Origin of the sequence: Nonomuraea monospora (assembly GCF_039531895.1) — a bacterium.
GTDB classification, from domain to species: domain Bacteria; phylum Actinomycetota; class Actinomycetes; order Streptosporangiales; family Streptosporangiaceae; genus Nonomuraea; species Nonomuraea monospora.
On record NZ_BAAAQX010000040.1, the window covers coordinates 55781 to 113171 of the forward strand.

51 protein-coding genes (2 of these 51 cut by a window edge) are annotated in these 57391 nt (G+C 71.5%); 20 read left to right on the forward strand and 31 right to left on the reverse strand.

Annotation, left to right across the window (positions count from 1 at the left end; translation table 11 throughout):
• Positions 1-397, reverse strand: partial view of a hypothetical protein gene (locus ABD331_RS48570; RefSeq protein WP_344491732.1) — the 5' portion only. The gene continues 71 nt to the left of window position 1, outside the view; 397 of the gene's 468 nt are visible here — the first part of the coding sequence; the start codon lies at positions 395-397; its stop codon lies off the left edge, out of view.
• An 82-nt stretch (positions 398-479) separates the two neighbouring features.
• Here ABD331_RS48570 and ABD331_RS48575 point away from each other — a divergent pair, with 82 nt between their 5' ends.
• Together ABD331_RS48575 and ABD331_RS48580 are read left to right on the forward strand one after the other, a co-directional pair.
• Entirely contained in the window at positions 480-1307 is an 828-nt protein-coding gene (locus ABD331_RS48575) for a class I SAM-dependent methyltransferase (protein WP_344491734.1), read from the forward strand.
• Positions 1308-1350: 43 nt separating this feature from the next.
• Entirely contained in the window at positions 1351-1974 is a 624-nt protein-coding gene (locus tag ABD331_RS48580; protein ID WP_344491737.1) for a TetR/AcrR family transcriptional regulator, read from the forward strand.
• Between the two features lie 95 nt (positions 1975-2069).
• Here the strand turns inward: ABD331_RS48580 and ABD331_RS48585 are convergent, their stop codons facing one another.
• The 6 genes from ABD331_RS48585 to ABD331_RS48610 all read right to left on the reverse strand — a co-directional run bounded on the left by ABD331_RS48585 (position 2070) and on the right by ABD331_RS48610 (position 10356).
• Positions 2070-2225 carry a hypothetical protein gene (locus ABD331_RS48585; RefSeq protein ID WP_344491740.1) on the reverse strand — a complete coding sequence of 52 codons (156 nt, stop codon included), beginning with the start codon at positions 2223-2225 and terminating at the stop codon, positions 2070-2072.
• A 137-nt stretch (positions 2226-2362) separates the two neighbouring features.
• The gene (locus tag ABD331_RS48590; protein ID WP_344491743.1) at positions 2363-2695 is read right to left on the reverse strand and encodes a hypothetical protein; all 333 of its coding nucleotides are present in this window, start codon (positions 2693-2695) and stop codon (positions 2363-2365) included.
• A 399-nt stretch (positions 2696-3094) separates the two neighbouring features.
• Entirely contained in the window at positions 3095-4402 is a 1308-nt protein-coding gene (locus ABD331_RS48595; protein WP_344491746.1) for a DUF5719 family protein, read from the reverse strand.
• On the reverse strand, positions 4402-7467 hold the full coding sequence (locus ABD331_RS48600) for a glycosyltransferase family 2 protein (protein WP_344491749.1): 3066 nt from the start codon (positions 7465-7467) through the stop codon (positions 4402-4404). The genes ABD331_RS48595 and ABD331_RS48600 overlap by 1 nt, the downstream gene beginning before the upstream one ends.
• 114 nt (positions 7468-7581) lie before the next feature.
• Complete coding sequence (locus ABD331_RS48605; RefSeq protein WP_020546325.1) at positions 7582-7842, reverse strand: WhiB family transcriptional regulator; 261 nt, start codon at positions 7840-7842, stop codon at positions 7582-7584.
• A 318-nt stretch (positions 7843-8160) separates the two neighbouring features.
• Positions 8161-10356: a hypothetical protein gene (locus ABD331_RS48610; RefSeq protein ID WP_344491753.1), complete on the reverse strand. Its 2196-nt coding sequence runs from the start codon at positions 10354-10356 to the stop codon at positions 8161-8163.
• Between the two features lie 181 nt (positions 10357-10537).
• Here ABD331_RS48610 and cofD point away from each other — a divergent pair, with 181 nt between their 5' ends.
• The 4 genes from cofD to ABD331_RS48630 all read left to right on the forward strand — a co-directional run bounded on the left by cofD (position 10538) and on the right by ABD331_RS48630 (position 14071).
• Entirely contained in the window at positions 10538-11476 is a 939-nt protein-coding gene (gene cofD, locus ABD331_RS48615; protein ID WP_344491756.1) for a 2-phospho-L-lactate transferase, read from the forward strand.
• Positions 11473-12747, forward strand: coding sequence for a coenzyme F420-0:L-glutamate ligase (locus tag ABD331_RS48620; protein WP_425566240.1), 1275 nt, complete (start codon positions 11473-11475; stop codon positions 12745-12747). Before cofD ends, ABD331_RS48620 begins: the two co-directional genes overlap by 4 nt.
• A 78-nt stretch (positions 12748-12825) precedes the next feature.
• Positions 12826-13569: a lytic polysaccharide monooxygenase gene (locus ABD331_RS48625; RefSeq protein WP_344491759.1), complete on the forward strand. Its 744-nt coding sequence runs from the start codon at positions 12826-12828 to the stop codon at positions 13567-13569.
• 40 nt (positions 13570-13609) lie between these two features.
• Complete coding sequence (locus ABD331_RS48630; RefSeq protein ID WP_344491762.1) at positions 13610-14071, forward strand: TspO/MBR family protein; 462 nt, start codon at positions 13610-13612, stop codon at positions 14069-14071.
• 3 nt (positions 14072-14074) lie between these two features.
• On the opposite strand, the gene ABD331_RS48635 is transcribed toward ABD331_RS48630, so the two are convergent.
• From ABD331_RS48635 to ABD331_RS48665, 7 genes are all read right to left on the reverse strand, one after another.
• Positions 14075-15823 (reverse strand): substrate-binding and VWA domain-containing protein, encoded by a 1749-nt coding sequence (locus ABD331_RS48635; RefSeq protein WP_344491765.1) that lies wholly within the window; start codon positions 15821-15823, stop codon positions 14075-14077.
• Positions 15824-15905: 82 nt separating this feature from the next.
• Positions 15906-18452, reverse strand: coding sequence for a bifunctional FO biosynthesis protein CofGH (locus ABD331_RS48640; RefSeq protein WP_344491768.1), 2547 nt, complete (start codon positions 18450-18452; stop codon positions 15906-15908).
• Positions 18453-18501: 49 nt separating this feature from the next.
• Positions 18502-19395, reverse strand: coding sequence for a DNA-3-methyladenine glycosylase family protein (locus ABD331_RS48645; protein WP_344491919.1), 894 nt, complete (start codon positions 19393-19395; stop codon positions 18502-18504).
• Between the two features lie 34 nt (positions 19396-19429).
• Positions 19430-20509, reverse strand: coding sequence for a mannose-1-phosphate guanylyltransferase (gene manB, locus ABD331_RS48650; protein ID WP_425566241.1), 1080 nt, complete (start codon positions 20507-20509; stop codon positions 19430-19432).
• A gap of 32 nt (positions 20510-20541) precedes the next feature.
• Complete coding sequence (locus ABD331_RS48655) at positions 20542-21657, reverse strand: glycosyltransferase family 4 protein (protein WP_344491774.1); 1116 nt, start codon at positions 21655-21657, stop codon at positions 20542-20544.
• Positions 21658-21751: 94 nt separating this feature from the next.
• A complete protein-coding gene (locus ABD331_RS48660; RefSeq protein ID WP_344491777.1) occupies positions 21752-22705 on the reverse strand; it encodes a lysylphosphatidylglycerol synthase domain-containing protein in 954 nt (317 codons plus the stop codon).
• Positions 22702-23529 (reverse strand): class I SAM-dependent methyltransferase, encoded by an 828-nt coding sequence (locus tag ABD331_RS48665; protein WP_344491780.1) that lies wholly within the window; start codon positions 23527-23529, stop codon positions 22702-22704. The genes ABD331_RS48660 and ABD331_RS48665 overlap by 4 nt, the downstream gene beginning before the upstream one ends.
• Positions 23530-23623: 94 nt before the next feature.
• Here ABD331_RS48665 and ABD331_RS48670 point away from each other — a divergent pair, with 94 nt between their 5' ends.
• Complete coding sequence (locus tag ABD331_RS48670) at positions 23624-24601, forward strand: lysylphosphatidylglycerol synthase transmembrane domain-containing protein (protein ID WP_344491783.1); 978 nt, start codon at positions 23624-23626, stop codon at positions 24599-24601.
• Here ABD331_RS48670 and ABD331_RS48675 read toward each other — a convergent pair.
• The 3 genes from ABD331_RS48675 to ABD331_RS48685 all read right to left on the reverse strand — a co-directional run bounded on the left by ABD331_RS48675 (position 24502) and on the right by ABD331_RS48685 (position 28663).
• Positions 24502-25566 (reverse strand): glycosyltransferase family 4 protein, encoded by a 1065-nt coding sequence (locus ABD331_RS48675; protein WP_344491786.1) that lies wholly within the window; start codon positions 25564-25566, stop codon positions 24502-24504. The genes ABD331_RS48670 and ABD331_RS48675 overlap by 100 nt on opposite strands.
• A 2-nt stretch (positions 25567-25568) precedes the next feature.
• Entirely contained in the window at positions 25569-26498 is a 930-nt protein-coding gene (locus ABD331_RS48680; protein WP_344491789.1) for a glycosyltransferase family 2 protein, read from the reverse strand.
• Positions 26499-26602: 104 nt separating this feature from the next.
• A complete protein-coding gene (locus tag ABD331_RS48685) occupies positions 26603-28663 on the reverse strand; it encodes an ArnT family glycosyltransferase (protein WP_344491792.1) in 2061 nt (686 codons plus the stop codon).
• Between the two features lie 116 nt (positions 28664-28779).
• Between ABD331_RS48685 and ABD331_RS48690 the strand changes: the two genes are divergently transcribed.
• The 4 genes from ABD331_RS48690 (at position 28780) to ABD331_RS48705 (ending at position 34691) form a co-directional block, all read left to right on the forward strand.
• On the forward strand, positions 28780-30465 hold the full coding sequence (locus ABD331_RS48690) for a hypothetical protein (protein ID WP_344491795.1): 1686 nt from the start codon (positions 28780-28782) through the stop codon (positions 30463-30465).
• Positions 30466-30603: 138 nt separating this feature from the next.
• A complete protein-coding gene (locus ABD331_RS48695) occupies positions 30604-32265 on the forward strand; it encodes an LCP family protein (protein WP_344491798.1) in 1662 nt (553 codons plus the stop codon).
• Between the two features lie 174 nt (positions 32266-32439).
• A complete protein-coding gene (locus ABD331_RS48700) occupies positions 32440-33672 on the forward strand; it encodes an acyltransferase family protein (protein WP_344491801.1) in 1233 nt (410 codons plus the stop codon).
• Positions 33673-33728: 56 nt separating this feature from the next.
• Positions 33729-34691, forward strand: a complete 963-nt coding sequence (locus ABD331_RS48705; protein WP_344491804.1) for a glycosyltransferase — start codon at positions 33729-33731, stop codon at positions 34689-34691.
• On the opposite strand, the gene ABD331_RS48710 is transcribed toward ABD331_RS48705, so the two are convergent.
• Together ABD331_RS48710 and ABD331_RS48715 are read right to left on the reverse strand one after the other, a co-directional pair.
• On the reverse strand, positions 34688-35593 hold the full coding sequence (locus tag ABD331_RS48710; protein WP_344491807.1) for a hypothetical protein: 906 nt from the start codon (positions 35591-35593) through the stop codon (positions 34688-34690). The two genes, ABD331_RS48705 and ABD331_RS48710, sit on opposite strands and share 4 nt — an antisense overlap.
• Positions 35586-36032 (reverse strand): RNA polymerase sigma factor, encoded by a 447-nt coding sequence (locus ABD331_RS48715; protein ID WP_344491810.1) that lies wholly within the window; start codon positions 36030-36032, stop codon positions 35586-35588. The genes ABD331_RS48710 and ABD331_RS48715 overlap by 8 nt, the downstream gene beginning before the upstream one ends.
• Before the next feature lie 106 nt (positions 36033-36138).
• Between ABD331_RS48715 and ABD331_RS48720 the strand changes: the two genes are divergently transcribed.
• Positions 36139-36852 (forward strand): acetoacetate decarboxylase family protein, encoded by a 714-nt coding sequence (locus tag ABD331_RS48720; protein WP_344491813.1) that lies wholly within the window; start codon positions 36139-36141, stop codon positions 36850-36852.
• Positions 36853-36895: 43 nt separating this feature from the next.
• Here ABD331_RS48720 and ABD331_RS48725 read toward each other — a convergent pair whose 3' ends face one another.
• From ABD331_RS48725 to ABD331_RS48750, 6 genes are all read right to left on the reverse strand, one after another.
• Complete coding sequence (locus tag ABD331_RS48725; protein WP_148439470.1) at positions 36896-37780, reverse strand: glycosyltransferase family 2 protein; 885 nt, start codon at positions 37778-37780, stop codon at positions 36896-36898.
• Positions 37781-37966: 186 nt separating this feature from the next.
• Entirely contained in the window at positions 37967-38734 is a 768-nt protein-coding gene (locus ABD331_RS48730; protein WP_344491818.1) for a CDP-alcohol phosphatidyltransferase family protein, read from the reverse strand.
• Positions 38712-39752 carry an iron-containing alcohol dehydrogenase family protein gene (locus tag ABD331_RS48735; protein WP_344491922.1) on the reverse strand — a complete coding sequence of 347 codons (1041 nt, stop codon included), beginning with the start codon at positions 39750-39752 and terminating at the stop codon, positions 38712-38714. Before ABD331_RS48735 ends, ABD331_RS48730 begins: the two co-directional genes overlap by 23 nt.
• 28 nt (positions 39753-39780) lie before the next feature.
• Complete coding sequence (locus tag ABD331_RS48740; RefSeq protein WP_344491821.1) at positions 39781-40515, reverse strand: phosphocholine cytidylyltransferase family protein; 735 nt, start codon at positions 40513-40515, stop codon at positions 39781-39783.
• 77 nt (positions 40516-40592) lie between these two features.
• Positions 40593-41201 (reverse strand): DUF5941 domain-containing protein, encoded by a 609-nt coding sequence (locus tag ABD331_RS48745; protein WP_344491824.1) that lies wholly within the window; start codon positions 41199-41201, stop codon positions 40593-40595.
• Positions 41202-41212: 11 nt separating this feature from the next.
• Positions 41213-42631 carry a CDP-alcohol phosphatidyltransferase family protein gene (locus tag ABD331_RS48750; protein ID WP_344491827.1) on the reverse strand — a complete coding sequence of 473 codons (1419 nt, stop codon included), beginning with the start codon at positions 42629-42631 and terminating at the stop codon, positions 41213-41215.
• Positions 42632-42742: 111 nt separating this feature from the next.
• On the opposite strand from ABD331_RS48750, the gene ABD331_RS48755 reads away from it, so the two are divergent.
• On the forward strand, positions 42743-44053 hold the full coding sequence (locus tag ABD331_RS48755) for an SDR family oxidoreductase (protein WP_344491830.1): 1311 nt from the start codon (positions 42743-42745) through the stop codon (positions 44051-44053).
• Between the two features lie 26 nt (positions 44054-44079).
• Positions 44080-45816: a CDP-glycerol glycerophosphotransferase family protein gene (locus ABD331_RS48760; protein ID WP_344491833.1), complete on the forward strand. Its 1737-nt coding sequence runs from the start codon at positions 44080-44082 to the stop codon at positions 45814-45816.
• Between the two features lie 75 nt (positions 45817-45891).
• On the opposite strand, the gene ABD331_RS48765 is transcribed toward ABD331_RS48760, so the two are convergent.
• Positions 45892-46908, reverse strand: coding sequence for a glycosyltransferase family 2 protein (locus ABD331_RS48765; RefSeq protein WP_344491836.1), 1017 nt, complete (start codon positions 46906-46908; stop codon positions 45892-45894).
• 81 nt (positions 46909-46989) lie between these two features.
• Between ABD331_RS48765 and ABD331_RS48770 the strand changes: the two genes are divergently transcribed.
• From ABD331_RS48770 to ABD331_RS48790, 5 genes are all read left to right on the forward strand, one after another.
• Positions 46990-48441 carry an LCP family protein gene (locus ABD331_RS48770; RefSeq protein ID WP_344491839.1) on the forward strand — a complete coding sequence of 484 codons (1452 nt, stop codon included), beginning with the start codon at positions 46990-46992 and terminating at the stop codon, positions 48439-48441.
• Positions 48442-48475: 34 nt separating this feature from the next.
• Complete coding sequence (locus tag ABD331_RS48775; RefSeq protein WP_344491842.1) at positions 48476-48823, forward strand: STAS domain-containing protein; 348 nt, start codon at positions 48476-48478, stop codon at positions 48821-48823.
• 106 nt (positions 48824-48929) lie between these two features.
• Positions 48930-49775: a GNAT family N-acetyltransferase gene (locus ABD331_RS48780; RefSeq protein WP_344491845.1), complete on the forward strand. Its 846-nt coding sequence runs from the start codon at positions 48930-48932 to the stop codon at positions 49773-49775.
• Positions 49772-50611, forward strand: coding sequence for an LLM class flavin-dependent oxidoreductase (locus ABD331_RS48785; RefSeq protein ID WP_344491848.1), 840 nt, complete (start codon positions 49772-49774; stop codon positions 50609-50611). The genes ABD331_RS48780 and ABD331_RS48785 overlap by 4 nt, the downstream gene beginning before the upstream one ends.
• A 177-nt stretch (positions 50612-50788) precedes the next feature.
• Complete coding sequence (locus ABD331_RS48790) at positions 50789-51508, forward strand: DUF4097 family beta strand repeat-containing protein (RefSeq protein WP_344491851.1); 720 nt, start codon at positions 50789-50791, stop codon at positions 51506-51508.
• A 147-nt stretch (positions 51509-51655) separates the two neighbouring features.
• Here the strand turns inward: ABD331_RS48790 and ABD331_RS48795 are convergent, their stop codons facing one another.
• The 3 genes from ABD331_RS48795 to ABD331_RS48805 form a co-directional block, all read right to left on the reverse strand.
• Positions 51656-52468, reverse strand: a complete 813-nt coding sequence (locus ABD331_RS48795) for a hypothetical protein (protein ID WP_344491854.1) — start codon at positions 52466-52468, stop codon at positions 51656-51658.
• Between the two features lie 84 nt (positions 52469-52552).
• Positions 52553-53689: a hypothetical protein gene (locus ABD331_RS48800; protein WP_344491857.1), complete on the reverse strand. Its 1137-nt coding sequence runs from the start codon at positions 53687-53689 to the stop codon at positions 52553-52555.
• Positions 53690-53776: 87 nt separating this feature from the next.
• The gene (locus tag ABD331_RS48805) at positions 53777-55330 is read right to left on the reverse strand and encodes a hypothetical protein (protein ID WP_344491860.1); all 1554 of its coding nucleotides are present in this window, start codon (positions 55328-55330) and stop codon (positions 53777-53779) included.
• A gap of 148 nt (positions 55331-55478) precedes the next feature.
• Here ABD331_RS48805 and ABD331_RS48810 point away from each other — a divergent pair, with 148 nt between their 5' ends.
• Positions 55479-55958, forward strand: a complete 480-nt coding sequence (locus ABD331_RS48810; RefSeq protein ID WP_344491863.1) for a hypothetical protein — start codon at positions 55479-55481, stop codon at positions 55956-55958.
• 14 nt (positions 55959-55972) lie between these two features.
• Here the strand turns inward: ABD331_RS48810 and ABD331_RS48815 are convergent, their stop codons facing one another.
• Both ABD331_RS48815 and ABD331_RS48820 read right to left on the reverse strand, forming a co-directional pair.
• Positions 55973-56596: a response regulator gene (locus ABD331_RS48815; protein WP_344491866.1), complete on the reverse strand. Its 624-nt coding sequence runs from the start codon at positions 56594-56596 to the stop codon at positions 55973-55975.
• Positions 56593-57391, reverse strand: the 3' portion of a protein-coding gene (locus tag ABD331_RS48820; protein WP_344491869.1) for a sensor histidine kinase. 422 nt of this gene lie beyond the right edge of the window; 799 of the gene's 1221 nt are visible here — the last part of the coding sequence; the start codon falls outside the window, past its right edge; the stop codon is at positions 56593-56595. The genes ABD331_RS48815 and ABD331_RS48820 overlap by 4 nt, the downstream gene beginning before the upstream one ends.

Consider the following 57391-nt stretch of genomic DNA (forward strand, 5'->3'; position numbering starts at 1 on the left):
ACCCCTCGAAGCGGCCGGCTCTGACCTTCCCGGCCCCCCACCCCTCGCCCACCAGCCCCTGCGCCACGGCCGTCACCTCGGCCGGATCGAGCACGAACGCGGGCCCGTAGCCGAGCACGGACCCCGCCACGTCGTTCTCGCCGCTCTCGCCGGTGGCCGTGGCCAGCCACGGGTAACACTTCTTCCACCGCACGGTGCCGTGCTCGGCCTCGGCCCTGCCCTCCGCGACGGCGATCAGCGTCCGGTAGTCGTCGACGAACATGTCGGCCTCGCGGGAGAACCCCTGCCGCGCCCGCCCGTCATCGAGGAAGACGGCGCCTATCAGGGTGGCGGGATTGACCCGCATGGACGCCAGCAGCGCACCCTCGATCTTCGCGAGGTTCAACCGCATCGACATGATCAAAAGCTTAGTGCGGTTGACTTGGGCCCGCCTATGAACATAGGTTCATGAACATACGTTCACAGAAGAGGAAGTGCCCATGGAGTCGATCGTCAACACCGAGCAGGCCGAGGCGTGGAACGGCTACGAGGGGCGGCACTGGGCCGACCACCACGACCGTTACGACGCCATGAACAGCGGCTTCAACCAGCCCCTGCTGGACGCCGCGGGCATCGGCGAGCATGACCGCGTGCTCGACCTCGGCTGCGGCAACGGCCAGATCACCCGGCTCGCCGCCCGCCACGCCCGGCACGCCGTGGGAGTGGACCTGTCGGACCCGATGCTCACGCGGGCCCGCTCGACCGCCGCCGCCCAGGGCGTCACGAACGTCACCTTCGAGCAGGGCGACGTCCAGGTCCACCCCTTCCCCGAGGCCTCGTTCGACGTGGCGGTCAGCCGGTTCGCCGTGATGTTCTTCAGCGACCCGGTCGCCGCCTTCACCAACGTGGCCAGGGCCCTGCGCCCAGGTGGCCGCCTCGCCTTCGTGTCCATGCAGGACCCGCACGGCACGGACCTCGGCAAGATCCTCGCGGCGATCGCCGGCCACCTGCCGCGCTGGCAGACCGCGTCCACCCCCGACCGCTCAGGCCCGCTCTCCCTCGCCGACCCCGACCGCATCCGCGAGGTCCTCACCCAGGCCGGCTTCGGCCACATCACCGTGACCCACGCGGAAGCCGTGGCCGAGATGGGCAGGACCGCCTCCGACGCGGCCGGCTTCTTCAGCGGCTGGGGCCCGATCCACTTCCACCTCGGCGGCGCCGACCCGGCGCCGGTCCGCACGGCCCTGGAGTCCGCGTTCCGCGACTTCGAGGACGGCACCGCCGTCCGCCTCAGGAACACCGCCTGGCTGGTACGCGCCGAACGCTGACCTTCGCACGATCAACGGCATACGTCCCCGATACGGTGTCCTGGTGTCACCGAGAAAAGCGCCGGCACTCCACGGAACCGACCTCAGCCTGCGCGAACACCTGATCGCCACGGCCGAACGCCTCATCGCCGAACGCGGCACCACCGGCCTGACCGTCCGCGCCATCGCCCGCGAGGCCGGGGTCGCCGACGGGGTGCTCTACAACCACTTCGCCGACAAGGAGGAACTGCTGGCACTCGCCGTGCGGGCCCACCTCCGGACGGTCGGGCAGGCCCTGGGCGAGCTGCCCCGGCCGGGCGACGGCTCCGTCCGCTCCAACCTGCGGGCGCACTTCCTGTACGGGGTCGCGTTCCACAAGGCGGTGCTGCCGGCGTTCGCGGGGCTGATCGGGCAGCCGAGGGTGCTCGACGCGTTCAACGCCAGCGGGGTTTCCGGCGAGGACTGGCGGGATCAGCTTCGTGAGTATTTGCGGGGTGAGGTGGAGTTGGGGCGGCTCTCCCCCGGCGCCAAGGTTGATGCGGTGGTGGCGATGATCGTGGGGGTTTGTCATGAGACGGTGCTGACGGGGCTGTTGTATGGGGCCTCCGATGCTTCGGAATTGAGCGGGGAGTTCGTTGACGACCTGGTGAGCACCGTGCTGGAGGGCATCGGTCCGGCTGGGATGTGACTCGAAGCACGAGCCGTGACGGACACTGTCTGCGAAGCTGAGGGCATGTTCCGTCACGGGCTTCGACGTCGGCGTAGCGGGGATCAGCCTTTTCACTACAGGCCGAGCCGCAGGAAGTGGTGGTGGCAGCGGGCCGAGCCGTTCGACGACCGGGAGGACGATCCGGCGGCGAGGGGCGAGGAGCAGTTGTGGCGGGTCGCCTGGTGGGGGGACGGGTGGGGGGTGTGGCCGGGCGACGCTGATCCGACCACGACCCCGCCCACCTATGCCACGAGGAACATCACACGGGCGAACTCGGACGCGGCCGGAGGGTGGGCCCTCGGAGTCGTGCCGTCGCATCCGAGAATTCGCATCAAATGCTCACACGGAGGAGATCCGTCAGCGCCGTTCATGTGATCGGCTCCGTCTTCTCGCAGTTGATGCTGGTGCTGCTCGTTTCCTCCGTCAGCTTGAAGACCTCGCCGTTGGTGAAGGTGCCGATGATGGATGCCCTCGCACGGTAGCTACCATCCCTGCACGGTTTGGCGATGAGCGGATACGAGCGGCCGAGACCAGGCAGGTCATGGTGATACTCGTAATCGACCTCGTACCAGTCAGCGAAGAGGCCGTCCTTGTGATCGATGGCCATCCTGACGTTGAAGGTCGTGATGATCTCCTTTTCGCACGTGACTCGCAGACTGGCACGGATCCTGGGCTCAGAAGGGCCGAATTGCACGGCCACGAGCGGTCCCCAGGAGTTCTGGCAGCCGACCTGGCCTTCAGGATGAGTGGAGCTGTTCCCTCCTGGAGCGCACGCAGCGGGGGTGGCGGCCAAGGCGACAGCCATCGCGGAGGCGGCAGTTAACGTGATCCACATGGGGACCTTTCCTGTGGGAGCGTTTCGACGACCCACAGGCTAATGTGTTCGAATGCGCAACGTAGTGCCTTATTCACGTTTGGTCATAATGGCAGTTCAAACGGCTGATCGTGTGATAGGGGAGGCGTCCGGGGAGCGCGAGGGGCCGGCAGGCCCCTCGCCCGGGGGTGTGGGGGCCTGCCCCCACAGGGCGCTGCCCGAGCCCCGTCGCGCGGAGCGCGCCTCTCTGGGAGGACCTTGCAGTTCCCCCCAAGGCCCCCGTGCTCAGGGCAGGACCACCTCGTACGTGTCCGTCAAGGGCGGCAACATCGTGAACATCCGGGCCGGGGCCAGGGGTTGGGTGGTCAGGAGGACGCCTGTTCGCTGGCGTTCCTCCACCAGCCTGCTCCCGTAGACCTCCCCCGCCACCGGCGTGACCACCACCGCGAAATCCCCCCTGGCCTTCAGTTTCACGGCCTTGGTCCGTCCCGCCGGGATCTCCACCTCGTACGGCGCCTCCGCCGCGCCCTTCCCCGGCACCACCTGCACCCGGATCTTGCCGGGCTGGGTGCCGAGGGCGGTGAGGAGGAGCTGGGAGCCGGTGGCGTTGCGGGCGACGGCGCTGCCGAGGGCGAGGGACGGGGTGCCGGCGGTGAAGGCGACGTCGGAGCGTTCGCCGGTGCCGGTGGCGATGACGCCGGCGACGATCGGGGTCTGGGAGGTGAGGACGAGGGCGGCGGGGGAGCCGGCCACGCCTGTGGTGACGTCCAGGGCGGTGACGCTGCCCGCCGGCACGTCGAGCGTCTCCCTGCCCTTCATGGCGTACGTGGCGTCCGTGCTGACGGCTTTGATCTCGACGACGGCGTCCGCGTCGCCCGGGGTCGCGACGAGGAGGCTGCGCAGGCCGCCGCCCCCGGGGATGCCGGGGACGACCACGCGGGTGGAGGGGAGGGCGGCCGGGGGGAGCCAGTCCACGCCGCCCGTCTCCAGGGTCGCCTTGGCGGCGACGGCGACGCGGCCGTAGGTGGTGGTGACGCTGACGGCCATGATGTCGGCGGACGGGGCCAGCGTCTTGAGGTCGATCTCCTTGTGCTCGCCCGGCGCGATCTCCAGGCCGAGTCCGGCGTCGCTGGAGATGCGGCCCTCCGCCGCGTACACCTGGACGTCCGCCAGCGCGGGCGCCTTGTCGGCGTTGGTGAGGTGGAGGCGGACGTCGGCGTTGGCCGGGCCTGGGCCCACCAGCCACGTCTGCGGGGCGGGCTCCGTGCAGCGGACGCCCGCCAGGCCGCGCGCCGCGCCGGCGGTGGCGCGGGTGAGGTAGCCGGCCTCCAGGCCGCCAGGCCCCTTGGTGACGTACGGTTTCCCGCTCTCCATGGTCTCGCCGTTGAGCGTGCCCGGCAGGTACACGTTGACCTGCTCGCCCTTCGTCCCCGGGCACACCGCCGTGACCGACTCCACGGCCACCTTGCGCGGGCTCGCCGGGGCGGGCGGGGTGACGGCGGGCCTGGTGACGTACGCGAGGCCGTACATGGCGGCCAGAGAGACGACGACCAGCACCAGCAGGCCGAACCTGTTCTCCACGAACCTCTTCATCAGGCACCCGCCAGCGCGACGGCCGGCGCCTCGGCGGGCTCGGCACGGCTGCGGCCCGGCGACGCCAGGAGGGCGACGATCAGCAGCAGCGCGCCCTGCACCCACAACCACACCGCGTGCAGGACGCTCACCGGCTGCACGGGGACGCGGGTGACCGGCTCGGCCAGGCGCCACAGGCCGCCGCCCGTGTCGGACAGGCTCATGCGTTCCAGGGAGGGCTGGGAGTCGAGGGTCCTGGCCAGCTCGGGCGTGACCGGGGGCGCCACGGCGACCATCGCGATGCCCTGGGCGGCCAGCGTGGCGGCGTCGCCGCCCCGGCCGCCGACCAGGCCCTGCACGGCGGCGGTCACGCGGTCGCGGGTCTGCGACGCGACGGGCAGCTCCGCCTCGCCGATCAGCGGGGTACGCCCGTGCAGCACCGTGAACCCCGACCCCTTGATCACCAGGGTGCGCTCCCCCTGCGTCGTACGGGCGGCGGCGAGGGCGGGCATCACGTCGCGCGCGTCACCGACGAGCGGCCCCCGCACCCCGGTCGCCACCCAGTAACCGGCGGCCAGCAGCGGCGTGCTGAACGCCACCGCGACCATGACCGTCGCGCCCAGCCGCCGCAGGCCTCCCCCGGCGCGCAGCTCGGCGAGGCGGTGAGCGGTCAGGCCCACCAGGACCACCAGCCCCGTGCCCGCGAACGCCAGCGGCACCCCCGGCCACACCTTCGTCCCTTCGACGGTGACGCGGCTGATCACGATGGCCGCCAGGATCCCGTACAGCGCCACTGCCCAGCCGATCGCGACGATCAGGCGCTGGCGGCGCATGAGCAGTGCGGCCAGCGCCGCCGCCACCAGGCCCGCCGTCACCCAGAACGGGGGGAGGCCGGGGCCGCCCGGGCTGAGGGACAGGAGGTGCTCCGGGGCGAGGGACGGGGCCACGAGGGACGGGTCGTTTAGGCCCGCCTCCAGGAGGATCCTGCCGGGGTTCGTGAGGAGGGTGAGCGTCCAGGGGAGCAGGAGGATCGGGGGTACGGCGAGGGTGATCAGCATGGAGATCAGGGCTTCGCGGCTCACCCGGACGCGCGCGCCGCCCTTGGCCCGTCCGCCGCTCGGGGTTTCGACGGCCCGCCCTCGTCCTCGCCTGCCGCCGCCTCGCCCGCGACGGCCGCCACCGCCATCGACGGCCGTCTGCCGGCCGCCGTGCGCAGGCAGGGTGACGGTGCCCGCGCCACCGGCGAAGGCAGGAACGAAGGCGCCGCCAGGATCGGCCACCGCACCGAGTGCATCCTCGCGCGCCTCGGAGGCATCGTCCCCTCGAAGACCGCCGACCACACCCCCCAGGCAAACCGCCCCCAGCACCCCCAAGACCGCGAACAACGGATAAACGACGGGCACGAACGCCGTCCCGACGGCCAGCCACAACCCCAACGCCCAGGCCGCCCGCCGAGCCCTCCGCCGATCCTGCGCCAGCAGGATGATCCCGAGCAGCCACGCGTACACGGGCAGCAGCACGAAGACCACGGCCGTCCCCAGCCGCCCCGAGGAGATGGCCCCCGTGGCGACCGGCAGCAGCGCGTACGTCCCCGCGGCCCAGGCCCGGGCGGGCACGGACGGGATGAGGTGGCGGGTGGCCAGGTAGGCGGTGGCGCCGGCGAGCGGCACGGAGCCCAGCAGGAGCACGGAGACGGCCAGCCACGTCTTGCCGAGGGCGAGCGTGGACAGGGCGGCGAGCATGGCCACGTACGGCGGGGCGGGCGCGGTCGAGCCGAGGCCGACGTCGTGGAAGCTCTCCAGGTAGAACGCCCACAGGTCGGCGGCGCCGCCCGTCACGGGGACGAGTGCGCCCCCGCCGAGCCGTTCGCCGCCCAGCACCGACCGTTCGGCCACGAGGGAGACGACGGTCAGCGCGAACATGAGGATGACGCCTGGCCGGCCGATGAAGCGCTGGAAGGCGCCGGTGTCGGACGGCGGGACGGCGTCCTGTTCCTCTCCGTGGGCCGCGTGGTGGTGGTGCTGCCCGGCCGCGTCCACGGGGGCCTCGCCGGCGAGGAAGCTCTGGACCATGTCGGTGAGGCGCCGGTAGGCCGCACCCCGAGGGGTCATAAACCGCTTTATGCGGATATATCCCCTCTTGCGGCCGTGACGGCGGGCCCGCCGCGCCCGCAGCAGCCTGAACGGGTGCGCCAGCACCGAGCCCATGGCCACGACCTCGTCCAGGGCGTTCGCGGGCTGCTTGCTGACGATGAACAGCAACGTACGGAAGAACGAGCCGAGCACGTTCCTGAGCAGCGCCCACCACATCGCCGTGAACGGCAGGTTCGCCATCACCACGAAGATCGCGTTGCGCCGGTCGAGGCGGCGCGGATGATCGCCGCTGACCGCGATGCGCCGCCGCCTGCGGGCCGCCGCCTCGGCGTGCCAGGCGACGGCGGAGGTCACGTTCAGCACCCTGTGCCCGGCGTACCGCACCCGCCAGCACAGGTCGAGGTCGTCCCTGAACAGCGGGAGGAACGGGTCGAGCCCGCCCGCCTCTTCCCACACGTCCCGGCGGATCAGCATCCCGGCCGTGGACACCGACAGGACCTCCCGCGTCCCGTCGTGCTGTCCCTGGTCGAACTCGCGCGGCTCCAGCCCCGTGTCCCTGCGCCCCGTCCGCCCGACCGTGACGCCGATCTCCAGCAGCCGCCTGCGGTCGATCCAGTCGCGCAGCTTGGGGCCCAGCACGGCTGCCTTGGGATCCTGCTCGGCCGCGCTCAGCAGCATCTCCAGCGCGCGCCTGTCGGGGGCGCAGTCGTCGTGGAGCAGCCAGATCCACTCGTCGCGCCCGGCGGACGGCATCCGGTCGAGCGCCTTGGCCACCGACTCGCCGAAACCGGTGGAGCGGGGCAGGGAGATCAGGTTGCCGGGGCCGAGCGTCTGTCCCAGCAGGTCGGCCGAGCCGTCCCTGCTGCCGTTGTCGACGCCCGCGACGCGGTCCGGCCTGCGGCTCTGGTTGATCAGCGCACGCAGTGTCTCCCCGAGCCAGCGTGCGCCGTCATGAGCGACGACGATCGCGGTGACGTAGGGACGGGAGGACATGGGCAGGTGACTCCTGGGGGGAAGATCAGGCGGCCCCACGATACAGGTGCAAGCGGTTCAGGAGATGCGAAAAGGGTCACACGGCTCCCCGTGTGACCCCTTCCCCCCTTATAGCTACACCGCCTGGCGCTTGATCCGTCTGCGCTCCCGCTCGGACAACCCACCCCAGATGCCGAACCGCTCATCGTGCTCGAGTGCGTATTCCAGGCACTCTGCACGGACCTCGCACGATCGGCAGACCTTCTTGGCCTCTCGGGTGGAGCCGCCCTTCTCCGGAAAGAACGCCTCCGGATCCGTCTGAGCGCACAACGCACGCTCCTGCCAGCCGAGTTCTTCAGCGTCAAGCTGATCCTGTGCGATGACCGGATCGGTCACTGCACACCTCCCTGCCGCCCGCCCGCAATGGAGCCCCCCATGGACGCCTTCCTTATTACCCACCCACGGGAAGGCGTAACAACATGGTTGTAATTACACGCGTGTGCCGCACGTGGCGTCAAGCGGCATGCAGCTATCCGGGGAAAGACCAGATCTCGCCCCGGTGTGCTCGGCATGTGATGTTCGCACCCGGCCCGCACCCCGCAGGCGGGACGCCGGCCTGGCCCGTTTCAAGCTCTCAGCGGTCGGAACCGTACCAGGGCGAGACAGACACCCGCCCGTGGCCCACCTTCTCTCTAGCCGTTCATTGCCGGTCCGTTACCTGCGTGGCTCATTGGGGGTGTATATGGCGGTCGGGTCGATCGGGTCGTCTCCCGGACGGCGCTGGTCGCCGCCGAAGTTGCCGCCCAGCGACGCGGGGTCGATCCGCATCGTCGACTCGCCACCCTGCGCGTCCGGCCAGCCGCCCTGCTGCTGCTGGGGGGCCTGGTGGGTGGGCTGGTACTGGCCCTGCTGCGGCTCGTACCCGCCGCCGTACTGGGCCTGGCCCGGCTGCTCGCCGCCGCCGTACTGCGGGTGACCTGGCTGCTCGCCGCCGCCGAACTGAGGCTGTCCCGCCTGCTCGCCGCCGTACTGGGGCTGGCCCGGCTGCTCGTACGCGCTCGGCTGCTCGTAGCCGCTCGGCTGCTCGTAGCCGCCGTGCTGGGGCTGCTGAGGCTGGGGCTGGGCGTGCTGTGGCGCGTGCTGCGGACCGGCCTGCTGGGCCTGCGGGTGGCCGAACGGGTCGTCGTACGGCCTGCTCTGCTGGGTGCCGTAGTCGGGGACGCGCAGCTCGGGCTGGGTGCCGACGTTCGACTGGTACGTCTCCGCCTGCTGGTAGGCGTCCATGAGCTGCTGCGAGCGCGGGTCCACCGGCGGGTCCGGCTCCTGGTACGCGGGCGGCGTGGCGTACTCGTGCCCCGAGTACCCGGTGAACGGCTGCCCGCCCTGTTGCTGCTGCTGGTCGAACGCGCTCTGCCCGAAGTAGGGCTGCTGGCCGAACTGCTGCGGCTGCTCGGCGGCCTGCGGCGGATACGGCACGTTCGGCGCCGTCTCACCCGACGGGTAGGCCTGCTCGGCCGGGGGCGCGTAGGGGTTGGGCTGCGGGTCGGCGTACGGGCCGGCCTGCTGGTCCGCAGCGGCGTAGGGGGCGGGCTGCTCCGCGGGCGTGGGGAACGGGTCGCTCGCGGGGGGCGCGTACGGGTTCGGGCTGGGCTGGCCGTACAGGTGCGGCTGGCTGTCGGCCGGGACGTACGGGGCGGGGGTGTACTCTCCGGCGGGCGGAGTGTTGTACTCCGGCGCGGGCGTCGGGGCCGAGGGGGCCGTGTCGGCGGGGACGTACTGGCCGAAGCCCTCAGGGGCGTAGGGCTCGGGCTGCTGGTCGGAGGGGGCGGCGGGCAGCGCGCCCCTGATGTGCGGCGCCGGCTGCGGGGTGTACGCCGCCGCCTGGGGCTCGGGCTGGCCGCCGTAGCTGGGCGACTGCTGGCCATAGCCGGGGGCCGAGAGCGGCTGCTGGTCGTAGCCGGGGGTGGAGGGGGGCTGCTGACCGTAGCCGGGGGTGGAAGGGGGCTGCTGACCGTAACCGGGCATCGAGGGCGGCTGCTGGTTGTAACCCGAGGCGGGCTGCTGACCGTAGCCGGGCTGCTGGCCGGACGGGGGCTGCTGACCATAGCCGGGTTCCTGGCCGGACGGCGGCTGCTGGCCAGAGGGGGGCTGCTGACCGGACGGAGACTGCTGACCGGAGGGAGGCTGCTGGCCGGAGGGAGGCTGCTGGCCGGAAGGGGGCTGCTGGCCGGAAGGGGGCTGCGGACCGTAGCCGGGCGCCGCCTGCGGATCCTGGGCCCCGCCGAAGCCGGGCTGCTGCCCGGACGGCGGTTGCTGCCCGTAAGCGGCGGCGGGCTGATCCTGGGGGAACCCGGGCTGCCCGAAGCCGGGCTGTCCGTAACCGGGCCCAGCCTGCGGCTGCTGCTGCCCCTGGGGGTTGTACTGCTGCTGCTCGAAGAACCCGGGCTGCGGCCCGAACTGCCCGTGATACACCTGCGCCGCGGGCCGCTCAGGCAGCACCTGCGGAAGCAGATACACCAGTGCGAGGGCGGTCAACGCCAGGGTGGGCACGCCGAGCAGCACGTACTCGATGGTGACGCGCGCCCCGGCGCCGGCGAACAGCCCGCTCAGCAGCGCCAGCATGCCGAACACCGCCGCGAGCAGCAATCCGGCCGCCGCGCCGTACGTGATCGGCTTGGCCTTGGCGGACGGCTCACTCACCTTGGTGACCAGCAACACCGCACCGAGCAGCAACGCCGTCACGACCGGGCTGGTCAGGTCGGAGAAGTTCGAGGCGGCACGCTCCGTGAAGGACGAGCCGGACGAGCCGATCAATATGTGCCCGATCGCCAGCACCACGTTCAGCAAGCCAGCGACGAGCATGATCCAGGCGGCCGGCTCTCTGAGCCGGGCAACGTCAAATTTGCTCACAAGTACCCCCATCGGACCCTTTAGCCCGAAGGGAGTTTGCCACATCGCTGACTCACCTGCGGGGAGTCCCAGGAACCTCTTCCATATCAAATCGCCCAATACCTGGCAGTACACGGCTGACAGAAACCGGAAAACCAGTCCGGAGACGGGCTTGTCAGAGCCCGATGGAAGACTGGGCCGCATGCACATCGTGTCACTAGCCGGCGGCATCGGCGGCGCCCGTTTCCTGCGCGGGCTGCGGGCCGCCGCACCCGACGCCTCGATCACCGTCATCGGCAACACGGGCGACGACATCACCCTGTTCGGCCTGCGGGTCTGCCCCGACCTCGACACCGTGATGTACACCCTGGGCAACGGCATCGACGAGGAGCAGGGCTGGGGCCGGGCCAAGGAGAGCCACGTCGTCAAGGAGGAGCTGGCCGCGTACGGCGTCGAGCCGCAGTGGTTCGGGCTCGGCGACCGCGACTTCGCCACCCACATCGTCCGCTCGCAGATGCTGGAGGCCGGTTACCCGCTCTCGCAGATCACGCAGGCGCTCTGCACGCGCTGGCAGCCGGGCGTGCGGCTGCTGCCGATGAGCGACGACCGCTGCGAGACGCACGTCGTGATCGAGGACGAGCGCGGCAAGCGCGCCGTCCACTTCCAGGAGTGGTGGGTACGGCTGCGCGCCTCGGTGCCCGCCCAGTCGTTCGCCCTGGTCGGGGTCGACTCCGCGAAGCCCGCCCCCGGCGTGCTGGAGGCGATCGAGCAGGCCGACGTGGTGATCCTGCCGCCGTCCAACCCGGTGGTGAGCATCGGCACGATCCTCCAGGTCCCGGGCATCCGCGAGGCCCTGCTGCCGAAGACGGTGGTGGGCGTCTCGCCGATCATCGGGGGCGCTCCGGTGCGGGGCATGGCCGACGCCTGCCTGACCGCCATCGGGGTGGAGACGACCGCGCAGGCCGTGCTGGAGCTGTACGGCGCGGAGCTGATCGACGGCTGGCTGGTCGCCGAGGAGGACTCAGGGGTGTCGCTCGACGGCGTCCGCGTGCTGGCCCGTCCGATCCTCATGCACGACGCGCAGGCCGCGGCCGACATCGCCCGCACCACCCTCGACCTGGCCCAGGAGCTTGCCAAGTGAGCGATGTGACGCGGGTCGAGGTGATCCCCGTGACCGGCCTCGGCGAGGTGCGGCCGGGTGACGACGTGGCGGCGCTGCTGGCGGGCGCCGACCTGCGCGACGGCGACATCGTGGTGATCACCTCCAAGATCGTGAGCAAGGCCGAGGGCCGGGTGCGCCGGGCGCCCGACCGCACGGCGGCCATCATGGAGGAGACCGAGCGGGTCGTCGCCAGGCGCGGCGAGACGGTGATCTCGCAGACCAGGCACGGCTTCGTGATGGCCGCCGCGGGGGTCGACGCCTCCAACACCGAGCCGGGCACCGTGCTGCTCCTGCCGGACGACTCCGACGCCTCGGCCAGGCGCATCAGGGCGGGCCTGGGCGGGCGGGTCGGGGTGATCGTGTCCGACACGTTCGGGCGGCCGTGGCGTCACGGGCTGACCGACGTGGCCATCGGCGCGGCGGGCGTGCTGCCGCTCGACGACTTCCGGGGGGCCTCCGACTCCTACGGCAACCAGCTCAGCGCCACGGTCACGGCCCTGGCCGACGAGATCGCGAGCGCCGCCGAGCTGGTCAAGGGCAAGCTGGCCGGGGTGCCGGTGGCGATCGTGCGCGGGCTGGCCCACCTGGTGACCGACGACGACGGGCCGGGGGTCAGGCCGCTGGTGCGGGGCGCCGACGAGGACCTGTTCCGTTACGGGTCGCGTGACGTGGTGTTCGCCCGCCGGACGATCAGGGAGTTCTCCGGGCAGCCCGTCGATCCCGGGGCCGTGCGCAGGGCGGTCGCGGCGGGCATCGCGGCGCCCGCGCCGCACCACACGACGCCGTGGCGGTTCGTGCTGCTGGAGACGCCTGAGGTCAGGACGAAGCTGCTCGACGCCATGCGCGAGGCGTGGATCGCGGACCTGCGCGGCGACGGCTTCTCCGAGCAGTCGATCGCCAAGCGGGTCAGGCGCGGCGACGTGCTGCGCAACGCCCCCTACCTGGTGGTGCCGTGCCTGGTGATGGAGGGCTCGCACACCTACAGCGACGATCGGCGCAACGCCTCGGAGCGGGAGATGTTCATCGTGGCGACCGGCGCCGGGGTGGAGAACTTCCTGATCCAGCTCGCCGTCGAGGGGCTCGGCTCGGCGTGGGTGTCGTCCACGATGTTCTGCCGGCCGGTCGTCCGCGAGGTGCTCGACCTGCCCGAGTCGTGGGATCCGATGGGCTGCGTGGCCGTGGGCCATGCCGCCGCGCCGCCGCGCGACAGGGCGCCGCGCGATCCGGCCGACTTCATCGTCACGCGCTGACAGGCCGTCAGCGAGGCGTTTACCGTTAGGAAACTTTCCTTTACATTAGGGCCAACCCCCCATGTGAAGGAGCACTTCATGAGAAGGACCCTCACGTTAGTCGCCGTGGTGGTGGTCGCGGTCGCCACCACGGTGTTCAACACGAGCCCGGCGTTCGCACACGGCTACGTGCTCACGCCGCCCTCCCGCCAGGCCAACTGCGCGCAGGGCAAGGTCTCCGGCTGCGGCAACATCATCTACGAGCCGCAGAGCGTGGAAGGCCCGAAGGGCCTGCGTAGCTGCCACGCCAACCTCGGCCAGTTCGCCCAGCTCAGCGACGAGAGCAAGGCCTGGCCCGTCGCCTCCGTCGGCACCTCGGTGACCTTCACCTGGACGTTCACCGCCCGCCACGCCACGGCCAGCTACGAGTACTACATCGGCAACACCCTGGTGAAGAGCTTCGCCGGCAACGGCCAGCAGCCCCCGGCGACGATCTCGCACACGGTCAACTTCTCCGGCTACTCCGGCCGGCAGAAGGTCCTGGCCATCTGGAACATCTCCGACACCACCAACGCCTTCTACTCCTGCATCGACCTGAACATCGGCGGCGGAGGCGGCAACCCGACCCCGACGCCCACGCCCACGCCGACCGTCACGCCCACGCCCACCCCGACGCCGACCACGACGCCGACCACGCCTTCCGGCACGTGGAAGGCCGGCACGGCGTACGCCGCCGGCAACACCGTCACCTACAACGGCGTCACGTACCGGTGCCTCCAGGCCCACACCGCGCTCGCGGGCTGGGAGCCGCCGAACGTGCCGGCCCTCTGGGCACGCGTGTAACACCGATAGAAGCGCCACGGGGCGGGCAGGGGCACGTGCCATGAACAAGACCCTGCTCGCCACCGCGCTCGCGACCGGCGCGGCCGCCCTCGCCGGCTCGCTGGCCACCGCCCCCGGCACGGCCTGGTACAAGCGGCTGCGCAAGCCCTCCTGGCAGCCCCCTTCGCAGGCGTTCCCCCTGGTGTGGACCCCCTTGTACGGGCTCATCGCGTACGGCGGAGCCCGCGCGCTGGACCAGGAGCCCGGCGCGGAGCGCGACGCCATGGCCCGCGCCCTGGCGGGCAACCTGGTGCTGAACGCCGCCTGGCCCGCCCTGTTCTTCCGCGCCAAGGCCCCGCGCCTGGCTCTGGCGGAGCTCCTGCTGCTCAACGCGTCCAACGTGGTGCTGATCCGCCGGGCCCTGCGCGCCGACCGCACGGCCGGGCTGCTCCTGCTGCCCTACGCGGCGTGGACGGCGTTCGCCACCGCGCTCAACGCCTCCATCGCCCGCCGTAACCGTTGAGCCCTAGGCGGTCGGCTTGCAGGTCGGGTGGCACAGGCGCCGCGCCAGGGCCGCCAGGAAGACGTCGATGATCTCCCCGGGCTCCTCCGCCTCGTGCAGGGACCCGTTCGTGACGGAGGTGATCTGCGACAGCGCGGCCCGATCGACCCCCTTGCCGAACGCGATCACGATGATCTGCACCGGCCGGTCCGGGTTCCACTCCCGCTTCAGCCGGTCGAGCACCTGCCCCAGGCCGGTGCCCTTGCCGTCGTCCCGCCCCGCCGTGATCACCAGCAGCGCGTTGTTCATCTCCTCGCGGTAGCCGCTGCTCATCGTGCGGAACCCGCTGAGTATCGAGTCGTACAGCGAGCTGTCCCGCTTGGGGTGGGCGGCGATGGTGCTGGTGAGCTGGTCCAGCCGGCTGCGGCGGATGACCTGCCCGGTCTCGGGCTCGTTGATGGGCCCGAGGCCGACGTGCTGCCGGTAGTTCCTGATGCCGCCCACCTTGTCGGCGAACTCCCACAGCCCCATGTGGGTGGAGTCGGGGAAGAGCTGCAGCCCGATCTTGGCGGCGTCGAGCGCCACGCTCACCCTGGTCCGGCCGTTGAGCGGCTCGGCCATGTGCTTGGAGGTGTCGGCCAGGACGAGGATGTTGGTGGGCGGGGCGAGCCTGCTCCAGGCCCGCAGCGCCTCGTCGATGTCCTGCGGCGACACCGACGACCTGGTCTTCGGGGTGGCGGAGGGGATCTGCGGCCCCGGCGAGAGGGGGCCCTGGGTGCCGTCGCCCGACCGGAAGCCGGCCCGCCGCACGATCTCCTGCGCCTGCGCGCCCTTCAGCCAGTCGGCGAAGACGGTGGAGGCCTCGGCGACGTCGGGGTCGGCGGCGGTGACGACGTACGGGTAGTCGAGGTTGATCGTGCCCTCGCGCGGGTGCAGGGCCACGACGGGGTCGGAGGAGGGCCGCAGGTTGTGGTTCCACACCGACTGCTCGGGCACGATGACGACCGGGCGCTGCCAGAACGTGTGATCGTCCACGGCCGCCAGCATGCTGCGGTAGTCGGGCGCCGACCCGGCCTGCGCCCAGCGCACGAACGCGGTCAGCGCCTTGTCGGCGTCGGGGCCGGTGCCGACGACGTCCCTGGCGGCGGCCACGGTGGCGATGCCCGCCCCGGCCAGCGACGGGTCGGGCACGCGGACGACGTCCGGCTCGTCGGCGTTGGGCGTCAGCCGCCCGCGCACGGTCGAGGGGAAGACCATCCGCCAGTTCATCTCGGTCCTGCCCACGGAGAAGCGCTGGGCCAGCGACGACCGGGTGGCGAACACCAGCGGCGAGGTCGCCACCACGCTCTCCCCCGCCGGCAGCGAGCTGGCCCCCTGCTGGCGGGCCAGCCTGATCCAGGCGGAGGAGTCGGCGATCCAGCCGTCGGGCCGCTCGGCCAGCACACCCGCCCGGTCGCCGATCAGCGTGCGCAGGACCGTGGCCGGCGGCTGCTCGGTCACCTGGACCAGCACGCACCGGCCGCCCACGGCCGTCTTCGTCTCGTTGAACCGGCCGGCCGCCTCCATGACCGCCGGAGCCACGTCCACCGCGGCGGCCACGTTGACCAGAACAGGCTCTCGTGTGCTGCACAGCACCCCGCCGCCGCCGAAGATCACGACGAGGCCGGCCGCGACGATGGCCACGGCCGTCAGCCCTGCCAGCATGCCGCGCTGGAGCGCCTTCCTGCGTCGCTGCTCGGGGGCTAACGCGGCGCGGTGCCGACCCAACCGCACGGTGAACCTCTCTCCACGGGGAGGAACGATTCTCCCAGCGCCTCACAGGGCGGGCGCAAGTGCTTGTTAGAACATGTTACAACTAGGCCAGCGGCAGGACCCTTCTGACGCTCTGGCAGACGCCGTCGCTGGCCGCCGAGGCCGCCAGCCGCTCCGCGCCGGGGACGCCGTACTCGGTGGTGCGCTGCCGCACCGGCCGGCCGGTCACCTCGACCATCGCGCGCAGCTCGCTGATCGTCTTGTACGAGCCGTTCTCCGACCCGGCCATCCGGCTGATCGTCTCCTCCATCAGCGTGCCGCCGAGGTCGTTGACCCCGCCCTGGAGCACCTGGCGGCACAGGTCGTCCTGGAGCTTGACCCAGGAGCACTGGATGTTCCTGATCGCGCCGTGCAGGAGGATCCTGGCCAGGGCGTGCACGGCGCGGTTCTCCTGCGCGGTCGGGCCGGGCCTGGCCACGCCCGCCAGGTAGATCGGGGCGCTGGTGTGCACGAAGGGCAGCAGCACGAACTCGGAGAAGCCGCCCGTCTCCTCCTGCAGCCTCCTGATCAGCTTGATGTGCCTGACCCAGTGCAGGTGGTTGTCCACGTGCCCGTACATCATGGTCGAGGTGGTGGGGATGCCGACCCGGTGCGCGGTGCTGATGACCTCGATCCACTCCTTGGCCGGCAGCTTGCCCTTGGTCAGCACCCAGCGCACGTCGTCGTCGAGGATCTCGGCCGCCGTGCCGGGCAGCGAGTCCACGCCCGCCTCCTTGGCGGCCTCCAGCCAGTCGCGGATCGACAGGTTCAGCCGCGACGCGCCGTTGATGACCTCCATCGGGGAGAACGCGTGCACGTGCATGCCCGGCGTCCTGGCCTTCACGGCCCTGGCGATGTCGAAGTAGGCGGTGCCGGGCAGGTCGGGGTGGATGCCGCCCTGCATGCACACCTCGGTCGCGCCGGCCGCCCACGCCTCCTCGGCCCGGTCGGCGACCTGGTCCACGCTCAGCGTGTAGGCGTCCGCGTCCGTCCTGCGCTGGGCGAAGGCGCAGAAGCGGCAGCCGGTGTAGCAGACGTTGGTGAAGTTGATGTTCCGGTTGACCACGTAGGTGACGTCGTCGCCCACCGCCTCCCTGCGCAGCGCGTCGGCGATGGCGGCCAGCTCGTCCAGCGCCTCGCCCTCGGCGCCGAGCAGCGCCACGGCCTCGGCGTCCGTCAGGCCCGCCGGGTCGGCCTCGGCGCGCTTCAGCGCCTGCCGCACGTCGGTGGGGGTGGCGGCGACCGTGCTGCCCAGGCGCTCGCGCAGGGCGTCCCAGTCGCCGTAGACGTGGTCGAAGTCGTCGCGGCGGTCGTTCGTGCGGCCCGTGGTGTCGACCTCGACGTGCAGGTCGACGCGCCCGGACGCGGCGAAGCCGCCGTCGGGCTCCTGCCAGGGGCGGCCTTCCAGCACGGCGTCCTCGCGGGCCAGGCCGGTGGCCGGGTCGGCCAGGGCGGAGACGTGGCCGATCAGGCGGGGGTCGAGCCAGGGCTCCCCTGCCTGCACGTACTCGGGGTAGATCGTCAGCCGTTCCCTGAGCAGGAATCCGGCCTCGCCCGTGCGGGCGGCGAGGTCGTCGATCTGCGGCCACGGCCGCTCCGGGTTGACGTGGTCGGGGGTGAGCGGCGACACGCCGCCCCAGTCGTCGATCCCGGCCCTGATCATCAGCTCGTACTCGGAGTCGACCAGGTTGGGCGGCGCCTGGAGGCGTACGCGGGGGCCGAGCACCAGGCGGGCCACCGCGATCGTGGCGGCCAGTTCCTGGAGGTCGGCGTCCGGCAGGCCGCGCATGGCGGTGTCGGGCTTGGCGCGGAAGTTCTGCACGATCACTTCCTGGATGCCGCCGTACTCCCTGGCCACCCTGCGGATCGCGAAGATCGACTCGGCCCGGTCCTCGACGGTCTCGCCGATGCCGATCAGGATGCCCGTGGTGAACGGCACGTTCGTCCGGCCGGCGTCCTCCAGCACGCGCAGCCGCACGGCCGGGTCCTTGTCGGGCGAGCCGTAGTGCGGCTGGCCCTTCTCCTCGAACAGCCGCCGCGACGTCGTCTCCAGCATCATCCCCATGGACGGCGCGACCGGCTTGAGCCGCTGGAAGTCCCGCCAGCTCAGCACCCCCGGGTTCAGGTGCGGCAACAGCCCGGTCTCCTCCAGCACCCTGATCGCCATCGCGCGCACGTAGGACAACGTGTCGTCATAGCCGTGCGCGTCGAGCCACTCCCTGGCCTGGTGCCAGCGGTCCTCCGGCCGGTCCCCCAGCGTGAACAGCGCCTCCTTGCACCCCATCGCCGCCCCCTGCCGGGCGATCTCCAGCACCTCGTCGGGGCTCAGGAACGGCGCCTCCAGCTTGTGCGGCGCCGTCGCGAACGTGCAATAACCACAGCGGTCCCGGCACAGCCGGGTCAACGGGATGAAAACCTTCCTGCTGTAGGTGATGATCCCCTCGCGACCGGCGGCCCGCAGACCGGCGTCGCGCACGCGGGAGGCGTGTTCGAGGAGCGTGTCGAGGTGCTCGTCCCTGGCGTGCAGGAGCACGGTCGCCTCGGTCACATCGAGCGTCTTTCCGTCCCTGGCTCGGGCGAGGGCGCGGCGGAGCGCGGAGTCAGAACTCATAGAGGCACAGTACGACGGGCTGAGTTCGCCGTACGCACCCAGGGCGCGCTCAGAACGCCCGGTAGTCGCGCGCGGCCATCCTCGGCCCCCTGGCCGGCGGGCGCAGGCCGCTGAGCCACACCAGCACCGTGGCGCGGTGCCGATGCCCGGTGTACGGCTCCAGCAGCCGCATCATGCCGGGATCGTCGGTCTTCTCCCCGGTCAGCGCGTAGCCGACGAGCTTGGCCAGGTGGAAGTCGCCCACGCTGACCGCGTCGGGATCGCCGAACGCCCGCTGCCGCACCTCGGCCGACGTCCACACGCCGACCCCCGGCAGCGCGCGCAGCAGCCGGTCGAGCTCCTGCGTGGTGGCGGCGGCCTCCAGCTTGGCGGCGTGCCAGGCGGCGGTGGCGATCGTGCGGGCGCGCACGGCCTCGGCGCCCGCCCGGTGCCAGTGCCAGGACGGGATCTGCCGCCACACCTCGGGCTCAGGCACCACCCGCATGCCCTCGGGCGCAGGCCCGGGTGCGGGCTCGCCGTACCGGCCGAGCAGCCACCGCCAGGCCCGCCACGCCTCCCGCCCGACCACCTTCTGCTCCAGCACGGCGGGCACGAGGGCCTCCATCACCCGCCCCGTGCGCCCGATGCGCAGCCCGGGATGCCTTCTGACGACGTCGGCCAGCACCTCGTGCCTGACGCTGAACCCCGCCAGGTCGTCCTCGGCGCCCACCAGCGCCGGCATCGTCTCCAGCGCCCAGCCCGCCCCCGGCCCCCACGCCTGACCGTGCACGCCGCCCGCCCGCGCGCTCACCCTGAGCGTGCAGGGCCCGTCGGGGGTCCTGGACGTGCGCCACACGGCGCCGTCGGGCGTCTGGCGCCAGGTGGGGTCGCCGCCGCCGCGCTTGTGGGGCTGCAACGCCAGCCCCACGTCGAGCGGCCCATCGGGCTCCCACCTGCGCTCCATCACCTGTACAGTCTGCCCGCCCCCGAGGGCTGGGTCAGACGTCGCTGGAGTAACGCAGCGCCCGTTCGGGCAGCTCGATGCCCGGCCAGACGCGTACGCCGTTCTGCAGCTCGTTGCCCGGCCCCACGATGGCGCCGTCGCCGATCACCGCGTCGCGCACCACCGTGCCGGCGCAGACCCGCGCACCCTGGCCCACCACGGAGTCGACCACCGAGGCGCCCGCCTCCACCACGCAGTCGTCGCTGAGCACGGAGCCGGCCACCGAGGCGCCCGCCTCGACGACGGCCCGCGCGCCGACGGCCGTGCCGCCCTGGACCTTCGCCTCCGGCGAGATCCTGGCCCCGTCGAGCAGCAGGAACTCGCCCGTGGGCCCCGGCAGCGCGGGCGAGGCCAGCCGGCCCAGCACCAGGTCGCGGGAGCCCTGCACGTACGCGCTCGGCGTGCCGACGTCGAGCCAGTAGGTGCGGTCGGCATACCCCAGCACCAGCTCGCCCGACTCGATCAGCCCGGGGAACGTCTCCCGCTCGACCGACACGACCTCGTCGCGCGGGATCGAGTCGATCACCGACCGGGTGAAGACGTAGCAGCCGGCGTTGATCCGGTTCGTGACGGGGTTGGGGGTCTTCTCCAGGAAAGCCGTCACGCGCCCCGCCTCGTCGGTCGGCACGCAGCCGAACCGGGAGGGGTCGTCGACCTCCGTCAGATGGAGCGTTACAGCGGCCTGCCGCTCCCGGTGCGCGCGCACCTGTTCGCCGATGTCGTGGCCGGACAGGATGTCGCCGTTGAGGATCAGCACCGGGTCGCCGGGGCCGGCCGTCAGCGCCTCCGCGGCGTTGCGGATGGCGCCGCCGGTGCCCAGCGGTGTCTCCTCGGTCATGTATTCGAGTGAGAGCCCGAACGCAGCCCCGTCGCCGAAGGCAGGCTCGAACATGGACGCCTTGTAGGAGGTGGCGAACACGATGCGGCGGACGCCGAAAGAGCGGGCGCGCGCCAGTTGGTGTGCCAGGAACGGCACCCCGGCGGTCTGCAGCAGCGGCTTGGGCGTGCCCAGTGTCAGCGGACGCAGGCGCGTGCCCTGCCCCCCGACCAGGAGGATCGCCTCGAGGTCTGGCAAAGAGCTCTCCATCACTCCGTGAGGTTACCGAACTATTCGATCGCGCGTTGATAGGAGCTGAGATGGGCCTCCGCCGAAGCGTCCCACGTGAATTCGCGGGCTCTGGCCGGCCCCGCCTCCTGCAACTGGTTCCTGCGCTCGGGAGAGGCCAGCAGGTGACCCAGCGCCTCGGCGATGCTGCCGACGTCCGGCTCAGTGTAGGCCACCGCGTCGCCGCCCACCTCGGGCAGCGACGTGCGGTGGGTGGTCAGTACGGGGGCGCCGCAGGCCATGGCCTCCAGCACCGGGAGCCCGAACCCCTCGCCGCGCGAGGGGAAGGCCACGACCAGCGCCCCGCCCAGGAACCCGGGCAGGTCGGGCGCGCGGAGGTAGCCGGGCCTGATGACCCGGACGGTGGCCTCGACCTCGCGGCAGGCTGCGTCCACGTCGTCCTCGTGCACGCCGCCGCCGAGCACCAGCGCCGGCGGCTTGTCCAGCCGCTTCACGGCGGCGGCGAAGCCGCGGATGAGGTTGGGCACGTTCTTGCGGGGGTCGAGGGCGCCGAGGAAGGCCACGTACGGCTGGCCGTGCAGCCCGCACCGCATGGCCGCGCGGCGGATCTCCTCCTGGGTCGGCGGGTGGAAGTGCGCCAGGTCGACGCCGTGGTAGGCGACGTCGATGCGGGTGGGGTCGGCCGCCAGCACGCGGACCAGCTCGTCGCGCGTCGCCTTGGACGGCACGATGACCCGCTTGGCGTGGCGGACGGCGGTGCGCGTGGCCGAGCGGAAGAACGCGGCGCGCGGGCTGTGGTCGTCGGGCTCGGTGAACCAGGTGGCGTCGTGCACGGTCACGACGGTCGGCAGGCCCGACCCGAGCGGGATGGAGTAGTAGGGGGCGTGAATCACGTCGGCGCCGGCCTGGCGGGCGAGTAACGGGAGCCCTGTCTGCTCCCACGCCAGCCTGGCGGCCCTGTTGGTGATCGCTACGGGCCCGGGAAGTATCTGGGCCGAGGGCGCGAGGCGCCGATATCGCTCCGCTTCGGCACGCTGGCAGACCACCGACAGATTCGCGCCGGCCCGATCGAGCGCGGCCACGAGCCCGTCCACGTATCTGATCAACGCGCCGCGGTCCGCGGGAACCGCCGCCGCATCGACGAGCACTCGAGGCATTACGAAGATCTTCTCCCCTCAAGATCAACGTGGGACCGGGCGTCCCCCTCTGAAGTTCAGCTTATGACCAGCCTCCCCTAAATCGTGGGCCAAATCACACCGAGTCGCGACGGGCTGCGATTCCCGCCAGGCCCGCACAGATCAGATCACCGACGATGATGACAATGCGGGACGAAAGAGCCACCGCAATCGCGGCACCCGACTCCAGATGGGGCGCCAGCACCGCGACCATCGCCACCTCCCTGACCCCCGCGCCCGCCGGGATCACGAACGTCAGGATGCCCAGGCACCACGACAGCGCGAACGCCCCGACGGCGAAGAGCAGGCCGCCCTGCGGGGCGACGAAGTACAGGTGGACGCCGTAGGCGAGCCAGCCGGTCAGCGCCCAGCCGAGCGCGGTCAGCATGCCGCGCCTGGTCAGGGGGCGTTCCAGGGGCTCGCGCCGGAGGCGGCGCAGGGCGTACCCGATGACCGCGTTGACGACCTTCGGTTCGAGCAGGACCAGCAGCAGCGGGATGAACAGCAGCAGCCAGCCGTACCGGTCCCAGCCGAGCGTGACCAGCGTCACCAGCAGGCCGGTGGCGAGCTGGATCGGCATCATCAGGAAGAACGCCGCCGCGCTGCGCGAGCGCGGCACGCCCAGGTCGCGGCCCATCTCCATCTGCGCGAGCACGGGCCAGACGGCCCCCGGGATGTACTTGCCGAGCTGGCCCACGAAGAAGACCTTGGCGGCCGGGCGGGCGGGCAGCGGCGAGCCGAGGTCGGCCAGCAGGGTGCGCCAGGTGAGCATGGCTCCGAGCAGCGCCGCGACCACCGCGACCAGCGAGCCCGCCAGCGCCGCCCACGACAGCCTGGAGAAGCCGGCCACCACCGCGTCCCACTCCCTGGCCACCGCCCAGCCGCCGAAGGCGAGCGCGACCGCCAGAAAGCCGTACCTGACCAGACGGCGAGCCACCGGACGCCGCCGCGGCACACCTCGGGCGGCGCCGTCCGAGCGTTCGGAGTCGCCGTTCGCGGCCACGGATTCGGCGGTGGGCTCGGTGCTCACAGCGGGCGCACCCGCTCGGGCGGCTGCGGCAGCCGCGGGCCGGCCGGGCGGCGCGGCGTCTTGGTGGCCACCCACAGGTACGTCGGCACGACCGGCAGCAGCAGCCTGAGCACCTCACGCGGCGTACGCGACAACACCGTGCGCACCACCTTGCCCAGCACGCCGGGGAACAACTCGCCCCCCGCGAACTTCGTCGGCGTGGCCAGCACCGGAAGCGTGTAGTCCCACACGTGGAAGGCGCGCAGCATCCTGCGCAGCCCGCGCCGCGTCCTGAACCGCTCGTAGTAGTGGTCCGCCCGGCCGAACGCCCGCACGTAACGGTCGGCCAGCGCCGGCGGCAGGTACGACAGGAACGGCAGCTTGTAGTGCGGCTCCATCACCCCGAGCCGGTTGCCCAGCCCGAGATAGAGCACCCCCGAGTCGGACAGCACCCGGCGCATCTCCGCCACCACCGCGTCAGGGTCGACCACGTGCTCGTAGATGTGGTTGAACACCAGCACGTCGACCGACCCGTCGGGGAACGGCAGCGCCGTGCCGTCGCCGCAGACGAACGCCACCCTGTCGCCGAACCGGTCGGCCGCCTTGCGCAGCCCCGGCACGTCGATGTCGATGCCGAGCGTGTGCTTGGCCCCGGCCTGCGCCAGCTCGTCGGCGATGAACCCGGCGGAGCAGCCCACGTCGCCGACGGTCAGCCCGCCGAGCGGCCCGTTGAAGTGCTCCAGCACCGCGATGATCTTCGCGGCCTTCCGCCTGCGCTTCGCCTCGTCGAGCATGGCGGACTGGAACTGCGAGTACTCGAGCTGCGCGACCCGTTGCTTCACCACGATTCCCCACCGTACCGACCCCGTGCGGGCCCGTACGCCAATCCCCGCTCCCGCCTGCTGGATTTACCCGGAGAGCCGCGCGTAACCTGAGCCAATGCTCCGCCGCCTGCTGCGCATCGTCCTGGCCCTGGTCGCCGTCGGTTTCCTCGGCTACGGGCTGGCCGTCAACTGGGACGAGACGACGACCGCGCTGGCCGCGATGTCGCCGTGGGCGGTGCTCGGCTCGTTCGCGGCCGTGCTGATCGGCCAGTTCTGCATGTTGCTGGCCTGGCGGGAGATCCTCTCCGGGCTGGGCACGCGGGTGCCTGTGCGGATCGCCGGGCGGATCATGTTCGTGGGGCAGCTCGGCAAGTACATCCCGGGCGCGGTGTGGGCGTACGCGGCGATGATGGACCTCGGGCGCGACCACGGCAGCCCGCCGCGCCGCACGTTCGCGACCATCTCGCTCGGGCTGGTGATCAACCTGGGGGTGGCGATCTCGATCGCCGCCGCCACGCTGGGCACCCTGGACGCGGTGCGGCAGGCCTGGTACTTCGTGCTGCTCGTGCCGGTGATCATCGTGTGCCTGCACCCCAGGGTGCTCACCTGGGGCCTCAACCTGGCGCTGCGCATCGCGCGCAGGGAGCCGCTGGAGAGCGCGCTGCCGGGCCGCACGGTGGTGCTCGCCGTGGCGTGGACGGTGCTCGGCTGGCTCGTGTACGGCCTGCACATCTGGCTGATCGCCGGCCGTCCCGACCTGTACGTGGTGGCGACAGGGGCCTACGCGTTCGCCTGGGCGACCGGCATCCTGACCGTGGTCGTGCCCGCCGGGGTCGGCATCAGGGAGGGCGCGCTGGTGCTCGTGCTCGGGCCGATCATCGGCACGCCCGCCGCGCTCGCCGTGGCGATCGTGTCGCGGCTGTCGTTCACGCTGGCCGACGCGGTGGCGGCGGGCATCTCGTTCGTGGCCGGCCGCCGGCCCGTCGCCGCGGCTCAGGCGCCGAGCAGCGCCGTCGCGTACGCCGACCAGAACGGCTCGGGATCGACGGCCTTGACCCCCGACCGCAACCTCTCCGGCTCGCCGGAGGCGTAGAAGCGCTCGATCGCCGCCCGCAGCGCCTCCGCGTCGCCCGGCTCGACCAGCAGCCCGTCCACGCCGTCGGTGACGTGGTCGGCCAGCGCGCCGACGCGGGTGGCGATCACCGGCACGCCGTGCTCGTGCGCCAGCCACACGTTCTGGCTGGCCGTGGCGTTGCGGTAGGGCAGCACCAGCGCGTCGGCCGCGGCGAACAGCCTCGGCACGTCCTCGGCGGCGACGTAGCCGGGGCGCAGCTCCACCCGGTCGCCGATGCCCAGCTCGCCGATCAGCGCCTTCGTCTCCTCCAGCCCGCCCCAGAACTCGCCCGCGACGGTCAGCCCGATGCCCTCAGGCAGCGCGCGCAGCAGCAGGTCGAGCCCCTTGTACGGGCGCACGATGCCGAAGAACAGCAGCCTGCGGTGCACCGCCCCGGCAGCCGTGTCACCGGAGGTGGAGGGCAGGTGCGGCGGCAGCCCGGCCACGCTGACCGGCTTGGCCGTCAGCTCCCTGGCCAGCGCCGCCTGCGGCTCGGAGTGGGCCAGCACCCCGTCCACCCGCCTGAGCAGGGCCTTCATCAGCGGCGCGTCGTACGGCTTGCGCTCGTGCGGCAGCACGTTGTGGCACAGCGCGACCGTCCTGGTCTTCCGCCCGATCCCGGCGAGGATGCCCAGGTAGGCGGGCACCTGCACCGGGCTGAGCACCGCCAGCACGACCAGGTCGGCCGACCGCAGCCGCCGCCCGGCCGCCACCCAGCCGTCCGGCCGCCGCCAGTCGAGCCGCCGCACGGTCTTGCGGTACGGCGTGCCCTCGGGCGCGGAGATCGTCTGCTGCCCCGGGTAGAGGAAGGACGGGTACTGCGCCCGCCACGACTCGATCACCACGTCGTGCCCGAGCGCCGACAGGCGGTGCGCCAGCTCGGTGGTGTGCTGCGCCCCGCCGCCCTTGTACGGATGGGTCGGGCCGACGATCGCGATCCGCAAGGTCACTCTCCCCGCGAGCGCACGATCAGGTCGGCGAGCAGCGCAACGGACCCGATCAGCATCCCCGACAGGAAGATCATGACGGTGTTGGCCGGGAAGTAGAACGGGTGCTGGATCATGTCCCAGACGCCCTTCACGAACCCGATGGCGACCAGCCACAACGCGGGCGGCATGAGCACCTTGAGCGGGTTGAAGTACATGATCATCCGCAGCACCTGGAGGATGTAGCGGTAGGCGTCGGAGACGAAGCTGAACTTCGACTTGCCCGCCCGCTTCGCGTACTCCGTCGGCAGGTAGTAGATGTCGTGCTGGTTCATCAGGAACGACAGCGTGATCGTCGTGACGCACGAGAACCCGGGGGGCAGCAGCCGCAGGTAGGGCCGCGCCACCGACTTGCGGAAGGCCCGCAGGCCCGAGTTGAGGTCGGGGATCTTCTGCCCGGCCAGCATCTCGGCCACCTTGCGGATCACCCACTTGGCCGGCACCCGCAGCAGCTTGTGCGACCCCTCCTCGCTGGTGCGCGCCCCCACCACCTGATCGACGGTGGTGTCCTTCTCCAGGATCTGCACCAGTTCGGGGATGCGCTCGTTGGCGTAGGACATGTCGGCGTCGGTCCAGACGACGATCTCGCCCCTGGCCTCCTGCGTGCCTATGCGCCGCACGGTGCCCGAGCCGCCGTTGCGGTGGAAGGCGCGGATGCGCAGGTTGGGGTAGTGCGGCGCGGCCTCCCGCAGCTTGGCCAGGGTCGCGTCGGTCGAGCAGTCGTCCACCGCGACCAGCTCGTAGGTGTAGCCGCTCGAGTCCATCGCCTTGGTGATGCGCTCCACCTCGTCGATGACGTGATCCTGCTCGTTGTAGCAGGGCAGGACGATCGTGACGTACGGCGCTTCATCCACGGCAGTTCCACTCTTGGGGGTCTCAAGCGTGCTCACGGGGGTCGAGGGTACTCTGCCCAGCCGGGAGGCGAGTCCACATCCGGCCAGCGGGAACTCCCGATTCCGGGGTCTTCCTACCAGTCTGGCTCATCGCGGGCCGGTCAGGCGACCGCCATCCACACGTTCATCGTCAGGGTCCACGTGCCGTTCGGAGCCTCGGTGAGCGAGCGCTCGTCCTGGCGCGTGACCAGCTTCAGCACCTGCGTCGCCGTCCCGTACGGCGAGACGTGCCAGCTCTCGGCCCCCAGCACGACCGGCACGCGGCCAGCCGCGCGCACCCGCTCGGCCAGCCGCCGCACCTCGCTCTCCGGCGCGAGATCGCCTTCGGTACGGGCCACCTGCGCCGCCGGTTTCCCGCACATGCCCCGGACGACCTGCACGAACCTGTCGCCCGTGACGCGCTCCACGGTCAGCACCGAGGCGTCGGCCGGGATCCGGGCGCACATCGCCTCGACCGCCGCCGCCTCACCCCGCTCGACCGGCGTGAACGCCGTCCCGATCGAGGTCACGGCCGGGGGCGCCAGCACGAGCAGCACGGCCAGCGCCATGCCCCACTTCAGCACCTTCGGCCCGTGCCGGTCCGTGAGGCGGCGCAGCCGGGCCAGGCCGTACGTGGCGAGCAGGATCATGCCGGGGATCACGATGGGCACCAGGCGGCGGGCGGCCCACGGATGGTCCGGGGTGATCTCCGGGCGCAGCAGCGTGGTGACGGTCGTCCAGCCCACCACCGCCAGCGGCAGCAGCCACTCGAACGACGTGCCGTCGCGCAGCAGCCTGCGCACGAGCAGGGCGGCGGCGATCGTGGCCAGCAGGACGGCGGGGGCGCCGACGTACCAGGTCACCCAGTGCAGGGAGTTCTCGAAGTAGAGCCGCGTGCCGTCCACGGGCATGCCGTTGGCGCGCTGGATCTGCTCGATCATCTCGAACGTGCGGCGGTCGTCGGGGTTGGCGGGGACCCGCGTCACGGTCTGCACCCATGGGCGGGCGTACAGGGCCGCCATCAGCAGCACGACGAGCACCGCGCCCGTCCTCGGCGCCCACTTCGGCAGCCGGATCCTGGCGAGGGCCGGGGCGAAGGCCGTGCCGACGGCGGTGAGCACGAGGACGCCGGCGCAGACGAACAGCAACGGCCGTACCGAACCGGACAAATAAGAAAGGTAAGGACGAGCCAGCAGATACGCCGCCAGCATCCCCACCCCGGCCCCGGCCACCAGCCCGGCCAGCAGCGGCAGCCCCACCACGCCCGCCGGCCTGCGCAGCCGCCGCATGCCGATCAGCAGCCCCGCGAACGCCAGCACCGGCAGCACGTCACGCAGCCCGTCCACCCTGACCAGCACCGCCAGCCCGAACACCAGCCCGGCCAGCAGCGCCCTGCCCCGCTCCCTCCTGGCCAGCGCGTCGTGCGCCAGGGCCAGGCCGCCGAACAGCAGGATCAACGACGGGATCTCGCTGAACGTGGTGCGCGAGGTGTACAGGATCGGCATGCTCACCGCGAACGCCACCGCGCCCGGCACCGCCCACCTGGCCCCGGCCAGCCGCGCCACCACCCCGCCCACCGTGAGCACCGCCAGCGCTCCCAGCACGGCCGGCACCACGTACGGGGCACCCAGCCAGTGGCCGATCGCGAACAACATCGGCGGGCCCGGCATGAACTGCGGCACCACCGCGCCGTCCGCCGGGAAGAAGCCGACGCTCTTGAACACCAGCGAGGGGTCCGGCCCGCCGAACGCCTCCGCCTGGACGGGGATGGGCAGGCCGCCGTGGGTGGCGATCCAGGCGGCGTACTGGGTGTAGGTGGCGGGGTCGCGTCTCACGGCGACCTGCTCGCTGTGCGTGATCGCGTTGAGGACGCCCGACGCGACCGCCACGCCCGCTACGCCTGCCACCTGCCAGGTGCTCTTCTGGACGCGCCTCATGGCGCCGGCGACGCCCGGCTCCTTCACCGCCGCCCGTGACGCGTCGCCCGCCGTTCCGTCGCCCAGGCCTCGCGCGCCCGCCCAGCACAGCAGCGCCGCCAGCGGGACGCCCAGCAGCGTGGCGGGCAGGGGGGCGAAGCGGCCGAGCAGGAGCAGCGGGAGCCCGGCCAGCAGCCAGCCCGTCACTGCCAGGGCGGGCAGCACGGAGAGCGTGGTGAGCACCCGGCCGGGTCGATCGAGTTCCATCGTCGAGCGAGCGTACCCAACCCGGCGCCCACCCTCCGCCCCGCGCGCCCGTGTGCGCGGCTCGGGCGGGATCGCCGGTAGCGTACGGACGTGCCGGAGAAGCGGGAGGACATGCGGTGAGGCCGGAGGCTCACGACGGCGAGCCCACGAGGACCGGCCGCGGCCGGCGCCGCCTGCCGCCCGTCCCGCGACGCCTTGGCGTCCCGCGAAGCCTTCGCGACCCGCAGCGCCACACCGACCCGCGAAGCCTTCGCGACCCGCAACGCCACACCGACCCGCAGCGCGGCGGTGGCGCGCCTCGGCACTGGGCGCGCCGGCACCGCTGGTTCCTGGTCGTGCTGGCCCTGGGCACCGGGCTGAGGGCGCTGGCCATGCTGGGTTACCGCCCCGCCCTGTGGTTCCCCGACTCCTACACCTACATCGTCACGGTCTTCAAACCCCGCCCCGACCTGGTCCGCCCCGCCGGCTACTCGATGTTCCTGAAGCTGCTGGAGCCGCTGCACGCGTTCGGCGCGGTGACGGCGGCCCAGCACCTGCTCGGCCTGGCCACCGGCGTGCTCGTCTACCGCGCCGTGCTCAGGACCGCGCCCAGGGCCCCGAGGTGGGTGGCGACGCTGGCGGCGGTGCCGGTGCTGCTGGACGCGTACCAGGTGGAGCTGGAGCACCTGCTCGTCTCGGACACGCTGTTCATGTTCCTGGTGGTGAGCGCCGTGGCGCTGTGCGCCACGCGGCGGACGGCGACCGCCGCGGGGATCGGCCTGCTGCTGGCCGCCGCCACGCTGACCAGGACGGTCGGGCAGCCGCTGATCGTGGTGCTGGCGGCCTGGTTCGTGCTGCGCGGCCTGCTGTGGCCGCCGGATCTCGCGCGGACGAGGCGGGCCGGCGCGCGGTTCAGGCTGGCGGCGTTCAGACCGGTGGCGTTCAGGCCGGCGGCCGTGCTGCTGGCCGCCGCGCTGGTGCCGATCGTCGCCTACGGCGCCTGGTTCTACGTCACCTACCAGCGGGTCGGCCTGGTGGGCGCGAACGGCGTCTTCCTGTACGCCCGGACGATGTCCTTCGCCGACTGCGACAAAATGGACCCGCCGCCCGACCTGAAGGTCCTGTGCGATCCGCGCCCGCCGGAGCAGCGGCCGCCGTCGCAGGAGTACATCTGGGCCAAGGACGCCCCGCTGGTGCTGCTGCCGGGGATCACGTTCTCGAAGGAGAACGACGACCTGGCGGCCAGGTTCGCGATGCTGGCGCTCACGACGCAGCCGCTCGACTACGCCGCCTCGGTGCTGGAGGAGCTGGGCCGCTCGTTCACGTGGGACCGGCCGATCTATCCTGACGCCGAGATCTACGGCTATTACCAGTTTCCTGTCACCGAGCCTGGACCACCTGGGCGCTATCCCGCGCAGGTGGGCGCCGAATATGCCAAGCTCTACGAGCAGGGTGCGATCGGCACGGAGATCGTGGAGCCCTTCGCCGGATGGTTGCGGGCCTATCAGAGCATGGTGCGGCTGCCCGGCCCGGTGCTCCTGGGGATCTTGCTTGTGCCACCGGTGGCGGCCGTCGTCCGCAGGCGCAGGCGAGAGCGTCCCGCGGCGGGTCCGTTGTGGCTGGTGCCCTGGTCGGCGGCGATTGTGCTGCTGATCACACCGGCCGCGGCCGCCGAGTTCGACTACCGGTACGTGTTGCCGGCCGTGCCCCTGGCCTGTTTGGCGGCGGCCCAGAGCATCAGGCCTGACCTGCTCCGACAGTCCGGTGGCGATTCGAGGGCGAAAGAGTTTGGCGATGATATTCCACCCAATGTCCGGCTCTGAGTATGCTTTGCCGCGAAAACATCACGCCCGGGTCACGGTCGTTCCCCACGATCATGGCTCGGGGCACGCCGTACGTGACCTAGTCTCGTGGCGCGGAGCGACCAATCCGGCGGCGCAAGGAGCGAGGCTAGGGGGCGTATGAGTGACTACAGGAGCGTGCCGGTCGCCGATTCCGTGCATGACCGCCGCACCGCCGTCACACAGCCGGGCAGCACACAACCGGGCAGCCGGATGGCCCGGCGGCAGGCAGCCGCCGCGTCGCCTCCGCCGCCGCCCGACGACCGGCCGCCGCGCAGCCACCGCTCAGGCGGCGGCCCGGGCGGTCAGAACAAGATGCGCGTGCTGGCGTGGGTCAGCATCGGCCTCACCACGGTGATGGTCGCGGGCGCGCTGACCGCGTACACCACCTACCGCGACGCCTTCGGCAACATCAACCAGAAGAGCGTCAAGGAGGACATCATCAACCCGCGCCCGCCGGAGACGGGGGCGCTGAACGTGCTGCTCGTCGGCTCCGACACGCGCGCCGGCGCGGGCAACGCGAAGTACGGCCAGCAGCTCGCCAGGCAGTCCGACGCGGGCGGCAAGCGCACCGACACGATCATCCTCATGCACATCTCGCCCAACCGGGACAAGGCGCAGCTCATCAGCTTCCCGCGCGACTCGATGGTGCAGATTCCCCGGTGCAAGAACGAGACCACCAAGCAGGAGATGCCCGCCCGCCGGGACATGATCAACTCGGCGTACAACTCGGGCGGCATCGCCTGCACGATCTCCACCATCGAGACGCTCACCGGCATCCGCGTCAACCACTTCGTCGAGGTGGACTTCAGCGGCTTCAAGAACATCGTCGACGCCCTCGGCGGCATCGAGATCTGCCTGAAGACGGCCGTCAACGACAAGTCGTCCAAGCTGGTGCTGCCGGCCGGCACCAGCCTGCTCAACGGCGAGAAGGCGCTCGGCTACGTGCGTCTGCGCCACTACGGCGACGGCAGCGACATCCAGCGCATCAAGCGCCAGCAGATCTTCCTCAGCAAGGTCGTGGCCAAGGCCACCAGCAGCGAGCTGCTCACGGACGTGGGCCGGCTGCGCGACTTCGTCGCCGCCGCGGGCAAGTCCGTCACGATGGACCCCGAGCTGGCCAACGACACAGAAGAGCTGATCAGGATCGCGATGAGCGCCAAGGCGCTGACGGCCAACGGCGTCAAGTTCATCACCGTGCCCTGGGGCGCGGCTCCCGACGACCCGAACCGCGTGGTGTGGACCGAGCCCGACGCCAGTGAGCTGTTCAAGGCGATCAGGACCGACACCGAGGTCGCCACGCCCGAGCCGACCAGCAGCACCAGCGCCAAGCCCAAGGCCGCGGTCAAGCCGCAGCAGGTGCGCGTGCAGGTGCTCAACGGGACCAAGACCTTCGGCAAGGCCCGCGAGGTCGCCGACCAGCTCGCCAAGGAGGGCTACAAGGTCGTCTCGGTGGGCAACTACACCGCGCCCGGCGGGGCCAGCCTGCCCAAGAGCGAGATCCACTACACCAAGACGGAGACGGCCACCGACCACGCCGTCAAGCTGGGCACCGCGGTGCTGCCCAAGCCCCAGGCCGCCTCGGGCAAGGTGCAGGCGTCCAACGTGCAGCCGTACACGTCCACGGCGGGCACGGCCACCGCGGGAGGCGCCGCGAAGGGCACGCCGATCATCCAGCTCGTGGTCGGCGAGGACTTCGACTCGGTCAAGGTCACCGAGCTTCCCGACAGCGTGAAGAACAACTCGATCACCGCGTCCGAGCAGAAGAACGTGTGCACCTGAGGCTCCAAGTTCCCTGTGTAACCGGGCATTCTGGCCCACTGCGAGAGACAGGACCCACGAGGGCGGGATAGTCTGTCGTGGGTTGGCGACGCAGCGCGACGCAATTCCGCAAGGGTTTCGATCCTGTTGTCGTCCTGGTTCCCCGGCCCCGAGCGAAGCTGAGCGACTTCTTCTGTGTCTGACACCAGATTCTCCCCATCGGCCACGCCCCAGCGCAGCCCCGAGGAGCAAGGGCCCGCCAACACGGGAGCCCGCTGGCCGTTGCCGGAAGAGGCGTTCTGGAGCGAGTCCACCGACCCGCACGGGGCCGCCCCCGGCGAGCGCACCGCGCCGCAGGCGGCGGTCGTCACGGAGCCGGTCTCAGGAGAGGGCCGGCAGGAGCAGCCGCAGCCGGCCGCCGAGCCGGCCAAGCGCAGGCGCGACCCGTTCCTCGACAACGTCAAGTTCATCCTGATCGCGCTGGTGCCGATCGGCCACTCGCTGGTGCCGACGCTGGCCGCCGACTCGGCGCGGGCGGCCTACATCTTCATCTACGTCTTCCACATGCCGCTGTTCGTGGTGATCAGCGGCTACCTGTCCAGGAACTTCTGGAACTCCAACGCGAAGACCAACAAGCTGGTCGACACCTTCCTCGTCCCGTACGTGATCGTCGAGGTGGGCTACGCCGCGCTGCGCGCCGCGCTCGGCGGCAAGTGGAGCCTGACGATCATCGACCCGGCGTGGCTCAACTGGTATTTGCTGGCGCTGCTGTTCTGGCGGTTGTCCACACCGGTGTGGAAGCGGATGAAGTACCCGGTGCCGGTGGCGATCGCGATCTACCTGTTCGCCGGGTTCTCGCAGATCTCCGGCGACTTCAGCATGGACCGGTTCTTCGGCCTGCTGCCGTTCTTCGTGATCGGCCTGGTGCTGCAGCCCGAGCACTTCGAGATGCTCAACCGGCGCTGGATCAAGATCGTCTCGGGGTTCATCGTGCTCGGCGCGGCGGCGGTGGCGATCTTCCTCGCGTCCAGGGGGGCGAAGCTGGGCCCGCTCTACTTCAAGAACAGCTACCAGGACCTCAACCTGTCCTGGTACATGGGCCTGGGCATGCGCGTCGGCCTGCTCGTCTGCGCGCTGGCCATGTGCTTCGCCGTGCTCGCGCTGGTGCCCAGGAAGGAGACCTGGTACACCGACCTCGGCACCCGCACGCTCTACTGCTACCTGCTGCACGGCATCCCGGTGCTGATCGCCAAGGAGATGGGCTGGCTGTCGGTCCCGTGGCTGTACGGGCCGCTGGGCGTGCTGGCGATCAGCGCGAGCTGCTTCGCGCTGGCCATCGTGCTGTGCCTGCCGGAAACCCGAACGGTGTTCAAGTGGGTGCTGGAGCCCCGCCTGACCTGGCTCTATCGGCGCCCCTCCCGAAGTTAAGCAGCCGTTCCACCCGCATTAACGCCTTTGACCTGGTAACCGCTCAGCATCGACACATGCGTGCTTGTGTCGCCACGACCGTCCATCATCCCGAGGACGCCCGGATCATGCACCGCCAGATCCGGGCGCTGCTCGACGCGGGCCACGAGGTGACCTACGTCGCGCCCTTCACCTATTTCAACGTGACCCCAGCCATGGGCCTGACCGCGATCGACGTGGCCCGCCAGGCGCCCTACAGCCGGGCGCGCGCCGCGCTCAGGCGCGGCCTGCGGGACGCGGACCTGCTGATCGTGCACGACCACCGGCTGCTGCGGGCGCTGCCGTACCGGCGGCCTCCGGTCGTCTGGGACGTACGCGAGGAGGCCACCTCCAAGCAACTGTCCCGCGCCGCGAGGCGGCATCGGGTGATCACCCCCTCCGTGGTCCCCGAGGCGACCCTGGTGTCACCCGGTCCTCCCCCTCCCGGCGACACCAGGGTCGTGCACATCGGCCGGCTCGCGGCCGACCGCGGCGTGACCGAGCTGATCGGGCTGGCCGAGCGCCTGGTCCCGCACGGCGTCCGGCTGGACCTCATCGGCGCCGCCGCCCGCGAGGTGCGCCCGCTGCTGCGGGACGCGCAGCGGGTCGGCCTGCTCGACTGGTTCGGGTACGTGCCCAACCGGCACGCCCTGCGCATGGCCGAGGGCGCGCTGGCCGGGCTGTCACTGGCCGACGACACGGTCAGGACCCTGCCCACCAAGATCATGGACTACATGGGCAGGGGCCTGCCGGTGATCACCACCCCGCAGGGCGCCTCGCTGGTCGAGGGCGTCGGGTGCGGGCTCGTGGTGCCGCTGGACGTGGACGCGGTGCTGAACGCCGTCCTAGACCTGAAGGAGGACGTGGCGCGGCGGGTCAGGCTCGGCGCGCAGGGCCACGCGGAGGCGCGGCTGCGGCACCACTGGCCGGATCACGCCGACGCGTTCGTGCGGCGGGCCGAGTCGTGGGCCGGGGTGACCAGGCACGCGCTGGCCGTCTAGCTGGGGTGGTCCAGGTCGAAGGTGACGTCGGCCAGGCGGATCGTGCGCACGTGCGGGTCGTCGATCAGCTTGCGCAGGCTCTCGACCCTGGACGTCTCGTCCACGTACGCGTAGGCGAGGCCGCTGATCGACGCCTTGCGCAGCCGGTCGAAGGTCAGGTCGAAGCGGCGCAGGTTCGGGTCGTCATCCTCGTCGAGCCGGGCCACCCAGGAGCGGAAGTTCGACAGGCCGACGCCGCACCCCTCCTTGTCCTCGGTGAACGTGCCGCGATCCCAGGTGATCGCGCCCCAGGTGATCGGCAGCGCGCCCGGCCTGCGCTCGTAGACGACGCTCTGCGCGCACCTGCCGCCGGAGCCGAGCCAGCTCTGGAGCTCCTCCGGCTTGAGCGGCGCAGAGAACTCCACCACCGCCAGCGCCCGCAGATCGCCGGGCAGCCGGTCCAGCACCTTCCGGACATCCTCCTTGCGCGCCAGGTCGGTGCCGACGTCGTAGAGGCTCTGGGAGAGCCTGGTGTTGGCGTTCCTGCCCAGCGGCAGGTGGCCGACACGGCCGAAGAGGCTCTGGCTGATCGTGTACGTGCTCACGGGCGAGATCGCGCCGACGGGCCGCAGCGGCTCCGCGGTCACCGTGAACGACGTGGACAGCGGCGTGACCTCGCAGCAGTCGTTGGTGACCACCCGGTAGGCCGGGTTGTAGACCTTGAAGGCGGTGCCCAGCACGTCCACCATGCGCTGCTCCCGGCCGTCGCGCGTCTGCAGGACGATCGGGCCCGCGACGGCCACCAGCGCGAGCGCCAGCAGCACCGCCAGCACGCTGGAGGTCGTCCTGAGCAGCCCCCTGCGGACGGCCTTCCTGGTCAGCTTGGGGTCGAAGTCCGGCATTTCCGGAAAGTCTTCACTCATGGGGCACTCCGTAGGTCTCGGCGAAGGCGTTCCTGGCGCGCCACAACGCGGTCTTGATCGAGGCGTGCTTCCTGCCGGTCATCGCGGCCACCTCCACGAGCGAGAAGCCCTCGAAGTAGACCAGCGTGAGCAGCCTCCGGTGCTGCTCGGGCAGCCGGGCGAGGGCGTCGCGCACCTCCAGGGAGTCCACGTGGAACCCGGGCGCGCCCAGCTCGTCCGGCTCGGGCAGCGGAAGCTCGCGCCGAGCGCGGCGGACGTGGTCGACGAGCACGTTGCGCGCGATCGTGAGCAGCCACGCGGCCGGGTTCTCGCCGCGCCAGCCCAGCAGGGCCCTGGTCGCCTTGACGAACGTCTCCTGTGCCAGGTCTTCCGCGAGGTGGGGGTCACGGGTCCTGCGCAGGAGGAACCCGCACACGAGCGGCCAGTGCTCGCGATACAAGTCCTCGATGATGGCGCCCCCCGTGGTCTGTTCATTGTCACATCACACGTAGACGGGACCGGGGCGGGAATGGTCACACGGCTTTCTGGTTGATGTACTGGGACGCATGGCATCGCATCAGATCCAGGGCCGGACGGTGGGCATGCCCGTACGGGTGAGGGACGCCGAGGTGTGCAGTGCCCTCTACCCGGTGCGTGCCGACGCCGCCCGGGCGGTGATCGCGTACTCAGGGCTGGACGTGGCAGAGGTGCTGCCCGGCAAGGCCGTCTGCGTGCTGGTGTTCGTCGACTACCGCGACGGCGACCTCGACACCTACCACGAGTTCGGCATGGCCTTCCTCGTGCGCCCGCCGGGCTCGGCCGGCTCCGTGGGGCCTGGCGAGCTGCGGCACGCCGGGGTGTTCGTGCACTGGCTGCCGGTGGACCAGGGGTTCACGCTGGAGGCGGGGCGCACCCTGTGGGGGTTCCCCAAGGAGCTGGCCGACATCGAGCTGCGGCTGTCGTCGCCGTACAAGAGGTGCATCCTGCGCAAGGACGGGCGGCTGGTGCTCGACATGCTCGTCAAGCCCGGGCTGCCCGTGCCGGCCGGGGCCGCGATGGCGCCGCTGGACGCCTACACGCACCGCGACGGGGTCACCCGGCGGGTGCCGTGGAGCGTGCGCGCCAAGGGGGCCAGGGTCCGGCCCAGCGGGGCGCTGATCCGGTTGGGCAACCATCCGATCGCCAAGGAGCTGAGCGAGCTGGGGTTGCCCAAGCGGGCGATGTTCAGCACGACGATCTCGCACGCCGAGATGAGCTTCGGCGAGGCGAGCGAGGCCTGAGCCGGAAAGGGGCCTGAGGGAGGGCCCGGCCCTCCCCCGTGCCTCAGACGATCGGCGGCCGGCCGAGCTTGACCATCCGCCAAGCCGTGGCCCAGGCCATCGGCCGGCGCTCACCGGCAGGAGTGCGCAAGCCCTCGAAGAACCCGGAGAACCACGCCTTCAGCGCCCCGGAGGCCCCGCGCTCGCGGATCACGGTGAGCACGACCCAGTTGGTCAGGTACAGGAACGCCAACGGCCACGGCAGGTTCCGGCGGGCCAGCCACACCCGGTTGCGGGCGTTGAGCCGGTGGAACTCGGCGTGCCTGGTCGGCGGCACCTGCGGGTGGTACATCACCGTCTCGGCGTCGTACTCGATGCGGTAGCCCTCGCCGAGCAGCCGCCAGGCCAGGTCGGTCTCCTCGTGCGCGTAGAAGAAACGCTCGGGCAGGCCGCCCACCTGGAGGAAGGCGGAGCGCCTGATGGCCGAGGCGCCGCCGAGGAAGGTGGTGACGGGGCTGGACCGCTGAGGGTCGCCCGCGCGCAGGCGCGGGACGTGGCGGCGCTGGCTGCCGCTCCCGTCGGGGTCCATGATGCGGAAGGAGATCACGGCCAGGTCGGGCTCGGTGGCGAAGCGGTCCCTCACGTGCGAGACGACCTTCGGGTTGGCGTACCAGCCGTCGTCGTCGAGGAACAGCACGACGTCTCCCGAGCACTCCTCCACGCCCCGGTTACGGCCGGCGGGGATGCCCGTGTTCTGGTCGAGCCGGATCGCTTTCACGACCGCGGCCGACCCCTCGGGTGGCGTCGCCGACACCTCGGGCACGTCGGCACCGTTGCCTACGATCACCACCTCGACGTCGCCGTCGACCTGGTTGAGCGCGGACTCGACCGCCCGGTTCAGCTCCGCGACCCGGTTGCCCATGGTGAGGATGACGCACGAGATCTTCAACGAATCACTGTCCTGACGCGTTGAGAGCACGGGCGGAGCATTCTTTCATGATCACCGAGTCTGCTGGTCTGCATGGTCTGGGAATGGTGAAGCTAAGCGTATCGGAACCGACGATGAACCCCCACCGAACGGCGGACGTCCGATCAATACGACGGAAGAAAGGCTTCCTCGGTTCCAGGCGCGCCATCAAGCCAGTCGCCTCGACGCCATGATGCTGATCAGGTGCAGGACGGTCTGCAGCGCGGCGGCGAGCAGACAGGCCACCACGAGCACCCGCGTGGCCGTCAGATCGCCGATGACCAGGTCGATCACCGCGGTCACCACGGCCAGCATGGACAGCTCGATCGGCTGCACGATGCGGTGGAACTTCGTCGCCGCCAGCACCCGCCGCCCCAGCCCGAGCAGCCCGGAGCGGAACTGCACGGCCGCGGCCTCGCTCGCGGCCGCCAGCCCGCCCTTGGCCCGGGCCACTTCGACGAGGTCGCTCTCGGCCTTGATGAGGATGGCGCCGAGCGCGGCGGCGAAGCCGAACACGGTGTACCAGTCGGGCAGCACGGCCGAGGCCCGCCAGCCCAGCCCGGCCAGCACCGCGGCCTCGGCGAAGTACGCGCCGACCCGGTCGAGGTAGACGCCCGCCAGGGACGTCTTGCCCGTCCAGCGGGCCAGCTCGCCGTCGGAGCAGTCGAGCAGCAGGTAGACCTGGATCAGTAACGCGGCCAGGACCGCCGCCCAGAGCCCCGGCAGGGCCAGCACGACGCCGGCCAGGACCCCGGCCACCGTCATCACCCAGGTGAGCTGGTTGGGCGTGACGGAGGTCTTGGTGAACATCCAGGTGACGTAGATGGACAGGCGGCGCATGTAGAGCACGCCCGCCCAGTGCTCGCCGTTCCTGCGCTCCAGGTGGCCGGGCGGCTGGGCCACCTGGCGCAGCTCAGCTACCGAAGGCCCGGACATAGTCCCCCACCCGATCGCGGATCTCCGAGTCCTGCATGCGCAGGTGCTCCAGGATCGTGTAACGGCCGGGACGGGTGGCCGGGGCCAGCGCGATGACCTCGGCGAACTGCTCGGCGCTCAGCCCGATGTCGCCGGGGACGACGGGCAGCTCGTGCCGGCGCAGGCAGTCGACCACCTGTTTGACGCGCACGTCGTCCTGTCTGAGGAAGAAGCAGAAGGCGGCGCCGATGCCGGCGAGCTCGCCGTGGTTGGAGGTGCCGGGGAAGAGCTGATCCACGGCATGAAGGATCTCATGGTCTCCACCGCTCGCGGGCCGCGATGAGCCCGCGACGACCATCGACATGCCCGACAGGATCAGCGACTCGGCCAGGACGGTCAGGAACCCGTCGGACTCGATGGAGTCGGTGCGCCCGATGAGCGCCTCGGCGGCGGTGCGGGACATCGAGCAGGCCAGCCCGTCGATCGGCTCGCCGCGCTCGACGTTGCCGAGCTGCCAGTCCTCGATGGCCGACAGGTTGCTCACCACGTCGCCCACGCCCGCCCTGACCAGCGACTCGGGCGCGTTGTGCACGAAGTCGAGGTCGACCAGGATGGCCAGCGGCATCGGCACGCCGAAGGAGCCCTTGCCGCCCTCGTAGACGAGCGAGGCGGTGGGCGAGCAGATGCCGTCGTGGGAGAGGTTGGTGGCCACCGCCACCATGGGGATGCCCGCCAGGGAGGCGGCGTACTTGGTCACGTCGATCGTCTTGCCGCCGCCCACGCCCACGACCACCTCGTAGGCCGCCTTGCGCAGGTCGGCGCCGAGCGAGACGGCCGCGTCGACCGACCCGTCGGCCACCCTGAACACCTCGGCCTCGCCCAGCGTGGGCGCGATGAGGCTCTCGATGTGGTCGCCCTGGCCCATGCCGACGGCCACCGCGACCCTGCCGGAGGTCGCCACGCGGCTGTCGGCCAGCAGGGCGCCGAGCTCGGCGACCGCGCCGCGCCTGACGTCCATGGTCAGCGGCGCCGGCAACATCCTCGCTAGAAGCGGCATCCGCGCCCCCTCAGTAGTGAACGGCTATGGCGCGGGCCTTGGCCAGGTCGTCGTGGTTGTCCACCTCGACCCAGTCGACCTCTCCGATGGGCGCGGCGTGGATGAGCTCGCCGCGGTCGACCATCTCCTGGTAACCGTCCTCGTAGTAGAGCTGCGGGTCGCGCTCGAAGGTGGCCTTGAGCGCGTCGGCCAGCCGGTCGGCGGCGGCCGGCCTGATGAGGGTGGCGCCGATGTACTCGCCGTACGCCTGCGCCGGGTCCATCAGCTTGGTGATGCGGCGCAGCGCGCCCTCCGGCGACATCGTCACCTTCATCTCCTCGTCGGCCAGCGCCTTGACGTTGTCGACGGCCAGCAGGATGTCGCTGGTCTCGGGCGCGGCGAGCAGCGTCTTCTCGATGGAGACGGGGTGCACGGTGTCGCCGTTGACCAGGAGCGCGCCCTGGGAGAAGTAGTCGCGCGCGCACCACAGGGAGTAGGCGTTGTTCCACTCCTCGGCCTTGTCGTTGTGCACGAGGGTGAGCTTGACGCCGTGGCGCTCCTCCAGGGCCTCCTTGCGCTCGTGTACGGCCTGCGCCGCGTAACCGACGACGACCACGACGTCCCGCAGGCCCACCTCGGCGAGATTGCGCAGCGAGATGTCCATGATCGTGGTCTCGCCGTCGACCGGCACGAGCGCCTTGGGCAGCGTGTCGGTGTACGGCCGCAGGCGTCGTCCGGCTCCAGCGGCCAGAACCATTCCCAGCAACGTGCACTCCTCAGTCGAGCATGACTCCGATGGCCCAAAGAGTATTCGTCTTTGGGCCCCGTGCGGGTAATCCGGCGTTAGTCTTGCGTTCCCATATCGGTCGCATCCACCCCGGACCGGGGCGCGGCGAGCCAGCACGTCAGGCTCTCCCAGCCGAACAGCCCCCACAGGTAGAGCGCGAGCAGCAGGTAGCCCCCGGTCAGCCAGCCCGACAGCGCGACCAGGGAGACGACCATCATCCGCCCGTCCCAGCCGAGCCCCAGAGTGGACAGCCATGCCGGCGGATAGACGTGCTGGCGCAACCGGTAGACCAGATCGTAATGGTGGAAGGCCAGGGCGGCGAGCAGCATGAAGATCACCAGGGGGTGCACGTCGTGGGCGAACCCGCACGCCGCGATGAACGTGTACTCGATGAGCCGCAGGATCGGCGGCACGAGCCAGTCGAACCTGCCGTCGTGCGGATGCGTGCTGCCGGGCCCGGCCAGCAGCAGCGTCACGGCGGGCGCGAACACCGCCAGGCCGTCCGTGCCCGCCACGCCGAGCATCAGCAGCACGCCCGTGACGAACGTGCCGGCGAGCACCGGCGGCAGCGGCGGGAGCTGCCCTGCCACGAGCAGCCCCATCGCCCGCGAGAGCGGCCCGTCGTCGCGGTAGGCCACGACCGTGCTGCTCGGAACGGGTGTCATGTGAACCGAAATCACCTTGCCGACCTCGCGATCCGTCCGGTGAGCTGGTAGAGCGCCGCCACGCCGCCCCAGCCGAGCAGCGCCAGGAACGTCACCCTGGCGTCCCAGAACGCCGCGGTGACGGCGATCAGGGCCATCCGCTCGCCGATGGGCAGCACGATCATCTTCTTCAGGTAGCGGGCGACGGTGTCGCGTTCGAGCCGCTGGGCGAGCCTGAGCACGCCGCCGGGGGCGGCGCGGACGTCCTGCGTCTCCAGCAGGGACCGCGCGGGCCTGCCCCACATGGCGCCGACGCGGCCCGCGTCGGCGACCGCGCCCGCGTAGGTGTAGTCGACCGCGTGCCTGACGACCTGCAGCACCATCGCGGCCACGGCCAGGTACCAGATGTCCGCGGCGGCGGAGCCGAAGGCCAGGCCGACGTAGACGGCGTACTCCTTGAGCCGGTCGGACATGCCGTCGGCCCAGGCCCCCAGCGGGGAGAACGTGCGGGTGTAGCGGGCGAGCTGCCCGTCGAGGCAGTCGAGCGCGAACGACAGGTACAGCAGCACCGCTCCGGCCAGCCGCCCGCCCTGGGTACCCGCCGAGAACCAGACGGCCGCCAGCAGCGCCAGCCCGGCCGAGATGCCGGTGACCGTGTTGGGGGTGAGCTTGAGCCGGACGCACGGCCTGATCAGGTGGCGGGTCCAGGTGGAGACGAAGAACGTGGCGAAGAAGCCGTCGTCCTCCTTGACGGACGCGTCGAGCCTGACCTGCGCCTCGTCCACCTCCGCCAGCCGGGCCAGCGCGGCGTCGGCGGAGATCTGGCCGGTCACCCGGTCGGCGTGCAACTGCCCGATGCCCGTGGCCCGCACGCTCACGCCGGACCTGACCAGCCCGACCAGCAGCAGGTCCACCGCCTCGACGGGGGTGACGGGGCCGAGCTTGCCCGCCTCCGCCAGCTCGGCCAGCTCCTCGGCGAGGTCGGCCAGCGAGGCCAGGTCGGCCTCCCCCGCCTGCAGCACGCCTCTGAAGGTGGCGTTCGCCTCGGGGACCAGGTGGAAGGAGCTGCCCGCGGCGACGATCCTGCCGCCCTCCACGCGTACGGGCGGGCGCAGCGGCCCGGCGGTGGCGTCGTGCGAGATGAGCGCGGCGGTGCCGCGCGCGGGATGCTCCAGCAGGACGGCGAGCGCCTCGGTGTGCAGCACCAGGTCGGCGGGCAGCACGGCGACGGCGCCCGTGGCGGTGCGCACGATCTTCGCGACGCCGCGCAGATCGGCCGCGAGGTTTCCGGCGGCGGACATCACCTGCACCTCGCGCACGGGCAGCGAGGCGAGCTGGTCGCCGAGGCGGTCGAGGAGCGTGCCGTCACCGCTGAGGAGCCTGCACGCGGGTGTCGTGGCGAGCAGCAGGACCGAGGTGGTCGTGCCTTCGCGGGTCAATGAGTCGGGCAAAGCCTAGGTCTCCTCCCGGTCGGGGTGGAGCACGTGGTCTTGGGGGTGCGTAGCCACAGCGTAGCGACAGGTCAACGCGATATCACGGAACAGCACCGTTACGCTGCCGGTATGGATTCACGGCTGCGGTCGGTAGGAGTGCTCCTCGCGGGCGGTGTGGGACAGCGGGTCGGGCTCGGCACGCCCAAGCAGCTCATCGAGGTCGCGGGCCGGACGATCATCGAGCACTCGCTGGCGGTGTTCGAGAGCGCGCCCGAGATCGACGAGATCGTGGTGCTGATGACGCCCGGGTACGCCGACCGGGTGCGCGAGATCGTGGCCAGGGGCGGGTATCGCAAGGTCAGCAAGGTAGTGGACGGCGGTTCCAGCCGTACGGAGAGCACCTGGCGGGCGCTGGCGGCGCTCGGGGAGGAAGAGTGCGACGTGCTGTTGCACGACGCTGTACGCCCCCTCCTGGAGCCCCGGATCATCACGGAATGTGTCAGGGCGCTGGAGACCCACGAGGCCGTCAACGTGGCGATCCCGAGCTCCGACACGGTCCTCGTGGCGACGCCCGAGGGGGCCATCGGCGAGGTGCTCGACCGGTCGCGGCTGCGGCGCAGCCAGACGCCGCAGTGCTTCCGGCTGTCGGTGATCCGGGAGGCGTACGAGCGGGCGATGGCCGATCCCGGGTTCGCCGGGCTGCCCGCCACGGACGACTGCGGGGTGGTGCTGCGGTATCTGCCCGAGGTGCCGATCCACCTGGTGCAGGGCAGCGAGCGCAACATCAAGGTGACGCACCCGGCCGACCTGCACATCGCGGAGCTGCTCTTCCGGCTGCCCGCGCCCGTGCCGGCGGGTGACCGGGGCGCGCTGGCGGGCCAGGTGATCGTCGTCCTGTCCTCTGCGGAATCCCGGCCGGAGGCGATCGCGCGGGAGGCGGCCCGTCACGGCGCGACCGTGCGTGTCCTGACCGAGGCCGACGGGGTGCGGGTCGAGGATCTCGACTCGGTGGTCAAGGCGCTCGACGACGTGGGCGCGGCCGACCACGTGGTGCTGGTGGCGGGCGCGGCCCACTCCGGTGACCTGGCGCACGCGAGCGCCGAGACCGTGGCCGACGCCGTCGGCGCCGGTCACCTGGCCGCGCTGAACGTCGCCCGCGCCGCCCGCCCGCACCTGCGCGCTGCCGCGGGGGCCGCTCCCCGCCCTCGGCCCGGCCTGCTGCTGCAGGTGCCGCCCGGCTCCGGGGCGCTGCACGAGTCCGGCGCGGCGGCCGTGGCAGGGCTGACCCAGGCGCTGGCCCGCGAATGGGCCGCCGACGGCATCCGGGTCAACTGCGTCAATACCGGCGCCTCTCCGCTCGTGGTCGCGCAGACCTCGCTGGACATCCTCATCTCCGACCTATCAGGGCAAGTCATAGACGTCCGCGTGGACGGCACTTGACCTGAGGCTTGTTACCGTGCGATCACATGGGGAGACTCATCGTGATCGCGGCGCTGCTCGGCTGCTACCCGGCGCTGCTGGTGGCGGCGCTGTGGCCGGCGCCGGTGCTGTTCGGCGTGGTGGCCGCGGCCTCGTACCTGATCGAGTACGCGGCGCCGCGCGCCGCCCGCCCGCTGCCCGAGCTGCTCGGCAAGGTGCACCTCGGGATCACGCTGCGCTTCGCGGTCAGGGAGACCATGGCGCTGCTCCTGGTCGCCAGGACGGCGGGGGCCGAGTTGCCGTGGTTCGCGGCGCTGGCGGCCGGCCTGCTGGCGATCCACGCGGTGCGGGCCCTGCACACGGGGCTGGCGCTGCGGCTGCGCCAGATGCTCAGCAGGATGCCGGTGACCACCCGCAACCTGGACGTCTCCGCGCTGAGCAGCCCCAAGATGCCGCCGGGGCCGCTGCGTGACGCCCGCAGCGTGCCGTTCCTCTACCTGGACGCGCTGCCGGTGCTCGGCGCCGTCCTGGGCGTCGTCCCCGCCACGGCGGGCGCGGGGGTGGCGCTCGCGGCGGGCCTGGCGGCGGCGCTCGCGCTCATCCCGTACGTGCGCCGCGCCAGGCCGCTCACCGACCGGGCCAGGGTGCTGGAGGTCGTCTCGGAGCAGGTCGAGAAGTACGGCCCCGAGGTCATCCTGTACTTCTCGGGGGCCACGGCCGCCGCCTACCAGGCCAGGATGTGGCTGCCCACCCTCGAACGCATCAACCGGCGCGCCATCGTCGTGCTGCGCGAGCGCGGCATGGCCAGGCATCTGGAATCCACGACGCTGCCGATGGTGTGCATCCCGTCGTCGGCCGACCTGATGAGCTTCCGCGCGCTGGCCGGCGCCAAGCTGTGCCTGTACGTCGCCAACGTCGGCAGGAACGTGCACATGCTGCGCATCCCGACCCTGCGCAGCGCGTTCCTCAACCACGGCGACAGCGACAAGGAGGCCTCGTTCAACCCGTTCTCGCGGGTGTACGACGAGGTGTGGGTGGCGGGCCCCGCGGGCCGCGACCGGTACCGGCGGGCCAGGGTCGGCGTCAGGGACGAGAACATCCACGAGGTCGGGCGGCCCCAGCTCCAGGGCATCTCGACGGAGGGGCCGGGGCTGCCGTACCGGACCGTCCTGTACGCGCCCACCTGGGAGGGCTGGAACGACGACCTGTTCCACACCTCGCTGATCACCATGGGGCCGCGCCTGGTGCGCGCCCTGCTCGACCACCAGCCCCCGCTGCGGGTCGTCTACAAGCCGCACCCGCTCACCGGGCACCGCGACAAGAGCGCCACCCGGGCGCACAGGAAGATCGTCGCCATGATCGAGGCGGCGGAGCTGGCCAAGTCGAAGGCCCGCCACCCCTCCAGGGCCGACGGCACGGCGCCGCACATCAGGCACCTGGTCGTCACCGGGCACTCGCCGCACCTGTACGACTGCTTCAACGAGTGCGACCTGCTGATCAGCGACATCTCCAGCGTGGTGACCGACTTCCTGGCCAGCGAGAAGCCGTACGCGGTGACGAACGTGACGGGGCTGCCCGAGCGCGCCTTCCACGAGCGGTACCCGAGCGCGGAGGCGGGGACGCTGCTGGGCGAGGACCTGTCGGGGCTGGCGGAGTTCCTGGACGGGGAGGACACGCTGGCCAGGGCGCGCGTCAAGCTGCGGAGCTACCTGCTGGGGCCGGAGTACCCGGACGCGATGGCCCGCTTCAACGCGGCCGTCGAGCGGGTGTTCTCGGGCGGCTGATCACAGCCCCCATGGACGCTTCTGCCGGGAAGGACCCCGCCGGAGTACGGCGGGGTGCGGGGGACGTTCGGAAACTCAGCTCTGCGGCCGGGACAGCTTCTTCGGGCTGGTCAGGAAGCCCCAGCCCCACGAGCAGTGCATGGTCGCGTACACCACGGGCAACCGCAGCTTGGCGCTCATCGGCAGCCCGCCGCCGGTCAGCGCCGAACCCGCGACGATCGCCACCGCGTACCCGCCGGGGATGATCAGCGCGAGCGGCAGGAACGGCGAGACGACCAGCCCGAGCAGCATGGCGAGCACGGCCGCGGGAGGCGCGAGGTAACGCAGGTTGATCGTGCCCTCGTGGGTGCGCGCGACCACCCGCCGCCACCGGCCGTAGTGGAAGTACTGCTTGGCCAGCGCCTTGACGTTGGGCCTCGGCCGGTAGAGCACCCGCATGCGCGGCTGGAACCACACGAGCCCGCCCGTCTGGCGGATGCGGTGGTTCATCTCCCAGTCCTGGGCCCGCTGGAAGTGCTCGTCGTAGCCGCCCACCCTGGCCAGCGCAGACCGCCGGAAGACGCCGAGGTAGACGGTGTCGGCGGGCCCGGCGGAGCCGCCCACGTGGAACGCGGCCGCGCCCACGCCGATCTTGGAGGTCATGGCGCAGGCGACGGCCTGCTCGAAGGGGGTGACGCCCTCGGCCGCCATGATGCCGCCCACGTTGTCGGCACCGGTCTCTGCCAGTGTCTCGACGGCCACGCGCAGGTAGTCGGAGGGCAGCATGGCGTGCCCGTCGACCCTGGCGACGATGTCGTTGCGGGAGGCGGCGATGGCCGCGTTGAGCGCGTTGGGGGTGCGGCCCGTCGGGTTGGGCACCACCGTCACCCGCCGGTCGGCCGCCGCGATGGCGTCGGCGACCTCCTGGGTGCGGTCCTGGGACGGACCCACGGCGAGAACGATCTCGATCTCACCGGGGTAGCTCTGGGCGAGGACCATCTCGACGGCCTCGCGGAGGTGCCGCTCCTCGTTGAGGACCGGCATGACGACGGAGATGGGGGGCCAGCCGCGCGTCTGCGCGGGCGCGTGCGGCGAGTCGGGGAACTGCTTCATGGCGGGGCTCACGCTACTGTACGACCGTGGGAGGAGGGCAATCGAAAGGCTGATCCTCCTGGGTGACAAAAGGGGGACCACATGCGCGACCCGGACGAGGAGGACGGCGGGGTGCTCGTGGGCGGCGACGCCTACGGCGGCGTCAAGCTGACCACTCCTGTCCGCACTCGCAGGCCGCCGCGCAGAAGTGCCAAGGCCCGCCGCCGCAACGTGCTGGCCGCCGGGCTCATGTCCACGGGCGTGCTGATCACCACGGGGGTGGTGTGGGCGACCCCGCGTCAGATCGGCACGGTGGACGCCGGCGTGACGGCTCCCGCGTCCCGTGGCGCGGAGAACATCCTCCTGGTCGGCGTCGACAAGCGCGACGACCTCACCCGCCAGCAGCAGAACCGGCTCAAGCTGGGCCGGGAGAGCGGCCAGCGCACCGACACCATGATGGTGGTCCACCTGTCGGAGGACCACAGCAAGGTCACCGTGGTGAGCCTGCCGCGCGACACGTGGACGACGATCCCCGGCAAGGGCGACCACAAGATCAACTCCGCGTACCAGTTCGGCGGGCCGAAGCTGGCCAAGCAGACCGTGGAGGCGGCCACCGGGCTGGAGATCAACCGCTACATCGAGGTCAACATCCTGGGCTTCATCGACGTCGTCGACTCCCTCGGCGGGGTCACCGTCTGCACGCCCGTCCCGATCAACGACACCAAGATCGCGCTCAACCTGCCGGCCGGCACCCACCAGCTCGACGGCGTGCAGGCGCTCGGCTACGCCCGCACCCGCGCCACCGCCCGCTCCGACCTCGACCGCATCGACCGGCAGCAGCAGGTCATCTCGGCGCTGCTGAACCGGGCGCTGAGCGCCGACACGCTGGCGAACCCGGCCAAGCTGGCCTCGTTCGTCAACTCGACGCTGAGCACGGTGAAGGTCGATCCGGACGACGGGCTGCTCGGGCTGGCCACGCAGATGAGGGACGTCTCGCTGCAGGACGTGAAGTTCGCCGAGGTGCCGCTGGCCGACGTGGACTTCAAGGCCCCGACGGGCGAGTCGGCGGTGCTGTGGGACAAGCAGGCGGCCCGCGACCTGTTCGCCAAGATCGACGCGGACCAGGATCCCGCCAAGCCCTCGCCGTCCACGTCCGCCTCGGCCTCGGCCTCCCCCAAGCCGTCGGCGATCACGCCCGAGCAGATCACGGTGGAGGTCAAGAACGGCACGCTGATCACCGGCCTGGCGGCGCGGACGAAGGAGGCGCTGGTCGCCTACGGCTTCAAGGTGCCGGGCAAGCCGGGCAACACCTCGAAGAAGGACTACAAGGAGACCTTCATCCGTTACGGCGAGGGTTTCGAGCAGCAGGCGAAAGTCGTGGCGGCCGCCATTCCCGGCGCGAAGCTGCGGAAGGTGGAGCTGGACGGCGTCGAGCTGATCCTGGGCAGCGACCAGCCGAAAGTTCTGCAACAGAAGTCTTCCGGCACCCCAACTGCGAAGCCGAGTGTTACACCAACCACCAAAACGGCAATGCAGAACATATGTAAGAAATAGGCATAATTATCTGGGTGTCGGGCAGGTGAGGCCCATGGTGGTCAGGTACTGGCGGGAGGAGCCCTGTACGGTTCTGCACGTCGTAGGCGATCTCGACGTTGCAGGCGCGCCCCGGCTGCGGGCGGAGCTCGAACAGGCTCTGGCGTCCGCCGATCCCCTCAACGTGGTCGTCGATCTCACCGAGGTGCCGTTCTGTGATTCCGTCGGGCTCGGCGTGCTGGTCGCCACGCTGAACCACGTCCAGGACCTGAACGGCCGGATGATCCTCGTTCTCGCACCCGGAATGATCAGTCATCTGCTGACGATCACGAATCTCGACCGGCATTTCGAGACGAGCCATTCCCTCACCGAGGCGCGCAGCGCGCTGGAGAGGGCCGCCTGAGCGGTAACGGGTAAAACCGGTAAGAGGTGTGCGAGAACATGGTCTCGTCATGTCGGTACGCCTCTCCACGACCCCCTAGCGAAGTCGCGGGAGAGCCCCCTCAGCGGTGGAGGCTTTCACGTTGTTCGACCAGTTCCCCGAGCCTGCGCGCTCCCAGCTTCGCGCCGCCTTCGACGAGGGCAGGACGCGGCCTGAGTGGTGCTTCGCGGAAGGGCAGGCCCGGCTGGCCTACTGGGCGCCCTTCCCCGGCTCGGAGCCGGTGATCGTCTGGCAGTTCGACCCTGGCCCCGACCCCGTCGCCGCCGCCGGCCTGCTGCGCCGCAGCCTCGGCGAGATGGGCCTGACCAAGATCATCCACGACATCTCGCTGCAACCCGGGCTCGCCCCCGCCGTCGATCGCGCCGTCGAGCACGAGGCGCTCATCGAGGCCGGGTTCACGATGGAGGTCGAGCGGCTGCTGCTGGAGTGGGCGGCCGTGAGCGACGTGCCCCGCGATCCGGGCAGGCTGACGTACGTGCCCGCGCGCCGCCTGGACCCCGCCGAGGTGATCGGCATCCTCGTCCGCATCTCCGAGGGCTCGCTCGACCACGACACGCGGGTGGAGGTGGCCACGTCCGGCGCGGAGAAGGAGGCCCGCTGGATGTACGACGACCTGATGAGCCGCAAGGCCAAGCCGAACTGGTTCGTCGTCGGCTACCTCGGCGACTCCCCCGTCGGCCTGGTCGCCCCCGACGACCACTCCATCGCCTACATCGGCGTGGTGCCCGAGCACCGCGGCCACGGCTACGTGGACGACCTGCTGGCCTGGGGCACCCGCACGCTCGCCGAGGCCGGCCTGCAGCGCGTCGTGGCCGCCACCGACGTCGCCAACGTCCCGACCGCCGCCGCCTTCAGGCGTGCCGGATACTCGGAGGTCGGCCGGCTGTTCCGCTATTACTGGAGGGCATCGTGAGACTTGGCGTCATGTTCGACCGGGACCTGCCGCCCGAGCAGCTCATCCCGTTCGCGCGAGCGCTCGACGAGACGGCCGTGGACGACCTGTGGGTGGTCGAGGACCTGGGCTGGACGGGCGGCCTCACCTCGGCCGCCACGGCGCTGGCCGTCACCTCCCGGCTGCGCGTCGGCCTCGGCATCGCCCCCGCTCCCCTGCGCAACCCGATGCTGCTGGCGATGGAGCTGGGCAACCTGGCCCGGATGCACCCCGGCAGGCTCGCGGCCGGCATCGGGCACGGCGTCCACGACTGGATGCGCCAGGTGGGCGCCGCCCCCGCGTCGCCGCTCGCCCTGCTGGAGGAGACGATCACCGCCGTGAGCGCGCTGCTGCGCGGCGAGACGGTCACCCTGCACGGCAGATCCGTCCACCTGGACGGCGTGTCACTGGTGCACCCGCCCCTTGAGCCGCCGCCCGTGCTGGCCGGGGTGAAGCGGCCCCGCTCACTGGCGCTGTCGGGACGCGTGGCGCAGGGGACGATCGTGCCCGAGGGCGTCGGGCCCGACCAGGTGCCGGGGATCGTCGAGACGATCGGCGCCGGGGAGGATCACGAGCTGGTCGTGTTCACGTTCCTGCGCGTCGGGTCCGGCGGTGACGAGGAGACGCGGGCGGTGGTGGCCGGGCAGGCCGGGTTCCTGGAGGTGGCGCCGGAGGACGTGGCGATGGCGTCCGGCACCGCCGGGGAGGCCGCCGCGCACGTCAAGGCGCTGTGGGCGGCGGGGGCCACGTCGGTGGCGGTGCGGCCGATCGGCGGCGATCCGCTGGGGCAGGTGAACGCGCTGCTGGCGGAGCTGTAGCCGAGGACCCGGCGGGCGCACCGCCGGCGACGATCCTCTTTTCGGCTCAGCGGAGCCGCCGCACGCGCGGGGAACCACGGCCGCCACCGGCGAATGACCGAATGGACGAGGCGGACCGGGCCGGGTCGGCCGGACGGTCGATGGCCGGGCGGGGCCGGTCGGCGACGATCGTGGGTCATGAGGCAGATTGCGGCATTAGCGGCGTGTGCGGCGCTCCTGGCGACCGCCGGTTGCAGCGTGGACCTGGAGGCGGATGAGGTTCACGCCACCCAGTCGTTCCCCTTCACCGGGACCGACCTCAAGATCAACGCCTCCCTGGGCGGCGTACGCGTCCTGCCGGGCGCGGGCGGCGCCGTGCAGGTGGAGCGGTGGGTGCGCGGCAAGGCGGCCGACTCCCCCGCCTGGTCGCTGCGCGACGGCGCCCTGCGCCTCAGCGCGGACTGCAGCATGGTCTTCGGCGACTGCGGCGCCCGCTACCACGTCAAGGTGCCGCCCGGCGTGCGGCTCTCGATCGACGTGACGGACGGGCTCATCCTGAACGGCCTGACCCAGGACGTGGCCGCGAAGAGCCGGGAGCGCATCCAGGTCACGGGCGCGTCGGGGCGGCTGCGGTTGCAGAGCGACGGGTCGATCACGGGCGATGGGCTCACCTCGGGGTACGTGCGGTGCCGCACCTCGGACGGGGCCATCGACGTGGCTTTCAAGGACGCCCCGACCACTCTGGACCTGCGGTCGAGCGACGGGAGGGTGACGGCGAGGGTTCCGGAGGGCGCGTACGCGGTCACGGCCAGGAGTGTGGACGGGAGCACGCGTTCCGAGGTGAAGGACGACCCGGAGGGGCGGCGGAAGATCGCGGCCAGCAGCACCACGGGCGACGTCCGCATCCTGACCAGGTGACGACACGGCAGGGGCGGAGGGGAGCGCGGCGTCGTCTCACGGCGGCCGGGCGGGGTGCGGTGCCGCTGCATGGCGGCCCGGCGGGGTGCGGTGCCGCTGCACGGCGGCCCGGCGGCGCCGTCCACCGCACCCGTGCGCCCGCGCGTGCTACTGCCAGATGGCGGCGTACTTGCCGTTCTCGGCGTTGACCTGCACCGGCGCGAGCCCCTTGGCCTTGAGGTCGTCGAAGCGCTTCTGGTAGCCGGACGCGCTCATGTCCACGTAGTGGGCCCAGGACTTGACCCCGTCCTTGCGCCACACCGCCGCGTACGTCCCGTCGGGCGCCACGGAGACCTTGACCGGCCGGAAGCCCTTCTCCTTCTTGGCGTAGACCTCGGCCTCGTGCTGCTTGAGCGACTTGCCGTAGGTGTAGTACCAGGCGCCGCCGCTGTTGGCGCTCCACACGCCGACGTACCGGATGTCGCCCGGCGTGCCGTACGCGTCCACCGACGTCAGCGCGAGCCCCTTGCCGAGCGCCTCCTTGTTGGCGGCGGCGAAGCCCGCCGGGGTGAGGCCGGCCTTGGCGAGGAACGCGCCCTTCTTCTTCTCGAAGACGGCGGCGAACACGGCCGAGTCTGCCGGCCCGGTGGCGGAGATGGAGGTCGGCTGCGCCCCCTCCTTCAGCCCCGCGTCGAAGCGCTTCTGGAAGCCGTCGGCCGACATGCCCTGCCAGATGCCCCACTCGCTCGACGAGCCGCCCTTGACCCAGACGGCGGCGTAGCGCTCGCCGTCCGACACGTTGACCGTGATGGGGCGGTAGCCCTGGTCCTTGAGCTGCTTCACCTTGGCGACGCTCTGGCTCGCGCTCAGGCCGTGGTAGGCGTACCACGCCTGGGCCTGCGCCTGCGCCCCCGTCGTCATCGGGACGGCGGCCCCGGCCAGCACGGCCGTGACGATCGCGACTTTCCCTGTGGTCCGCATGACCCTCCCATGCAGGGTTCTTTACTCGTTCCAGGAATAAGTCACGACCCTAACAGCCCTTACTGACCGGCCGCATACCGTGTGTCAGCCGAGGCGCTCGAAGGGCGTCGGCGACTGGCCGGTCCAGCGGTAGAGCTGGGCGTGCCCGGTGTGCTTGGAGACGCCGTCCTCCGTGACCTTGTCGGCCTTGGCCACGTAGTAGCGCCCGCCGCCGAGGGAGACCAGCCCGTACTCGCCGGTGAACTGCCACCCCCTGACCCCCGTCGCCTCGTCCTGCAGCCCGCCCTGCGCGAGCGTGAGGAGCTTGCCGCGCTCGGCCCGCGGCTGGCCGGTCAGCTCGCCCGTCCTGGGGCGCGCGCCGCCGTCCACCATGAAGAAGGTGTAGTTCGGGAACTGCGGCTTGGTGCCCTTGTAGACGGCCATCATCCAGTTGCCGGTGTGCTCGTCGTACTGGAGGTTCTGCACGCCGTAGGTGGTGTTGCCGGTGTAGGCGAAGTACTTGCCGTCCACCCGCTCGGGGCCGCTCCTGTGCGGGGCGCTCTCGGTGAGCGGGCGCTCGTACTTGCGCCACTGCTGGATGTCGTACTGGAGCAGGACCTGGTAGTCGTTGTCCTGGCGGGCGGTGTTGGCGTAGACGCCGTAGGCGACGGTCAGCTTCTGCTTGCCGTGCCTCTTGCCGAACTCGGGGCCGAACGAGACGCCGTCGATGCCGCTGCAGCCGTAGCGGTGGTCCGGGGTGTTGCCGACGTTGCCGTCGAAGGCGCCGTCGCCGTTCATGTCGGCCACGTAGTCGGCCACGACCTCCTTCAGGTAGACGGTCTTGACCACGTCGGTGGTCTGGGCGTCCAAGTCGGGGGCGGTGATGCGGTCCACGTCGAAGATCGCGATGTAGAACGACTCCTGCTCCTTGTACTCCAGCGAGCCGTACACGCGCCCGTCCTGGGTGTTGAAGTCGAGGTCGCCCAGGTGGCCGGTGAAGCCGGTCACGGAGCCGATCAGCTTGCCCTGGAGGTCGGTCTTGACCAGGAGGTTGGTGAAGGAGAAGTACATGTACCCCTTGCGCTGGTCGATGGCCATGCCCTGGACGTGGCCGGCCGTCCAGGCGCCGCCGTAGATCTCCGCGGGCAGGTCGCGGGGACGGTCGGCGGCGCCCGCCGGGGTCGCGGTGAGGAGGGAGAGGGCGGAGGTGGCGGCGAGGGTGAGTGTCAGGACCTTGCGCATCAGTGCGATAACCCGTCTTCGGCGTTCATTGATCAAAAATCGACGTTATACCGGCCTTATGCGCATGTCTGACTATTGCCTGAACTGTCAGTGAAGTGGCGCCGAACCCTCCCCGTTCACTCCACGGCGTCCCGTCAGCAAGGTGTTCATGGCGTCGCGTAGCTCCTCGTCCGGCTCCACCGCGTGCGCCGCCCGCACCCACGCGACGCCCTCCGCGGGCGGCTCCAGCCAGGCCCGCAACGCCCGGACCCCGGCCCGGCGGATCCGGATGCCCCGATTGCGCAGGGCCGCCCTGATGAGCGGCAGCCCGAAGCCCGGATGTGACTCCAGCTCCGTGACCACCAGCTCCAGCGCCTGCTCGTGACCGTCGCCGATGAGCCGGGTGCCGGGGCCGTTGGCCAGGTCGTCCAGCGGCAGCAGCTCCTCGGCCAGCGCGAACAGCGTGCCGGCATCGACCATGGGGATCACGCTCTGCCAGGTGTAACTGTCTGCCGAGTCCACTCTGAGGCGCGCCACGAGCTGCGGCAGGATCGGCAGGCCCAGCCGGTTCGCGCAGTGCTGGGCGAGTGAGAAGCCGGGGGCCTCCGGGTCCGCCACGCCCGCCAGCGCCAGTTCGGTCCAGCGCGGCTGGTCGAGCACGTCCCTGTAGCGCTGCCGCAGTGCCTCCACGTCGCCCGGGAGCCAGTGCTCCGGGGGTTTGTGCAGGTGACGGCGGATGGTCAGGAGGTGGTCGAGGCGCTGGAGGGTGGCCTGCCCCTGTCCTGCCAGGTCGGCGTAGCGGGCCAGGGCGGGCACCGCGTCGCCGTACGCGCCGAGGCCCGTGGTGGGGCCGCCGTCGCCGCGGGCCAGCGCGGACAGGATGCCGCCCGCGCCGTCCACCAGCGCCTCGTCCGGCTCGGGGTCGAGGAGCGCGGAGTACAGGTCGCCGGTGGTGGCGGCGAGCGGGGCCAGGTACTCGTCCATGATGTCGTTGCGGAAACCCTCGCGCAGCAGCCACGCCTTGACCTCGGGGTCGTCGCTGCCCTCCAGGCGTTCGACGGCGTGGATGCGGCCCCAGGCCGTCACCCGCCTGGCCAGCTCGAACACCGCCCGCTCCCGGTCGGCTTGGGTGCGCAGCAGGGCGACGGCCGCGTACAGGGTGAACTCCTCCAGCGTGCCCAGCAGGAGCAGCAGCTCGCGGTCCCGCTCGTCGCCGGACACGCCGACGAGCACGATGCCGATCTTGACGGCCTCGCGGCGCGTGCCGTGCTCGGCCAGCCAGTGACCGGCCTCGTACACCTGCTGCCTGCTCAGCTCCCTGCGGGCCAACTCGCGCGGCAGGTCGTCACAGATCTCCAGCGCGCGGGCCCGCGCGAGCCGGTCGTGCAGCGCGGCGCGCGGGGCTCGCTCCTGGAGGAGATCGGCGACCGCCTGGACGGTGTCCGGGGCGGAGCCGACGCCGAAGTGGTGGGTGCGGACGCCGTCCATGACCACGGACGGCATGTGCGGCTTGCCGTCGTCCGGGCGTGGCGGCTCGTCGGGCAGGTCCATCGCGTGCGGCGGCCACGGGCCGGGGCCGTGCAGGCAGGACAGGGAGAGTGCGTGTGCGAGGAAGGTGAGCTGCTCGTTCGCGGCGCTCGGCTTCCTCTCGCCGGGGGTCACCGGCTGGGGCGGTGGCCGCCCTTCCCGTAGAAGATCATGGTGGCCATGATGCCGCAGGACGCCCGGTTCGCGCCACCCGGTTTCCGCGTCTTTGGGCCCTGGCAGGGCCGCGCCGCGCGATTATCGTCCAGGGCGGAGGTGGCCTGCCGTGATCGCTACCCTGGCTCTCTGGCTCAGCGTCGTCGCCGCCGGCCTCTGGTCCGGTCTGCTGCTCACCCTCACGACGATTCTGCATCCGATGTTCGTCCGGCAGCCGGGGCGCGGGTTCGCCACGGAGTGCGCGCACTTCCTGCCCATCGCCCGCCGCTCCCCGACCAACTATGCCCTCGTGATCCTGCTGATCGTGGCTCCCGCCGTCGCGTTGCTCGGGCTGCGCGAGGCGCCGTCCGGCGTGCCGTTCGTCCTCACCGCCGCCGGGCTGGTGGCCACCGTCACCACGTGGCTGATCTCCCTGCTCCGTTCTGAGCCCAACTACGACGTCATCCTGAGCTGGGACCCGGACGCGCTGCCCAACGACTGGCAGCAGGCGCAGCGCCGCTGGATCCGGCTGAACTGGACGCGGGCGGCGCTCACCTGGACGGCGTTCGCCCTCTTCGTCCTGGCCACCCACGCGCACCTCACCACCTGACCTCGCCGCGCGGCTCAGGGCAGCCTGATCAGGCGGCGCTCCACGGCGGCGGTGACGGCGGCGGTGCGCGTGTCCACGCCCAGCTTGCCGTAGACGTGCACCAGGTGGGTCTTGACCGTCGCCTCCGTGATGAACAGCCGCCTGGCGATCTCCCGGTTGCCGGCCCCGCTCGCCAGCAGCTCCAGGATCTCCACCTCCCGCACGCTCAACGCCGGGCCCGGATCGCGCAGCCGCCGCATCATCCGCGCCGCCACCTTGGCCGACAGCACGCTCTCTCCCCTGGCCGCCGCCCGGACGCCCTGGAACAGCTCCTCCGGCGGGCACACCTTCAGCAGGTAGCCGGTGGCGCCCGCGTCCACGGCCCGCATGACGTCCGCCTCCGTCTCGTACGTCGTCAGCACCAGGACCCGCGGCGGCGACGGCAGCGCCCGGATCCGGCGGGTGGCCTCTACCCCGTCCACGCCGTCGCCGAGCTGCAGGTCCATGAGCACGACATCGGGGCTTTCCGCGGCGATCCCGCTCAGCGCCTCCTCCGCGCCGGACGCCTCGCCGACGACCTCGATGTCGCCCTCGCCGGCGAGCAGCGCCACCAGGCCCGCCCGGACGACCGGATGATCGTCCACCAGGAACAGCCTCATCGCGCCCCCTCTTCTGATGAACGGACGGGAACCCTGGCCGCGATCGCCGTGCCCTCGCCCGGCGCGCTCTCGACGATCAGGACGCCGCCCACCTCCTGCAGGCGGTCACGCATCGCGCGCAGGCCGTAGCCGCGGCCCGGTGCCGGGGAGGGCTCGGTGAATCCCGCCCCGTCGTCGAAGACGTCCAGGGTGACCTCGCCGTTCAGGTAGGACAGGGTCACCGTGGCGCTCGTGGCGCCCGAATGGTCGCGGACGTTCGCCAGCGCGCCCTGGGCCACCCGCAGCAGCGCCGTCTGCACGTCCGGGCGCAGCGGATACTGCTCACCCTCCACCCGCACCCGCACCCCCGGCCCACCCGCGCCGCCTCCGCCACTCGCCCTGTCACCGGCGCCCGCTTCGCCTTCCCCGCTCGCCCTGCCACCGGCGCTCGTGCCGAGCCGGGCGAGCGCCTCGGGCAGGGTGCCGTTCTCCAGCCCCGGCGGTCGCAGGTCGCGGACGAACCGGCGGGCCTCGTCGAGGTTCTCCGCCGCCGCCGCGGCGGCCCGCCGTACGTGCGCCCGGGCGAGCGCGGGGTCGGCGGCCCAGGTGCGGTCGGCGGCCTGCAGCAGGATGCCCATGCTGGTCAGCCCCTGCGCGAGCGTGTCGTGGATCTCCCTGGCCAGCCGCTCCCGCTCCTCCAGCACGCCGGTACGGTGCCGCGTCTCGGCCAGCGTCTCCCTGGCGGCGATCAGGTCGTCGATGAGCAGCTGACGGGCGGCGCTCTCACGCTGCAGCTCCCAGAACGTCACCGCGGTC

Bases quoted from the DNA above. Each gene is read 5' to 3' on its own strand.
- cofD (WP_344491756.1), top strand. From the start codon at position 10,538: ATGCACATCGTGTCACTAGCCGGCGGCATCGGCGGCGCCCGTTTCCTG.
- ABD331_RS48645 (WP_344491919.1), bottom strand. From the start codon at position 19,395: ATGGAGCGCAGGTGGGAGCCCGATGGGCCGCTCGACGTGGGGCTGGCG.
- ABD331_RS48765 (WP_344491836.1), bottom strand. From the start codon at position 46,908: ATGAAGCAGTTCCCCGACTCGCCGCACGCGCCCGCGCAGACGCGCGGC.
- ABD331_RS48575 (WP_344491734.1), top strand. From the start codon at position 480: ATGGAGTCGATCGTCAACACCGAGCAGGCCGAGGCGTGGAACGGCTAC.
- ABD331_RS48600 (WP_344491749.1), bottom strand. From the start codon at position 7,467: ATGTCCTCCCGTCCCTACGTCACCGCGATCGTCGTCGCTCATGACGGC.
- ABD331_RS48790 (WP_344491851.1), top strand. From the start codon at position 50,789: ATGAGGCAGATTGCGGCATTAGCGGCGTGTGCGGCGCTCCTGGCGACC.
- ABD331_RS48800 (WP_344491857.1), bottom strand. From the start codon at position 53,689: ATGCGCAAGGTCCTGACACTCACCCTCGCCGCCACCTCCGCCCTCTCC.
- ABD331_RS48655 (WP_344491774.1), bottom strand. From the start codon at position 21,657: ATGCCTCGAGTGCTCGTCGATGCGGCGGCGGTTCCCGCGGACCGCGGC.
- ABD331_RS48795 (WP_344491854.1), bottom strand. From the start codon at position 52,468: ATGCGGACCACAGGGAAAGTCGCGATCGTCACGGCCGTGCTGGCCGGG.
- ABD331_RS48760 (WP_344491833.1), top strand. From the start codon at position 44,080: ATGGGGAGACTCATCGTGATCGCGGCGCTGCTCGGCTGCTACCCGGCG.
- ABD331_RS48625 (WP_344491759.1), top strand. From the start codon at position 12,826: ATGAGAAGGACCCTCACGTTAGTCGCCGTGGTGGTGGTCGCGGTCGCC.
- ABD331_RS48705 (WP_344491804.1), top strand. From the start codon at position 33,729: ATGCGTGCTTGTGTCGCCACGACCGTCCATCATCCCGAGGACGCCCGG.
- ABD331_RS48745 (WP_344491824.1), bottom strand. From the start codon at position 41,201: ATGACACCCGTTCCGAGCAGCACGGTCGTGGCCTACCGCGACGACGGG.
- ABD331_RS48695 (WP_344491798.1), top strand. From the start codon at position 30,604: ATGAGTGACTACAGGAGCGTGCCGGTCGCCGATTCCGTGCATGACCGC.
- ABD331_RS48735 (WP_344491922.1), bottom strand. From the start codon at position 39,752: ATGTTGCCGGCGCCGCTGACCATGGACGTCAGGCGCGGCGCGGTCGCC.
- ABD331_RS48770 (WP_344491839.1), top strand. From the start codon at position 46,990: ATGCGCGACCCGGACGAGGAGGACGGCGGGGTGCTCGTGGGCGGCGAC.
- ABD331_RS48815 (WP_344491866.1), bottom strand. From the start codon at position 56,596: ATGAGGCTGTTCCTGGTGGACGATCATCCGGTCGTCCGGGCGGGCCTG.
- ABD331_RS48755 (WP_344491830.1), top strand. From the start codon at position 42,743: ATGGATTCACGGCTGCGGTCGGTAGGAGTGCTCCTCGCGGGCGGTGTG.
- ABD331_RS48710 (WP_344491807.1), bottom strand. From the start codon at position 35,593: ATGAGTGAAGACTTTCCGGAAATGCCGGACTTCGACCCCAAGCTGACC.
- ABD331_RS48775 (WP_344491842.1), top strand. From the start codon at position 48,476: ATGGTGGTCAGGTACTGGCGGGAGGAGCCCTGTACGGTTCTGCACGTC.
- ABD331_RS48685 (WP_344491792.1), bottom strand. From the start codon at position 28,663: ATGGAACTCGATCGACCCGGCCGGGTGCTCACCACGCTCTCCGTGCTG.
- ABD331_RS48670 (WP_344491783.1), top strand. From the start codon at position 23,624: ATGCTCCGCCGCCTGCTGCGCATCGTCCTGGCCCTGGTCGCCGTCGGT.
- ABD331_RS48730 (WP_344491818.1), bottom strand. From the start codon at position 38,734: ATGTCCGGGCCTTCGGTAGCTGAGCTGCGCCAGGTGGCCCAGCCGCCC.
- ABD331_RS48640 (WP_344491768.1), bottom strand. From the start codon at position 18,452: ATGAGTTCTGACTCCGCGCTCCGCCGCGCCCTCGCCCGAGCCAGGGAC.
- ABD331_RS48720 (WP_344491813.1), top strand. From the start codon at position 36,139: ATGGCATCGCATCAGATCCAGGGCCGGACGGTGGGCATGCCCGTACGG.
- ABD331_RS48595 (WP_344491746.1), bottom strand. From the start codon at position 4,402: ATGAAGAGGTTCGTGGAGAACAGGTTCGGCCTGCTGGTGCTGGTCGTC.
- ABD331_RS48630 (WP_344491762.1), top strand. From the start codon at position 13,610: ATGAACAAGACCCTGCTCGCCACCGCGCTCGCGACCGGCGCGGCCGCC.